Raw genomic sequence first — 56972 nt, 5'->3', positions numbered from 1 at the left:
CGAATTCCGGGGGCGAGCGCGGGACGGTCTGGTGCCCGCAATCTTGTGGAAACGCAGGTGATCACGCATGTGCCGATGGCTCGCTTATTCGGGAACGCCCATGCTGCTCGACACCATCCTGTACAAACCGGCTCACTCCCTGATCGACCAGAGCCTCCACTCGAAGCTCGGCGTGGAGACGACGAACGGCGACGGGTTCGGTGTCGGCTGGTACACGGGAGACATCGACTCTCCGGCGCTCCTCAGAGACGTCGGTCCCGCCTGGAACAACCGCAACCTGCGGGAGATGGCGGACCACGTCCGCTCCCCGCTGTTCTTCGCGCACATCCGGGCGTCGACCGGGACGGCGGTGCAGCAGTCGAACTGTCACCCCTTCCGGCACGGCCGCTGGATGTTCATGCACAACGGCGCGATCAGCGGTTTCCACCTGATGCGCCGGGACCTCACCCTGCTCGTCGATCCCGCCCTGTACGCCGACATCGGGGGAACGACGGACTCCGAGGTGATGTTCTACCTGGCCCTCACCTTCGGCCTGGAAGAGGACCCGCCGACCGCCATCGCCAGGATGGCGGGAGTGGTGGAGCGCGTCGGGCACGAGCACGGGGTGGAGTTCCCGCTCCAGATGACGCTCGCCATGACCGACGGGGAACGCGTCTGGGCCTTCCGCTACTCCAGCGGGCACGCCTCCCGCTCGCTGTTCTACAGCAGCAAGGTGGACTCGCTGCGCAAGTTGCACCCGGACATGGCGTTCCTCCAGGAGGTCTCCGACGAGACCCGCCTCATCGTGTCCGAACCCCTCGGTGATCTGCCCGGAGCCTGGAACGAGGTACCGGAGAGCAGCTACGGCGTCGTCCAGCCGGGCGCGGACGAGCTGTTCCCCTTCGTCCCGGTACCCGCATGACGCGACGTGCCCGCAAGACGCGACCGCTCATCCGCTCGCACGGGGTGTATCCCCGGGCCCGCCACGACCGACAGGAGACCGGGCCATGCAGAACCCGCTGCTCGATCTGGCAGAGGACTACGACTATCCCCTGCTGAACTTCTTCTGGACCATGATGCTGATCTTCCTCTGGGTGCTCTGGTTCATGCTGCTCTTCCGCGTCATCGCCGACATCTTCCGTGACGACGATCTGAGCGGCTGGGGCAAGGCGGGATGGACCATCTTCGTCATCCTGCTGCCGTTCCTGGGCGTCTTCGTCTACCTGATCGCCCGAGGACGCGGGATGGGCGAGCGCGAGCTCAAGCGGGCCCAGCAGCACGAACAGGCCTTCCGCTCCTACGTGCGCGAGAGTGCCGGGCCCACCGACCAGGCCGAGGCACTGTCGAAGCTCGCCGACCTCAAGAACCGCGGCGACATCACGGCAGCCGAGTACGAACAGGCCAAGGCCAAGGTCCTCAGTTCCTGAGGACGGACCCCGCTCCGCCTGTCCGGGCAGCCCCTACCCCCTTGTGGAGGGCCGATGCGCCCCTACCCGCCGATCGCCGAGCACGGTCTGATCGGGGACCTGCAGACGTGTGCCCTCGTCTCGTCCGAGGGTGTGCTCAACTGGTTCTGCTCACCCCGCTTCGACTCGCCCAGCATCTTCGCCGGCCTGCTCGACGACAGCCGAGGCGGCTACTTCGCCATCACCGCCGACGTGTCCCCCGTCTCCGACGACGAACCGCCGGGCAGCGCCGAGGTCGTCACCCAGCAGCTCTACATGGCCGACACCGCCGTCCTCATGACCCGTTTCCTCACCCCCGAGGGCGTCGGCGAGGTCATCGACTTCATGCCCGTGCGCGATCCGCACACCGTCACCGACCGGCACCACGTGGTGCGGGTCATGCGTGGTGTGCGCGGGACCGCGCGCTTCAGCCTGGAGTGCCGTCCGCGCTTCGACTACGGCAGGGCACCTCACGACCTGACGTTCGACGGCGCCACCGCCCGCTTCGACGGACCCGGCATCACGGCACACCTGCAAGCACTGGGCCCGGTCGCGCTGGAGGCCGACGAGACGGACGTGTGGGCGAGCGTGGCCCTGGCCGAGGGCGAACGCGCGGCCGTCCTGCTGACCGTCTGCGACGCCGGCGGCGCGGCCCCGCCGGAGGTGAACGTGCGCGACATGGTGGAGGAGTTCAACGCCGTGCGCGACTTCTGGCACGACTGGATCGGACACTGCACCTACCGCGGCCGCTGGCAGCAGATGGTCAACCGCTCCGCGATCACCATCAAGCTGATGACGTACGCACCGACCGGCGCGCCGATCGCCGCCGCCACCATGGGCCTGCCCGAGCAGGAGGGCGGGGAGCGCAACTGGGACTACCGCTACACCTGGGTCCGCGACGCCTCCCTCTCGGTCCGCGCCATGCGCGACCTCGGATTCACCGACGAGGCCAACGCCTTCCGCAGCTGGCTGCTGCGGCGGCTGAGGGACGGCGGCGCTCCCAACGGCGAACCCCTGCAGATCATGTACCGCGTCGACGGCGACCCGTACCTGACCGAGGAGGTCCTCGACCACCTGGAGGGCTGGCGGGGCTCCGTACCGGTACGTTCGGGCAACGGCGCCGCGGACCAACTGCAGATGGACATCTACGGCGAGGCCATCTACGCCTTCGCCCAGGCGGGCCAGGTCAGCAACGCCATCGGCTACGACGACTGGCAGCGCTGCGCCGCCCTGCTGGACTGGATCTGCGAGAACTGGGACCGCCCGGACGAGGGCATCTGGGAAACCCGGGGCGGTCAGAAGGACTTCACCTACAGCCGCCTCATGTGCTGGGTCGCCCTCGACCGCGGCATCCGCCAGGCGATGGCCATGGCCCGCCCTGCCGACCTGACCCGATGGACGGCGGCACGGGACGCGATCCTCGAGCAGGTCATGACCCTCGGCTGGAGCGAAAAGCGTCAGGCATTCGTCCAGGAGTACGACAACACCGTCCTGGACGCCTCCCTGCTGCTCATGCCCCTCGTCGGCTTCATCGCCCCCAAGGATCCGCGCTGGCTGTCCACCCTCGACGCCATGGACAGCGAACTCGTCTCCGACAGCCTCGTCTACCGCTACGACCCGGCGGCCTCCCCCGACGGCCTGCAGGGATCCGAAGGCACCTTCTCCCTGTGTTCCTTCCTGCACGTCTACGCCCTCGCCAGGGCCGGCCGTCTCCATCAGGCCCGCTACTCCTTCGACAAGATGCTCACCTACGCCAACCACGTCGGGCTCTTCGCCGAAGAGGTCGGCCTCACCGGAGAGCAGCTGGGCAACTTCCCCCAGGCCTTCACCCACCTCGCCCTCATCACCGCGGCCCTCGCCCTCGACACCGAACTCGACCGGACCGCGGGCGCGGCCTGAGGCCTGCTCTCCGAGGGGGTGAGCCGCGATGGTGCTCGACCTGCTCCTCATCGGCCTGGCGGTCACGCTGTTCCCGCTACCGATCATGGCCTTCGTCCTGGTGGTGTCCGCACCCCAAGGGGTGCGCAAGGGCCTGGCGTTCATCATCGCCTGGCTGGCGTGCCTCGTGGCCGTGATCGCGATCGTCCTCCTCTTCACCGGCGGGCAGCCGCCCCCGCCCCGCTCTCCCCCCTCGATCGCGGCGCTCGTGGCCACACTGGTGATCGGTATCGGCCTCGTCGTGTACAGCGAGCACCGGCGGCGCCGCAGCCGCCGTACCACCGCGACCGCGGATCCGTCCGCACAGGAGGGGACCGCGGCCTCCGCGGACTCCGGGTCGTCCATGTCGTCCCGGATGGACGATGCCACCGGATGGTCCGCGGCGGCCCTCGCCGTGCTCCTTCAGCCCTGGGGGATGGTCGCCGCCGCGGCCGCCACCGTCGTCCAGGCCGACCTCTCGCACGGAGCGTCCTTCCTGGCCCTCATGGCCTTCTGCCTCCTGGGCACCTCCACCCTGCTGGCCATGGAGCTGTACATGGTGTTCTCGCCGGAGAAGGCCCAACGCGCCCTGCTGGGCCTGCGCGCATGGCTGGAACGGCACAAGGACCAGGCGATCGTCGTCCTGTGCCTCCTCCTGGGGCTGTGGCTCGTCGGCAGGAGCCTCTACCAGCTCACCGGCTGATTCCCCGGCACCGTGCGTCGTGGCCGTCGCCATGGTGTGAAGGTGCGGGGCAGTGCGGCGGATGCTGCAATGAGTGCAGAGCCGTGTCCGGCGCCACCGACGCATTTCCCCGGCCCACCGCCGGGCCGTCGAGGCACACGCGAGGAGTGCGCATGAGCGACGACATCGAAGACATGGGCCCCGTCGACTACCTGGTCGTCGAGTTCCCCGGCAACCGCATGACGGGCGAGGCGTTCCCCCTGCTGATCGACCTGGTGGACAAGGGCATCATCCACCTCCTCGACCTCCGCTTCGTGCAGAAGGACGCCGACGGAACCGTCACGGCCCTGGAACTCACGGGCCTCGACGATGCGGCGAACTCTTTCGGCCTGTCCGTCTTCGAAGGCGCGTCGTCCGAACTGCTCGACCAGGAGGACCTCGAAGAAGCGGGCAACGCCCTCCAGCCGGGCAACGCGGCCGCGATCCTGGTCTACGAGAACCGGTGGGCCGCCCCCTTCGCCCGGGCCCTGCGCCGCAGCGGCGCGCAGATGGTGGCGAGCGGCCGCATCCCGGTGCAGGCCCTTCTCGCCTCCCTCGACGCGGAGGAAGCCGCCGAAGGCGGCCAACTGCCGCAGTGACCGTGCCGGCACCGGACGGTCAGCGCCGGCACCGGACGGTCAGCCGACACCGGGCGGTCAGGTGCTGAGGATCCTGCTCTTCTGCTCCGCGAACTCCGCCTCCGTCAGGATTCCCTGCTCCTTCAACGCTCCGAGTTCCTTGAGCTGATCGATCTTGCTGCTCATGTCGTCCGCCACCGGCGGAGCGGCAGCAGGGGCGGGGGCGGCGTACTGCTGCGGGGGCTGAGCGTACTGCTGCGCAGCGGCCTGATCGTCCTGCGCGGCCCACCGGCCCGCCTGGCGCCGCGAAACGCGGTTGGACACCGCCGTCGCCGTACCGGCGACCACCGCGGTGCGCGCTACTCCTCGAAGAAGACCCACGTCAATCTCCCTTGCTGACGGGGCCGGCCCGGAAGTCCGGCCGCCGGCCCTCCACTCCCTCCAGCATCGCACCTCCACCGGAGACTCACCCGGCGGTGGCTCCGGCGGTGATCAGGGCCGCGACCGCCGGCAGGCCGGTCTCCGCCAGGGCCCGGCGCTGTCGGTCGGCCGAGGTGCCGTGCCGGAGGAGCCGGTGGATGAGCGAGCTCACCTCGCGGAAGTCACCGCTCTCCTCGAGGGCGGGACGGATGTGCCTCAGGAGCGCGCACAGTACGTCCCCGCTGCTCCGCAGCCGGCCTCCCGGCTCCATCAGCGTGCCGCCCATCCCGTGCCGGGCCGCGTGCCACGTCGCGGCTTGAAGGATCTCCGGCCGGCACGGCGTCGGAGCGACCCCCGCCTTCTCCTCGGCGATCGCGGTGGCGGCGAGCCCGCGGACGACACCGGCGAGCATGACCGCGTCGTCCGCCTCCAGCTGCACGTCACAGCAGCGCACCTCGATGGTCGGGTAGCGCTCGGAGAGCCGGGCCTGCCAGTACAGCTGCCCGCGGTCGGGGATCAGACCGGAATCCACCAGCTCGTCGGCCCGCGCCTCGTAGTCCGCGAACCCGGCGAAGTGCGGGGGCGGGCCGCTGACCGGCCAGCGCCCGAAGATGATCGTGCGCCAGCTGGCGAAGCCGGTGTCCCGCCCGTCCCAGAGGGGCCCGTTCGCGGACATCGCCAGCAGCGTCGGAAGCCAGACGCGCAGCCGGTTCAGGACGGCCACCCCGGTCTCCGGGTCGGGAATCCCCACATGGACGTGCATGCCGCAGATCAGCTGCTCGTCGACCAGCAACCGGGCCTCGCCGCGCATCCTCAGATATCTCGCCGTGCTGGTGACGGGGACCGGGAGCACATCCCTGACCGGCGCGGTGGCGGAGATCGCGATGCGGCAGCCGTGGGCCTGGGCGGCGGAGGCGACCGCGTGACGCAGCCGCAGGAGATGACCCCCCACCTCCTCCAGGCCCGTGCACACGGGCGTGGCGACTTCGATCTGTGCCTGGAGCAGTTCGTCCTGGACCTCTCGCGCGTCCGCGATCGGTGTCAGGCTGGCCGTGGCACGCACCTCCTGCACCAGCGGAACGGGAAGGAGCGTTTCCGGGTCGACCAGCAGGTACTCCTCCTCGACCCCAAAAGTGATCATGCTGGGTGGTACCCCGAACTCGCCGTGACCACCCAGATGAAGGGTTATTTCGGCGTAATAGGGGAAAAACTACCGCCCTTCGCGTCAGCGTGGCACGGAGGGGGCGGCCAGGCACGACCGGGTTCAGGAGCAGCTCGACTCAGGGTCGTCGTGGACCAGGGCGCAGATCATCCGCTCGCCGCGCCGGTGGTCCGGATAGGCCGCGATCAGCTCCGCCTTGAAGTCGTTCCACTGGCGGGTGATCTCGGCGGTGGCCCCGGACACGGCGTGGCCGAAGTTGTCGCCCGTCCTCGAGCGGTGGGACGCGGAGGTGTCCTTGTTCAGGCCTTGGTTGTGCGTGACACGGCCGGCGCAGTCCTCGGCCTTGACGCCGGTGGAATCGAGGTCGGAGTAACAGCCGGTCGTCAGGTCCACGGGTATGCGGGCACGCGCGTCCCGGGTCCAGTCGGCGTCGTTCATGGCGCTGTAGCGGCGGATGTCGAGGAAGGGGGCGACATCGGTGCGTGCCAGTCCGGGCGGGTCGGCGAGGCCGACCGGACCGGGGGCGGTCCGGTCGGACCAGTTCGAGTGCGCGTAGAAGTCCTCGATCTGGTGCCAGCCGCGGCCCAGCTGTTCCAGGACCTCGCACTTGGCGCGGTCGGGCGTCTCCTTCCACGTGCAGGGGGAGGAGAGGTCGCTCTGGTCGGCCCGGACCTTGCCGTCCGCGTCGACGAGGCCGTCGGCCGCCCGGACCGCGTTCCGGAAGCGGGCGACGGAGGTACGGATGCAGGCGAGGAGCTCGGTGGTGGCCTCGTCCCGGCTGCGGGGATAGTCCTGGACGTAGCGGGGGGCGAGGTAGTCGGCGTTGTCGCAGTGCAGGGGGCCGAGGAGGAAGTATCCGCCGTGGTCGTTGGCGTTGACCGCCCCGTCGCGGGCGTCGGCCATCGCGGCCAGGGTGACCGGTTCCCAGGGCAGGGCCGCCCGTGTGATGTCCTCGTGGTTGTCACCGGTGAACGCGAGCGCGGGCCCGGACGGCGCGGCGGCCAGGGCGATCACGAAGACGGCCGCTACGGTCGTCCGCGTCAGGCCGGGCAGAAGGCGGTGTGACACGCGAAGCTCCCGTCGTACGAGTCATCCGGAGCCGAGGCCCCTCGGCGCGGTCACGACGCCCGGGCCGCCTTGCTCCTGCTCCGTGCCGGCCGCTTCGTCCGTGACGGCGCGGCCTCGGTCTGCGTGGTGGGCCACTTGAGTTCGACCTCCAGCTCGACCTGCCCGTCGCCGACCTCGACCTCGATCTCGGTGCTCACCTCGTCGGGGACCTGCAGGCTCAGCGTTCCGGAGCCGAATTCCAGTTCGACATTGCCGCCCTGCCTCAGCGCCTCCGCTAGCGCGGAGAGCTGGTCGGCGGCCTCGAGGCGTGACAGGGAGCCCTTCTGCTCAAACTTGAGGTCCTTCACGATGTCTCCAATCCGCTGCCTCGGCAGCTAAGGAACGGTGCCTGACTCCGCACCCCGGGGGAGGAACACCGCGGCGGCGAGGCCGGCGAGCCCGAGGACCGCAAGCGTGATCATCGCGGCGCCGTAGGCGTGGGTGGTGAGGCCGGCGACGAGGATGGTGCCCGCGACTGCGGTGCCGAGTGATGAGCCGAGGTTGGAGATGCTGCGCGACAGCCCCGAGATCTCGCCCTGCTGCTCGTCGGGGAAGCTCGACTGAACGACGTTGACCGAGGGGGTCAGCATCAGGCCGGTTCCCAGGCCGATCAGCAGGAGTCCGGGCGCGAAGGCCCAGGCACTCGGAGTGCCGCTCACCATGGACAGCAGGACGCCGACTCCGGCGATCGTCACGATGAAACCGGTCATGATGAGGGTGCGCTGGGTGTGCCGTTCGGCCAGGCGCGCGGCGGCCAATGACGATACGAGCAGGCCGAGGGTGGCGGCCGTGAAGATCACGCCGGTCTGGATCGCGTCGTATCCGCGGACGACCTGGAGGTAGGTCGCGACGACGAACGACGTCCCCATGAGGATGAGCCACTGGATGTTCTGCGTGACGAGACCGAGGTTGGACGTGCGGTTGCGGAACAGGCTCGTCGACAGGAGCGGCTCCTTGCCGGCCCGCTCCTTGGCGCGTACCGACAGGAAGAACCACAGCAGCATGAGCGCACCGAGGACGATCAGACCGAGCATGAGCCAGACGTTGTTGTCTGCTGCCAGGATCCCCGTGACGAGGAGGATGAGGCCGACGGCGGAGAGGACCGCTCCACCGGTGTCGAAGGGGCGCGTGGGATCCGGCGGCAGGGGGTCCTCGATCCGGCGGCTCAGCACGATGATCAGGGCGATCACCACGGCCTGGAAGACGAAGGCCGCCCGCCAGCTGATGGCCGAGGTGATGAGTCCTCCGATCAGCGGCCCGGCGGCCGCGCCGATGCCTCCCAACGCCATGATGGTCCCGAAGGCGCGGGCACGTGAGGTCACTTCTGTGAAGAGCAGCGTCGTGAGGATGTAGACGGGCGGGATGAGGAGCGCCGTCCCGACACCCTCGAGGATCGAGTTGCCGAGGATGAGGATGCCCAGACCCGGGGAGAGCGCGCTCAGCAAGGCGCCGACGCCGTAGACGGCGAGACCGGCCAGGAAGCACCGCTTGCGGCCGTAGCGGTCGGTCAGCTTGCCGCCGGGGATCATCAGCGCCGCCATGACCAGGAGAAAGATCGTGATCGCGACCTGAACCCCCTGCACGGTCGTGTCGAGGTCCTCGCTGATGTCGTTGATCATCACGTTCATGTTCGAACCGGCGAAGCTGCAGATGAACTGCGCCAGGGCGAGCGGGGCCAGCACACCGCGCAGGGCGGGCGCGCGTCCCGAGGTATCGGCTTCGGTCACCGGCGCTGCTCCCTTCTGCCCTGCCTCAAGCCTGCGCCGCGGCGCGGCTCGCCGCACGCCGGACCAGGGGCTGCGCCCCCATGCGCCGTACCCGGTGAGGTTCTAGGGTTGAAACGAAGGCATACCAGTGATCACGGCCATCCTCTCCCCTTCCTTTTGCCCCCGTGCTCGGGCGGGACCACCCCCAGGAGGACGTGCGACATGTCCACTGCATCCGAAACCCCTGTCCTGGACACCCTCGCCGCGATGACGGTCGACTCGCTCGAGCGATGCGGCCTGGCCCCGGACATGCTCCTGATGACCCGTATCGCGGCCCTCGCGGCATCCGACGCCCCGCCGATCTCCTACGCCGCCCACATCGACCCCGCCCTCCAAGCCGGCCTCACCGCCGAGCAGTTGCAGGACGTGCTGGTCGCCATCGCCCCCATCGTGGGCACCGCCCGCGTCATGACGGCCGCCGGCAACATCGCCACGGCGCTGGGCATCGCCATCGCCGTCGCCGAGGCCGAGATCGAGGCCCAGGGCTGACACGGACGACGCACGGCAACCACTGGACGGCGCGCGGGCAGGGCGCCGTTCCAGTGCTGAGGACGCAGGTCCAGACAGGAGCGCAGCGATGTCCCAGAGCGCGACCACCTCGATGCGCGCGGTCCCCGGAAGCACACCCCGGGAACGCGCGGCCCACGGCAAGGAGGCCCGGAGCCGCTCGCCACGGTCGGGGCACGCCGTGTACAGGCCGTCTCCGGACAGGCCGGACCCACTGGCGATCCTGGAGGAGCAGTCCGCGGCCCGGGTGTCCGAGCTGGTCCCGATCCGCTACAGCAGGATGTCGGAGTCGCCCTTCCGGTTCTACCGGGGAGCCGCCGCGATCATGGCGTCCGACCTGGCCGGCAGCCCCGAGTCGGGGGTCACGGTCCAGCTGTGCGGGGACGCGCACCTGCTCAACTTCCGGCTGCTGGCCTCTCCGGAGCGGCGGCTGATGTTCGACATCAACGACTTCGACGAGACCCTGCCCGGCCCCTGGGAGTGGGACGTCAAACGCCTGTCGGCGAGTTTCGTCATCGCGGGCCGGGCGAACGGCTTCGACGACGCCGAGCGCGCAGGCATCGTGAGCGCCGCCGTGCGCTCGTACCGCGAGGCGATGCGCGGCTTCGCCGGCATGGGCAACCTCGACGTCTGGTACGCGAAGATCGACGCGGACCGCCTGGAGGCCCTCACCACGGACTCGCTCGACAAGGGCGGACGGAAGAAGCTCGCCCGTGCCATGGCGAAGGCCCGTTCGCGTGACACGCTGCAGGTCTTCGACAAACTCACGGAGCTGGTCGACGGCCGGCCGAGCATCGCGGCGGACCCCCCGCTGCTGGTACCGGTCGCGGACCTGCTGCCGGACGTCGAGCGCGGGGAGCTCGAAAGCCGGTTCCGCCGCCTGCTGGACTCCTACGGCCTCACGATGGCGAGTGACCGTCGGGCGCTCCTGGAGGACTACCGGATGGTGGACATGGCCCGCAAGGTGGTCGGCGTCGGCAGCGTCGGGACCCGCTGCTGGATCCTGCTGCTGCTCGGCCGCGACGGCCAGGACCCGCTCTTCCTGCAGGCCAAGGAAGCCGACACCTCCGTGCTCGCCCCCCACATCGGCGCGAGCCGGTACCGCAACCAGGGCGAGCGCGTGGTCTCGGGGCAGCGGTTGATGCAGGCGGCGAGCGACATCTTCCTCGGCTGGGAGCGGGTGGACGGGATCGACGGCCAGCAGCGCGACTTCTACGTCCGCCAGTTGCGCGACTGGAAGGGCATCGCCATGCCGGAGACGATGTCGCCCGCACAGTTGCAGACGTTCGGCGAGGTGTGCGGCATCACCCTCGCCCGGGCGCACGCCCGGTCGGGCGACCGGATCGCGATCGCCGCGTACCTGGGCCGCAGCGACGCCTTCGACCGGGCGCTCGTCACCTTCGCCGAGGCGTACGCCGACCAGAACGAACGCGACCACCAGGCCCTGGTCGACGCGGTACGCGCGGGCCGGCTGCCCGCGGAGGAACTGTCGGACGCCTGACCGCGTCACGGCACTCCGTCGTGAGGGTCCGTCAGGGAGCCCCGGCCGCTTTGGGGTTGCCGGCGTCCTCGGGGTGCTCGGAGAGCGGAGCGGGGGGATGTGCCGTGCCGGCCGGGAGCAGTTCGGTCGTGACGAAGGAGATCACGGCCGCGAGGATGGCGATGGGAATCATGGCGGAACTGCCCAGCAGCAGCACCACGAGGACCACGCTGCTGACCGGTAGCCGCATGACGGCCGCGGTGGCCGCTGCCATGCCTGCCGCCATGGCCGGTACGGCGCCCAGGCCGGGCAGGGGAGCCAGGACGACTCCGGCCGCGGCTCCGAGGAAGACGGCCGGGAAGATGGCGCCGCCGCGCAGGCTGCCGAGGCAGAGGGCGTAGGCGATGGTCTTGAGGAGCAGGACGGCGATCAGTGCACCGACGCCCCAGGCGGCTGGGGCGGCGGCCAGCTCGCCGAGGGTGGCCTGGCCCGACAGGGCGACGTCCGCGGGCGAGCGGCCGGTGATCAGGGAATAGAGGGCGGCGCAGGCCGCAGCGCCCAGCGCGCACAGGACGGTGCGGGGCAGCACCCGGACGGAGACGAAGGCCGCGACCCGTCGGCCCGCCTCCAGGACCGGGTTGAGGAGTACGGCGAGGACGAGTGCGATGAGTACGGTCCAGAGCACGTCCGCCGGGTCCAGGCGCGGCAGGGGCGTGGGCAGCGTGAGGTTGAGGCTGCCGGTCTCCAGGCCGGTCCAACTTCCGAAGCCCGTGAAGACCAGGGCCCCGATTCCGCTGGAGAGCAGGGCGGGGAGCATGACCGCGAAGAGCTGCGGGCCGCCGATCCCCGACACCTCGATGAGGAGTACGGCGGCGATCAGCGGGTTGCCGAAGATCGCCGCGATGGCGGCCGCCGCACCGGCAGCGCCCAGCAGCGCGGTGGTCTGAGGGGTCGCCGGGGTCCGTGTGAGGTCCCGGAAGAGCAGGGCCAGGCCGCCGCCGAGGGCGATCAGCGGTGCCTCCGGTCCCAGGACCGCGCCCAGGGGCAGGCTCGCGGCCGCGGCGAGCACCACGCCCGGCAGCGCGGCCGGGGTCGTCGCGCCCGCGTGCAGGCCGCCGGCGGGTATGTGGCCGCCCCCGCCGGTGAGCCGGCCGGCGATCAGGCCGACGATCAGGCCGGCGATGAGCAGCAGGGGCAGCGGCCACCACCACGGGGCCGCGTCCCAGCCCAGGTGGTGCGGGAGGTCCGACCAGAAGACGTTCTGCAGTTCGTGGAGTCCGACGAGGAACCAGAACGCGATGAGGGACACCGGAATGCCGATGAGGGCCGAGTAGACGAGGATCACGAGGTAGCCGGGGGCGTGGAGGATCTCCCGCAGCCGGTCCGCCTCATGCGGCTGACCGCTGTGAGCGTCAACGGGTCGAGGACTCGGCTCCTTCATGGAATTCCTTCTTCCTGGCGCCCGGCCGCGAGGCCCTTCGGGGCTGCCACCAGCGCGGCGGTGCCGACGGCACCCCCTGCGCCGCCGGCCGGACCCCTCGTCTCGATGATCCCTCCGGCCGGCGGTATCCGCCGCTGGAAGGTTCGTGGCCGCCGCACCAGGCCCCGGTCCCGACGTCGATGGCGCCTCGGGCAGCCGAGGCCGAGGGCGAGGACCCGCTGTTCTCCAGGGCGGCCCCGGAGGGTCAGAGCGTCTCGCTCAGCGAGTCCGCCAGGCGCCGCCGCGCCGCCCGTGTCGCCGGGAGCGCCGCCGCCGCCACCGCACCCAGCACCGCCCCGACGATCACCGTCAACAGCACGGGGAGCGGGGGAAGTTGTGCGATCCCGGCGCCGATTCCACTCGACGCGCCCTGGGTGTCCACCAGCCAGCTGCCCGACAGCGCACCCACCGTCGTGCCCACCACTGCGGATACGAGCGCGGTCAGACCGGCGGCCGTCACGATCATCGCTCCGATCTGGCGGGGCGTCAGCCCGATCGCCTTCAGCGCGAGCAGGTCGCGGCCCCGGTCGCGCACGCCGCTGCTGATCTGCGTCAGCAATTCGGTCAGTCCGATCAGTGCCAGCACCGCGATCAGGGCGGCGATCACTCCGCGTGCCGGTTCCAGCCGGTCGGCCGGATTGGGCGTCTCACGGATCTCCAGCGTTCCACCGGTCGCCGAGGCGAGCGCGCCGCTCACCGCGCGGGGGTCCGCCCCCTCGCGCAGCACCAGGGCGTGGAAGGCGGGCCGCAGCTGCGGATCGCGCTCCCGCAGGGCGTCGATGGTCGTGGTGATCACCCGGCCGCCGGATTCGGGTTCGATGGTGCGGCCGACGAGGTGGAGGATCTGTGGCCGTCCTCCGACGGTCATCCGCACCCAGTCGCCGACCCGCACCCCGAGGAGATCCAGCAGTCCTTGCCCGGCCACTGCCTCGTCCGGCCCGTCGACCGCGCGCCCTTCCACCACCGCGGAGGGATACGGGTGCCGGGCCGTGCCCAGCCCGCGGAGCGTGATGGTGTCGGTCTGTCCCGGCACGAGCGCCGCCATCTCCGCGCCCGGATGGACCGCGGCGATGTCCGGGATCGTCGAGAGGGCCTTCTCCAGCTCCGGGTCGGACGGCCCGGCGGCCTGCTGGGCCCGTACGGTCAGTGCCGCGGGCAGTCCCATCTGCGCCGGTCGGCTGCGGAACTGGTCCAGCGTCGACCAGGCGACGAGAGCGACCGTGATGAGCATCAGCGGCAGGGCGAGCCGGGCCACCGGTATGACCGTCCGGCCGCGTCGCGCGAACGCCGCACGCCACCCCAGGACCAGGGCCGGGGGAACCCGCATCCCGAGAGCCCGCCTGCCGAGTGCGGTCATCGGCGCGGCGGAGGGCAGCGCGGCCCGTGCCACCGGCACCGGTGGCACCCGTCCGGCCCGCCAGGCCGAGAGCCCGGTGGCAGCCGCGATCAGCAGCACCGCGCCGCAGGGGATGCCGATCATCAGCGCGGTGTGGCCGGGCAGGTCCTCCCACACCGCCGCCGCCTCGCCGATCCGCCCCGGGATCCGGGCGCCCAGCAGGGCGATGGCCGCCGTGCCGAGGGCCGTGCCGAGCAGCGCGAAGGCCAGGTGCTGTACGAGGAACCCGCGGGTCACCTGGCCGGGGGTGAAGCCCACGGCCTTGAGGATGGCGATGTCCCTCAGCTGCCCGCGGACCCGGGCGCCGATGGCTCCGGACGCGGCGAGCGCCGCCGCGAGCAGGGCGCCGAGCCCGAACACGGCGAACATCTGCCCGAGGAGCTGGTCGTCGCCGCCGGCCTCGGCCCGTGTCTGCTGCCACTTCGTGACCTGGGCCACCCGGTCGGCACCGAGGACGGTCACGGCGCGCTGGACCATGAAGTCGGTGTCGTTCGGATCCTCCAGGCGCAGCCCCACGCTCTGCCCGGTGTCGCCATGGGCGATCTCGTCCAGGGTGCCGGGGAGCACCCAGCCGATGCCCGGCCCGCCCCCGGGCCGGTAGCGGGGCTCGGCCGCCTCGGCCGTCCCGCTCACCCGCAGCGCGCGCGGGGCGCCGTCCGGTCCGGTGACCCGCACCGTGTCGCCCGGCTCGGCCCACAGCGCCCGCGCGACGGAACTTTCCAGCACGACGGCGCCGGCCCCGGTGCCGCCGTCCGTCGGGGCGAGCCAGCTGCCCGCGGTGACGATCGGCCGCCCCGTTTTCGGCGGCTCCACCGCGGCCGCGCGCAGCGTCACCCCGGCCCGCGCGCCGCGCGACTCGACGGTCGTCGCCGCCGTGCGGTAGGGCCCCGAGAGGTCGGCGATCCCGTCCACGCCGGTCAGGGCGTCCATGTCCGCCCCGGCGCGGGTGTGCAGCCAGATGTGCGCGCCCTGGGACTGGTTGAAGATCCGCTGCCAGGGGTTCGCGGCGTAGCCGAACAGCGCGCCGGCCAGGAGGAGCGAGGCGATGATCCCGGCGCTGGCCAGTACGACGAAGAGGGCTTCGCCGCGATGCGCGCGGAGGTCGGCGTGCGCCCAGCGCAGAGTGGCCCGCACGGTCACTCCTTCAGTTCGAGTACGCCACGGACGCCACGGGCCGGCTGGCGGCGCCCGTCGCCGAGCTGTGCGTCGTCGGCGATGCGCCCGTCGAAGAAGCTGATGACGCGGTCGGCGGCGCTGGCCATCCGGGCGTCATGGGTGACCATCATGATCGTCTGGCCACGCTGGTGGAACCGGGAGAGCAGCCGCAGCACCTCGCGGGTGCCCTTGCTGTCGAGGCTGCCGGCCGGCTCGTCGGCGAGCAGCAGCGCGGGGTGGTTGACCAGCGCCCGGGCGAGCGCGACCCGCTGCTGTTCGCCGCCCGACAGCTCGCCGGGCATCGACCGCTCACGGCCTTCCAGACCGAGTTCGGCGAGCAGTTCGGCGCGGGAGTCACGGGCGGCCTTCGGGGAGACGCCGGCGAGGAGAGCGGGCAGTTCGACGTTGTCGGCGACGGTGAGGTTGGAGACCAGGTTGAAGAACTGGAAGACGACGCCGATGCTGCGCCGCCTGAGGACGGCCCAGCGCGCCTCGCGGTACTCGTCGACCCGCTGTCCGCCGATCCAGAGCTTTCCGCCGTCGGGCCGCTGGAGGCCGCCGATCAGGTGCAGCAGCGTCGACTTGCCGGCTCCCGACGGCCCGGTGACCGCGACGAACTCGCCCGGCCGGACGGCCAGGTCCACCCCGCGCACGGCGTGCACCGGCGCGCCCTCGCCGTGGTGCGTCTTGGTCAGGCCCTCGGCGCGGACGATGGGTACGGCAGGAGCGGTGGTGGCGTCGTCGCTCATTCCAGCTCCTCTTGACAGCGTTCCAGCCAGTCGAGGTCGGCCTGCAGGTGAAGCATGGCGCCCTCGATCAGCAGTTGGGAGATCTTGTTGTCGCGGTCCTCGGCCGCGGCCAGCTTCGACAGGTCCCGCATGGTGTTGAGGTACTGCCGCCGCTGCTTGTTGATCAGCGCGACCGGGTCGGCCAGACCCGACTCCGGCGCGAGAGCGAGTTTCATGAAGAACTCGTCCCGTACCCGGGGCTCCTCGGCGGTGTTCTCGAACCAGGCCAGCACGGCCTCGTGCCCGGCGTCCGTCAGCCGGTACGTGCGCTTGTTGGGCCGGCCCGACTGCTCGACTTCCTCGCCGTCGATCAGACCGCTCTTCTCCAGCCGGCCGAGGGTGACGTAGACCTGGCCGACGTTGGGCTGAGGGTACGCGGCGCCCAGGAGCTTCTCAAGGTCCTGCTTGAGCTCGTAACCATGAGCGGGGCCACGGGCGAGGAGTGCCAGGAGCGCCAGCCGCACTCGCTCCCCCCTCCTTCCCGCTCCGTAGCCAACTGTTCACTCGGCATCGGGCCGGTGACCACCGCCACCCGTCTCGTCTGCCTGGGCGTCTAGTATCGCCCATGCCTAACGGGTATATATAGGCCGCGATGGTCGGCGGCGCAGCCGGATCGTGCACTGGGAGGAACCTATGCGGTGGACGCGTGCCGCGGGTAGGGCTCTCCTGGTCGCGGCGGTGGTGCTGGCGGGATACGCCGGTTTCGGCGTCCGTGCGGACGCGGGCGCCGCCTCCGGGGCCCGCGGCCCCATCACGCTCGTCACGGCGGGCGATCTGACCGACTACCTCTCCCCGCTGCTGGACGACTGGAACGACGGCCATCCCGGCGAGCGCGTCACGCTCGTCGAGCTGCCCGACTCGGCGGACGAGACCCGGGCCCAGATGATCAGCGAACTGCGTTCGGGCACCAACCGGTTCGACGTGCTGAACATCGACGTCGCCTGGACGTCCGAGTTCGCGGCGGCCGGATGGATCTCCCCGCTCCGGCGAGAGCGCTTCCCCCTGGACGCCTTCCTGCGGCCGGTCGTCGACACCGCGACCTTCGACGGCCGGCTCTACGCGGTCCCGTACGTCACCAACGCGGGACTGCTCTACTACCGCAAGGACATCCTGGACGAGGAAGGCGAGCAACCGCCGCGCACCTGGGCGGACCTCGTGCGCCAGGCGCGCACGATCGCCCCGAAGCACGGGCTGGACGGCTACGCCGGCCAGTTCCTGCCGTACGAGGGGCTCGCCGTCAACGTCACCGAGGCCGTGCACTCGGCGGGCGGTTCGGTCCTGCGCGACGACGGCGCCCGGGTGACCGTGGACTCCGACGCGGCGCGCGCCGGACTGCGCTTCCTCGCGGACGGTGTGAGGGACGGCTGGATCTCCCACGACGCGCTCGGCTACAAGGAGGAGGAGTCCCGGCGGGCCTTCCAGGACGGCCGGCTGCTCTTCCTGCGGAACTGGCCCTATGTGTACGCGGACGCGAGCGCGGAAGGGTCGAAGGTCGCGGGCCGGTTCGGCGCCGTGCCGCTGCCCGGACCCGACGGGCCCGGCACGAGCGTGCTGGGCGGCTCCAACCTCGCCGTCAGCAGCGGTGCGCGGCATCCCGCGTCGGCAGCCGATCTCATCTCCTACCTCACCAGCGAACGGGTCCAGCGGCAGGTGCTCACCGAGGGCTCGCTGCCACCGGTGCGCGCCGCCCTGTACGAGGACCCCGAGCTGATCCGCGCGTATCCGTACCTGCCCACGCTCCGCCAGAGCGTGCTGTCGGCGGCGCCGCGCCCCAAGAGTCCGCGCTACGACCAGGTGAGCCTCGCCGTGCAGGCCGCGGCGCAGGACCTGATGGCGCTGCGCGAGACACCCGAGCAGACGGTGGCGCGGCTTGCGCGCGAGCTCGGGACCATCTCCCGCAGGCGCTGATCGCACTCCGCCACCTCCCTCAAGGGCTCCTACTTACATGTTAAGTAGGAGCCCTTGTTTGTGCATCTGGGCATTTCGCCGCAAACCATCCCAGCTTTCGGTTGTTTATGGACACATCGTTGACACCTTCTAGTCGTCGCTACTTAACATGCATGCATAACAGCGCACCTGATCCAGGGCGCTCTCGCATTCAGCAGACAGGTCGACGCGAGATGCTCAGCACCCTTCCGGCCGGCACTGGCCACCCCTCCCGCACCGCCACCACCCCCGACCCCTGGTGGCGCGACGCGGTGATCTACCAGGTCTACGTCCGCAGCTTCCTCGACAGCACCGGGGACGGCATCGGCGACCTGGCCGGCGTACGGGCCGGGCTTCCCTACCTCAGGAAGCTCGGTGTCGACGGCATCTGGCTCAGCCCCTTCTATCCGTCACCGCAGCACGACCACGGTTACGACGTCGCCGACTACTGCGGTGTCGATCCCGTCTACGGCGACCTCGCCGAGTTCGACCGGCTGGTGGCCGACACCCATCGCCTCGGACTCAAGCTGCTGCTCGACATCGTTCCCAACCACTGCTCCAACGAGCACCTCTGGTTCCGCGACGCGCTTGCCGCAGGGCCGGGCAGCGCGCCGCGCTCCCGTTTCCACTTCGCGCCCGGCCGCGGCCCGGACGGGGCGGAGCCGCCCAACAACTGGCGCGCCATGTTCGGCGGTCCCGCCTGGAGCCGGATCACCGAGCCCGACGGAACCCCCGGAGAGTGGTACCTGCACCTCTTCACGCCCGACCAGCCCGACCTGAACTGGCGCGACCCGGCCGTGGGCGACGACTTCGAGCGGGTGCTGCGCTTCTGGCTGGACCGCGGCGTCGACGGCTTCCGGATCGACGTCGCCGCCGGACTGTTCAAGCACCCCGAGCTGCCCGACTCGGACGATCCCGGAGCCGACGAGCGGGCCCGCGACGCCGTCAACCAGCTTGCCTGGAACCAGCCCGAGGTCCACGGCGTATGGCGCCGCTGGCGCGCGGTCTGCGAGGAGTACACCGCCGGGGACGGCCACGAGCGACTGCTGGTCGGCGAGGTGTCCGTGCCGACCGCACGCGAGCACGCCGAGTACGTCCGCCCCGACGAACTGCACCAGGCGTTCTTCTTCGACCTGCTCAGCGCACCCTGGGACGCCGGGGCCTTCCGCGCGACGATCACCGAGGCGATTCGCGACATCGCGGGCACCGGCTCCACCGTCACCTGGGTCCTCAACAACCACGACCAGATCCGCACGGTGACCCGCTACGCGGGCGAGCCGGGGGTGGAGGGCAGCGGACTGGGAGCCGCCCGAGCCCGCGCAGCGGCCCTCCTGATGCTCGCCCTGCCCGGCGCCGCCTACGTCTACCAGGGCGAGGAGCTCGGCCTCCCGGAGGTCCTCGACCTGCCCGACGAGGTCCTCACCGACCCGATCTTCCGCCGCACCGGCAGCCGCAAGCACGTCCGGGACGGCTGCCGCGTGCCGCTGCCCTGGTCCGGACACGCCTCCCCGTTCGGCTTCAGCCAGGAGGCGGTCGGCGCCAAGCCGTGGCTGCCGCAGCCCGAGTGGTTCGCCGAGCACGCGACCGACCGTGCCCTCGCCGACACCCGTTCCTTCTGGCACCTCTACCGCGACGGCCTCCAGCTGCGCCGCACCCTGCCGCAGCTCGGCGACGGCACCCTGCGCTGGCTGGACGCGCCCGCGCACGTGCTGGCGATCGCCCGCGGCGAGGGCTTGGTCTGCGCCGTGAACTTCGGCACGGAGCCGGTGCCCGCCCCGGTCCTCGGGACTCCGCTGCTCGCCAGCGGGCCCTGTCCCGACGGGGTGCTCCCCGCGGCGACCGCAGCTTGGTGGGCGGGCGAGTACCAGGCCCCGTAGCCCGTAGCCCGTAGCCCGTAGACCCCGAGCCTCTCTCCCGCCCAGCCCCCGAACTTCCTCGAAAGGACTCCTCATGCGACGACCCGGCAAGACGACCCGTCGGAGTGCCGCCACCGCGACGGCGGCCCTCGCCCTCGCCCTCGGCACCACTGCCTGCGGCGGCACCACCGGCCCCGCGAGCGGAGGCGAACTCAGCGGCCAGACCGTCACCGTGGCAGGCGTCTGGACCGGCGCCGAGCAGCAGAACTTCAAGAAGGTCCTCGACGCCTTCACCGAGAAGACCGGTGCCAGGACGGTCTTCGTACCCTCCGGAGACAACGTCTCCACCTTCGTCGGCAGCAAGATCGAAGGCGGCAACGCGCCCGACGTGGTGATGGTTCCCCAGGTCGGTGTGCTCCAGCAGTTCGCGAAGAAGGGCTGGCTCCAGCCCCTGTCCGACCAGACGGCCCAGACGGCCGGATCCACCCTCGCCCCCGTGTGGAAGAACTACGGCACGGTCGAAGGCACGTACTACGGCCTCTACTTCAAGGCCGCCCACAAGTCCACCGTCTGGTACGCCCCCGAGGCCTTCGCCCAGGCCGGCGTCGGCGAACCCAAGAGCTACAGCGACATGCTGAAGACCGGCCGCACCCTCGCGGACTCCGGCCGCCCGGCCTTCGCCATAGCCGGCGAGGACGGCTGGACCCTCACCGACTGGTTCGAGAACATCTACCTCTCCCAGGCCGGGCCGGAGAAGTACGACCAGCTCGCCCGGCACGAGCTGAAGTGGACCGACGAGAGCGTCGTCAGGGCCCTGACCACCCTCGGCGAACTGTTCAAGGACAAGCAGCTCGTCGCCGGCGGCGCCCAGACGGCGCTGGCGACCGACTTCCCCTCGTCGGTCGCGCAGGTCTTCGGCCCCGAGCCCAAGGCGGGCATGGTCTACGAGGGCGACTTCGTCGGCGGCGTCGCCAAGGGCCAGTTCGGCAAGAAGCTCGGGCAGGACGCCAGGTTCTTCCCGTTCCCCTCGGTCGACGGCGGCAGGGCGCCGGTCGTCAGCGGTGGCGACGCGGCGGTCGTCCTCAAGGACGGCAAGAACGGCAAGGCCGGCATGAAGCTGGTCGAGTTCCTGGCGAGCTCCGAGGCGGCCGGGGTCTGGGCCGGCGCGGGCGGCTTCCTCTCCCCGAACAACGAGGTCGACTTCGCCTCGTACGGCGACGACACCACGCGCAGCACCGCCAACTCGCTGATCGCGGCGGGCAACTCGATCCGCTTCGACATGTCGGACCAGGCTCCGGCCGCGTTCGGCGGCACCAAGGGCGCGGGCGAGTGGAAGCTCCTCCAGGACTTCCTGCGCGACCCCTCGGACCCGCAGGGCACCGCCGCGAAGCTCGAGGCCGAGGCCGCCAAGGCCTACGGAAACTGAGGCGCCGCCATGGCTGACACCCTGACCGCCCGCCCCGCGGCCGACGGGCGGCGCCGGGCCCAGCGCAGGAAGCGCCGCCTCGCGGTCGTCTTCGTCCTGCCGGCCCTGCTGCTCCTCGGCGCGCTGGTCGTCTACCCCGTCCTCTTCTCGTTCGGCCGCAGCCTCTTCGACGCGGACGGCGACCGGTTCGTCGGAGCCGCGAACTACGCGGCGATCGTGCAGGACCCGGCCACCCTCAAGGCGATCCGCAACAGCGCCGTCTGGGTCGTCGTCGCCCCCACCCTGCTCACCGGACTCGGGCTGCTGCTCGCCGTGCTCACCGAGAAGGTGCGCTGGGCGACCGCGTTCAAGCTCGTGCTCTTCCTGCCGATGGCCGTCTCGTTCCTCGCCGCGGGCATCATCTTCCGGCTCGCCTACGAACAGGACCCGGACCGGGGCGTGCTCAACGCCGCCGTCGTCGGTGTCCACGACGGTTTCGACGACGCCGCCGCCTATCCGACGGCCCGGGCCCGGGAGGGCCACGGCCTGACGGGCGCGGCGGGCGGCCCGTACAGCACCGGGAGCACCGTACGGCCCGGGGGCTCGCTCAGCCTCGGGTTCATCGGGGTGGCACCCGACGCGATGCCCGCCGACGCGAAGGCCGCTTCGGACGCGGCCGCCGCGGCGCCCGGCACGGACGCGATCGGGGGCGTCGTCTACCTCGACTTCGCCCCCGGTGGCGCGGGCACGCCGGGCAGGGTCGACCCGGGTGAGAAGGGGCTGCCCGGCATGACGGTCGAGGCCGTACGGGACGGCCGGGTGGCCGCGACCGCCACCACGGGGGAAGACGGCTCCTTCCGCTTCGCCGGGCTGGCCGACGGCGACTACACCGTCCGGCTGCCCGCGGCCAACTTCGACGCCCCCTACCAGGGCGTGGACTGGCTCGGTCCCGCGCTGGTGACGCCGGCCATCATCGGCGCCTACCTGTGGGTCTGGACGGGCTTCGCGATGGTCCTGATCGGCGCCGGCCTCGCGGCCATCCCGCGCGACGCGCTGGAGGCCGCGCGGATGGACGGCGCCACCGAGAGCCAGATCTTCCGCAAGATCACCGTGCCGCTGCTCGCGCCGGTGCTCACCGTCGTCTTCGTGACCCTGGTGATCAACGTGATGAAGGTCTTCGACCTCGTCTACATCATCGCGCCGGGTCCGGTACAGGAAGAGGCGAACGTGCTGGCCACCCGCATGTGGCTGGTCTCCTTCGGCGGTGGCGACGACCAGGGGCTCGGCAGCGCGATCAGCATGGTGCTCCTGCTGCTGGTCGTCCCAGCGATGATCTTCAACGTCCGGCGTTTCCGAAGGAGTGGAGCATGAGCGGCCACAGCACCGTCGAGCGGCCCGGGCCGTCCCGGCGGACGACGGCGGTCCGGCCCGTCGCCCCGTCCCCCTCCACGCCGGCGTTCCCACCCGGACGGCGCCGCGGGGGCCGGCTCTCGCGCCTCTTGGGCAGCTCCGTCGTCCAGGGCGTCCTGATCCTGGTCGCCCTCGTATGGATCACGCCGCTGGCGGGCCTGCTCCTGTCCTCCATGCGCTCCGAACAGGACAACGCCACCGACGGCTGGTGGACCGCGCTCACCGATCCGTCCCAGCTGTCCCTGGACAACTACAGCGCCCTGCTGAAGGACTCCGGCATCGCGGCGGCCTTCTGGAACACCGTCCTGATCTCAGTGCCGACCACCGTCCTCGTGGTAGCCATCGCGGCACTCGCCGGCTACGCCTTCGCGTGGCTGGAATTCCCCGGCCGGGACGGCGTCTTCCTGGTGGTCGTCGGACTCCTCGTCGTACCCGTGCAGATCGGGCTGCTGCCCGTCGCCAAACTCTTCGGCGCGGTGGGACTGTTCGGCACGGTCACGGGCGTCGTCCTCTTCCACGTCGCCTACGGGCTGCCGTTCGCGGTCTTCCTGCTGCGCAACTACTTCGCCGAGATACCCCGCGAGATGCTGGAAGCCGCCCGGATGGACGGCGGCAGCGAGTGGCGGATCTTCTCCCGGCTCGTGCTGCCGCTCGGCCGGCCGGCCATCGCGAGCCTGGCCATCTTCCAGTTCCTCTGGGTCTGGAACGACATGCTCGTGGCGCTGCTGTTCGCGGACAGCGAGTCCCAGCCGCTCACCGTCGCGCTGCAGTCCCAGATGCGGCAGTTCGGAAGCAACATCGGCGTCCTCGCACCGGGGGCGTTCCTGTCCCTGATGGTCCCGCTGATCGTCTTCTTCGCGTTCCAGCGCCACTTCGTCCAGGGCGTGATGGCGGGCTCGGTGAAATAGCCGCCCCGCTTCTCCCCGAGCGCAGGCCCGGCTGCTGGTGTCCCGTCCGCGGGACGCCCACAGCAGGGCCTGCGCCGTCTCCTGCCGGTCCCCCCGTCTCCGCTTCGGTCGGAGCTCACCGCCTTCCATCGCCGCGGCCTGTGGTTGTAATCTGCGGAGACCGCCCTTGACCTGCGGGAAGCAGGCAGGGAGCAGACACATCGGGAGTTTCCGCATGCTTCGTACCATGTTCAAGTCCAAGATCCACCGGGCCACCGTCACCCAGGCCGACCTGCACTACGTCGGCTCCGTGACCATCGACGCCGACCTGCTGGACGCGGCGGACCTGCTGCCCGGGGAGCTGGTCCACATCGTGGACATCACCAACGGGGCCCGGCTGGAGACCTACGTCATCGAGGGCGAGCGCGGGTCCGGGGTCATCGGGATCAACGGGGCCGCGGCCCATCTCGTGCACCCCGGAGACCTCGTCATCCTCATCAGCTACGCACAGGTCGAGGACGCGGAGGCGCGGGTGCTGAAGCCCCGCATCGTGCACGTGGACGGCGACAATCGGATCGTAGAGCTGGGCGCGGACCCCTCCGCCCCGGTGCCGGGTACGGATCAGGAGCGCAGCCCCCACGCGGTGGCTGTCTGACGGGAGTCGGGGACCATGCCGGAGAGCCAGAGCGGCCAGAACACGCCGATCGAGTTCCAGGACGAGCGCAAGGCCGGGCGGCTGCTCGCCGTCGAGGGCGGGGCGGTGGTCGGATTCATCGCCTACTTCGTGCTCGCCGAGGCGCCCCACGCCCTGGTGGCGGTGCACACCGTCGTCGAGCCGGCCCATGAGGGCCGGGGCATCGCCGGGGGGCTGGTGAGGACCTTCTACGGGATCGCCGCCGCCGAGGGCGTGTCCGTGGTGCCGCTCTGCCCGTACGCGGCGAGCTGGGCCGCCAAGCACCCCGACCGGGCGCCCGAGCCGGCCGCCGAGGTCGTAGCGGCGGCCAGGGCCCAGCTCGACTCGGACTCCGACCTCTGGTGACGCAGCCGGGCCTGGTCCTGCTGCACACCTCGCCCGTGCACGTCCCGGTCTTCGACGCGCTGCGCGACCGGCACCACCCGGGGGCCGCACTGCGCCACCTGGTGGTGCCGGAGCTGCTGGAACGGGCCCGCGCCGAAGGCCCCCGGGCCGTGGCTCCGGCCCTGCTCGCGGTGCTGGCCGCCGCCGGGCCCGCGCCCGCGCTCGTCACCTGCTCGACCATCGGGGCGACCGCGGAGTCACTGGCTCCGGAGCTCGGTGTCCCCGTCCTGCGAGTGGACCGGCCGATGGCGGCCGCCGCGGTGCGTGCGGGTGCGCGGATCGCCGTACTGGCCGCCCTGGAGTCGACGCTCGCGCCGACCGCGGAGCTGCTGGCCCAGGAGGCGGGCGAGCGGCGCGTGTCGGTCCGTACGCACCTGGTCGCCGGGGCCTGGGAGCGCTTCGAGGCGGGGGACACGGACGGCTACCTGGCCCGTGTGGCCGCGGCCGCCGACGCCGTCACCGGCGCGGACGTCATCGTGCTGGCCCAGGCGTCCATGGCCGGGGCCGCCGGCCTGACCGCGAGCCCGGTCCCGGTGCTGTCCAGCCCTGCCCCGGGCCTGGCCGCCGGCCTGCGGATGATTTCAGCGTCGGGGTAGGGGGCGTACCCGCCGCGATCGCGGGAAACTGAACCTTATGGGACGAAACGCAGAACAGACGCAGCCGCCGGCCCCGGATCCCAGCCCGTTCCCCGATCCCGAGCCCATGCCGCGGCCCGTGCCGCCCGTGCCCGGACCGGTACCCGAGCCGGACCCGATCCCCCCGCCTCCGGGGCCCGCCCCGATCCCCCAGCCGGGGCCCCTGAGCTAGGCCGTCTCTCTTGACCCAGGCCCCCGGCCAGGGCGGGTTTGCCGGACATCAGTCCGTGCGGACCTCCGAGCGGTCCCCGCTCCAGAGCGTGTGGAACGAGCCCTCGCGGTCGGTCCGCCGGTAGGTGTGCGCCCCGAAGAAGTCGCGCTGCCCCTGGGTGAGGGCCGCCGGCAGCCGGTCGGCGCGCAGGGCGTCGTAGTACGCGAGGGAGGCCGCGAACGCCGGTACCGGGATGCCCTGGCCCACGGCTGCGACGATCACCGCGCGCCAGTCCTCCTGCGCCGCGCCGATCTCGTCCGCGAAGCCCGGGTCCGCCAGCAGGCTGGGAAGGTCCGGCCGGGCGTCGTACGCCGCCCGGATCCGGTCGAGGAACGCGGCCCGGATGATGCAGCCGCCGCGCCACAGCGAGGCCATCGCGCCCAGGTCCACGCCCCACCCGTACTCCTCGCTGCCCGCGCGGATCTGGTGGAAGCCCTGGGTGTACGAGACGATCTTCGACGCGTACAGCGCCTGCTCCACCTGTGCGGCGAAGGCCTCCGCCGCCTCCGGCGCGAGCGCGGCGGCGGTCGGGCCCGCGAGCCCGCGTGCGGCCGTCCGCAGGTCCGCGTGGCCGGAGACGGCGCGGGCGAAGACCGCCTCGGCGATCCCCGACACGGGCACCCCCAGGTCGAGGGCGATCTGCACCGTCCAGCGGCCCGTGCCCTTCTGCTCGGCGGCGTCGGCCACGACGTCGACGTACGGGCGGCCGGTCGCGGCGTCCGTGTGCGCGAGCACCTCCGCCGTGATCTCGATCAGGTACGAGTCCAGGCGCCCCCGGTTCCAGCCCCGGAAGGTCTCCGCGATCTTCGCGGGGGAGTAGCCCGCCACGTCGCGCAGCAGGTGGTAGGCCTCGGCGATCAGCTGCATGTCGGCGTACTCGATGCCGTTGTGCACCATCTTGACGAAGTGTCCGGCGCCGTCGGGACCCACGTGCGAGGTGCACGGCGTGCCGTCGGCGGCCTTCGCGGAGATCTTCTCCAGCAGCGGGCCGAGCGACTCCCACGACTCCTCCGAGCCGCCGGGCATGATGCTCGGGCCGAGGAGCGCTCCCTCCTCGCCGCCGGAGATGCCCACGCCCACGAAGTGGATGCCCTGCTCGCGCAGTTCCCTCTCGCGGCGCCGGGTGTCCTCGAAGTGGGCGTTGCCGCCGTCGATGATGACGTCGCCCTCCTCCAGGAGCGGGGCGAACTCGCGGATCACGGCGTCGGTCGGCTCCCCGGCCTTCACCATGACGACGATGCGGCGGGGGCGCTCCAGCGCGTCGACGAACTCCTTCGCCGACTCGGCGGCCACGAAGCTGCCCTCGTGCCCGAATTCCTCCACCAGGGCCGTGGTCTTCGCGGCGGTCCGGTTGTGGACGGCCACCGTGAATCCGTTGCGGGCGAAGTTGCGGGCGAGGTTGCTGCCCATGACGGCGAGTCCGGTGACGCCGATCTGGGCGGTGCTGCTGCTCATCGTTGCGCTCCTGCGTGCGTCGGTGTGCTTCGGTGTGCGGGACTGCCGACGCTACCCCCACGCGGCCGCGTGCGGATCTCCTGACGGGCGACACACCGTCAAGTACCGCTGACAAGCGCCCCGTTGCGCCCCTTGTCATGCCCTGTTCGCAACATTAAGTTGTGCGGTTCCTGATGTCTTCTATGGGGGCTCCCATGCGTGTACGGGGCCGGCACCGCCGGTATCAGCCGAGCAGCATCAACCGGGCCTCGCTGGCCGTCACCGCCGGCGGCGCCGGGATGGCGCTCCCGCTCATCGGTGCCGGGGTCGCCCACGGCGCCACCGTGGACACCTGGGACAAGGTCGCCGCCTGCGAATCCACCAACAACTGGCGCATCAACACCGGGAACGGCTACTACGGCGGCCTCCAGTTCAGCCAGAGCACCTGGCGGGCCTTCGGCGGCGCCGCCTACGCGCCGCGCGCCGACCTGGCCACCAAGGACCAGCAGATCGCCGTCGCGGAGAAGGTCCTGAAGGGCCAGGGCCCCGGGGCGTGGCCGCAGTGCGGCAAGAAGGCCGGTCTCACCCGCAGCGGCCCGGCACCGGCCGTCGCCCCGCAGGCGCCGTCGCAGCCCAGGACGCAGTCCGCGGCGCAGCCCAAGGCCGTGACGCCGTCCCAGCCGGTGAAGACGGCGGCCCCGGCGCAGACCGGCGCAACCCGCCCGACGGGGACTTCCGTCCTGCCGAACCCGTACGTCGTCGCGCCCGGCGACTCGCTCTCCGCGATCGCCACCGACCAGCACGTCGAGGGCGGCTGGCAGGCGCTGTACGAGACCAACCGGGCCACCGTGGGGTCCAACCCGAACCTGATCTTCCCGGGCCAGCGGCTCACCCTGCGGATCACCGCAACACCGGCCAAGCCGCCCACGGCGCCGGCGACGCCCCCGCCCCCCGCGCAGAACCCGGAGAAGCCGCCGCGGACCGCCGACCCGGTGAAACCTGGGCAGCCGGTGGCCGAGAAGCCCGCGGAGAAGCCCGCACCGCCGAAACCGGCCGAAAAACCAGCCGAAAAACCAGCCGAAAAGCCGGCCGAAAAGCCCGATTCAGCGCAGCAGAAGCCGGATGCGGGCGGTTTCTCCGCCCCCGTCGACGCCGCCCTCGGCACCGCGTACCGCGTCTCGGGCTCCCACTGGTCCAGCGGCTACCACACGGGCGTCGACTTCCCCGTGGCGACCGGCACCACCGTCAAGTCGGTCGGGCCCGGGCAGGTCCTCTCCGCCGGCTGGGCCGGTGCCTACGGCTACCAGGTCGTCATCCGGCACACCGACGGCCGGTACTCCCAGTACGCCCACCTCTCGGCCCTCGGCGTCAAGGCCGGTCAGCAGGTCTCCGGAGGCCAGCGGATCGGCCGCTCCGGCTCGACCGGCAACACCACCGGCCCGCACCTGCACTTCGAGATGCGCACGGGACCCGGATACGGCTCCGACATCGACCCGCTGAAGTACCTCCGGGGCCACGGAGTCCGCATCTGACCCGCGCACGTGCGAGGGCACGACCGTGAGCAGGACCAGGCCGGCGGCCGCAACGAGGGCGCTGGCCACCGCCGCGGCCGTGCCCGCGGCCCCGTACCTGAAGCCCTCGTCGAACAGCGCGATGCCGACCGTCGCCGCGACCACCGGGTTGATCACCGTCACGGTGGCCAGCGGCGCGGTCAGCCCGGCGCCCCGGTAGGCCGCCTGTGACAGCAGCAGTCCGGCGGCCGCCAGCGCCGCGATCGCGGTGAGGTCGGGCCACAGTCCGCCCAGCGCGCCGGGGGCGAAGGCCTCGGCGACCGACTTGGTGAACACGGAGGCCATGCCGAATGCGGTACCGGCGGCCGCGGCCAGCAGCACGCTGTGCAGCACCGGCCGGCGCACCCGGTGCGCCGCCACGAACAGCAGGGCCGCCGCCGCCCCGGTCACCGTCAGCAGCATGCTCCCCTCACCGCCCGCCAGCGACTGCTCCGCCCTGCCGTCCCCACCGGTCAGCGCCAGCAGCCCGGCGAGACCCACCGTGGCCAGCACCGCCCCGCGCCAGGCCGCCGAGCCCGCCCGGCGCCCTACGAAGACGGCCGCCATCGGCAGCGCGAAGACGATGGTGAGCGCACCCAGCGGCTGCACCAGGCTCAGCGGTCCGTACGCGAGGGCCACCACGTGCAACAGTGCACCGAGGCCGTTCAGCCCCACCGCCACCCACCAGCCGCCCCGCCGCAGCGGGGCGTACGGGCGGTCCGGCGTGCTCGCCGCGACCCGTTCCTGGACGATCGCGCCACCCGCGTACGCCAAGGCGGACACGAGGCAGAGCAGGACCGCCAGCGCCAGTGCACTCATAAGGTCCACAATGCCCGACCCATCTGCGCTATTCCTCCGCCCACAGGTGGTCACCGGTCATACTCCCGGCGTAGTACAGGAGTACGCCAGCGTGGCCCTCACAGCAGCGGAGGGACGACCCCTGAGGTGCCCGGGAGCCCCCACGGCCGACCCCTACGGTGACCGGCCGCTCGCGGTCCGTGAGGATGCCGGGAGCGGGTTTGTCTCCAGGCGCGTGGGATCCGTACAGTTCCCCTTTTGAGGACTTCCGCAGCAGGCGGATGCGGACGAGTGATCGAGGAACGGCAGCGGCCATGACGGTGACCGAAGAAAGCCATGACCACGGGCAGGCCTACGGGCCGGGCATCGACCCCGAGCGACTGGCTCTCTGCCTCAGCGTGCTCGACGAGCTGGACAAGCTCGACGTCGACCATCCCGACGCCATCACCGTACGCCGCGCCACCGCCGGCCTGTACCGCACGGTCAAGCAGCGCCGCCGCCAGGAGCGCCGCGCCGCCAAGACCGCCAACGACAAGGCCGTCACCGAGGCCACCGCGACCGGCTCCGCCGAGCGCATCGACGACGAGACCGAGGGCATCCTGCCCTCCTCGGTCACGGAGGCCGGCCGGATCGCCGGGATACTCCAGCGCCCGCGCTCCTGCTACATCTGCAAGACGCGGTACGTCGAGGTCGACTACTTCTACCACCAGCTCTGCCCGGAGTGCGCCGTCGAGAACCGGTCCAGGAGGGAGGCCCGCGCCGACCTCACCGGCAAGCGCGCGCTGCTCACGGGCGGCCGGGCCAAGATCGGCATGTACATCGCGCTCCGGCTGCTGCGCGACGGCGCCCACACCACCATCACCACGCGCTTCCCCAAGGACGCCATCCGCCGCTTCAAGGCGATGGAGGACTCGGCGGACTGGATGCACCGCCTGGAGGTCGTCGGCATCGACCTGCGCGACCCGGCCCAGGCCGTGGCCCTCGCCGACCAGGTGGCCGGGGCCGGTCCGCTCGACATCCTGATCAACAACGCGACGCAGACCGTGCGCCGCCTGCCCAGCGCCTACGCGGCCCTGGTCGAGGGGGAGGGCGCTCCGCTGCCGGCCGGCGAGCTCCCCGCCCACCACGTCATCGGCGCCTTCAACTCCGGCGCGGTCGACGGCCTGACGGCGCTGCCCCTCGGGGTGAGCGGGCTCGAGGCGCAGAAGGTCGCCGACCTCGCCCTGGTCGCGGGCAACGCCAGCCTGGAGCGGCACCTCGACGGCACCGCCATCGACGCGGGCGGCCTGCTGCCCGACGTCGTCGAGAGCAACACCTGGGTGCAGACCATCGACCAGATCTCCCCGGTGGAGCTGCTCGAGACCCAGCTGTGCAACTACACGTCGCCGTTCATCCTGATCAGCGCACTCCGGCCGGCCATGGCGGAGGCCGCCCGCAAGGCGTCCAGCGGGCGGGCGTACGTCGTCAACGTCTCGGCGATGGAGGGCGTCTTCAGCCGCGGCTACAAGGGAGCGGGACACCCGAACACCAATGCCGCCAAGGCCGCGATGAACATGGTGACGCGGACCAGCGGTCAGGAGATGTTCCAGACCGACCGCATCCTGATGACCTCGGTCGACACCGGCTGGATCACCGACGAGCGCCCGCACTTCGACAAGCTGCGGCTGGCCGAGGAGGGCTTCCACGCCCCGCTCGACCTGGTCGACGGCGCGGCCCGGGTCTACGACCCGGTCGTCCGCGGCGAGGCCGGCGAGGACCTGTTCGGCGTCTTCCTGAAGGACTACGCCCCGGCGAACTGGTAGTCCCGGCGGCCCTCCGGGCCGACCCGGAGGGCAGCCCCTACGGCATGCCCGTGATCGACCCCCTCGGCGAACCGAGGGGGTCGATCGCGTTCCCGGCCCGGCAGGACCCGGCCGCGACCAGTTCCAGCAGCGGCCGCCAGTCCTCCAGTACGCCCGCGTCCAGTCCGGACCCGGCGGCCGCCTCGTGGGCCTGGCGCAGGGTGGCCACCGCGTCGGCGTCGTCCCCCCGCCCGTCGGCCCCGTCCCCGTCGGCGCCGTTGCTCCCGGCGGCCGGCGCGTGCAGCCGGACGAGCCGGGCCACCCGCTCACCCAGCAGCGGGCGCACCGCCTCCGCAGCGAGTACGGCGTGTCGCGCTCCGTCACCCGGACGGAGCAGCTTGCCGATGTCGTGCAGCAAGCCCGCGAGCTGCAGTTCCTTGTCGGAGGGGTGCGAGCGGCGGATCAGTGCCGCCGTCCGCAGAGCGTGGTCGTCGCGGCTGCCCTGCAGCAGGTCCATCAGCTCCACCACGCTTGTGACGTACGGCACTTGGGCCTCCGGCACTCCGGACCTCGACACCGCCGACCCCCTCCGTCGCGCCTCGCGCATCCGGGTCCGAGCACACCACCCGTCACGTACCCGCCGACCTACGACTTGCTGAACTCGGGACGAAACTAAGAGGGCGCAGCGGATTTTGCCTTCCTATCGAGCGGAGGTCCGCTCATATGTGTACTCTGGGGCATCAAGACGGCCCCCATCCGGGCCGCGCTCCACTAAGGCGCCACCGCGTCCGGAAAACCCTTGATCCCTTGCCCGGCGCGCGGTACGCCTGCCGGGTTACGCGACACAGAGGAGTGCGCGGTGACTGAAATGACGCAGCCCGAACCGACGTTGCTGGAGCGACCGGCGTCGCGGGCGAAGAAGCCCCGGACCGACGAACTCGGCAGCCTCGAGGTCTGGGCCCGCTCCGCCCCGATCCGGCTCGCGGGGTACGAGGACGACCTCGCGGAATCGCACATCCTGCCCGGAATCGACTGATCCGCAGAGTAGTGCAGAGCGCCCCCCGTGCCGATCGGCACCGGGGGCGCTGCCCTTCCCGGAGGGTTCCCCTCCCGCGTACGCCCTGAGCGTCATCGCTGTCGGCGATCACCGCTTCCGCCGCCCGCCCGCCACCGGCAGGCTGGTGCGCATGAAACTGCTGATGCTGGGTGGTACCGAATTCGTCGGACGCGCGATCACCGAGGAGGCCCTCGACCGGGGCTGGGAGGTGACCGTCTTCCACCGCGGCCGCCACGCCCCGCCGCCGGGAGCCTCGGCCCTGCACGGGGACCGCACCGCCCCCGGGGGCCTGGACGCCCTCGCCGCGGGGGAGTGGGACCTCGTCGTCGACACCTGGGGCGGCGCCCCCACGGCGGTGCGTGACAGCGCCCGCCTGCTGAGCGGCCGCGCCCGGAGGTACGCGTACATCTCCAGCCGCTCGGTGTACGCCTACCCGGCCCCCGCCGGGCAGGGGGAGGACGGCCCCCTCGTCGAGGGCTCGCCGGACTCCGCGGCGATCGCCTACGCCGAGGACAAGCGGGGCGGTGAACTCGCCGCCCTGGACGCCTTCGGCGACCGCGCCCTGCTCGTGCGCGCCGGACTCATCCTCGGCCGGTACGAGAACGTCGGCCGGCTCCCGTGGTGGCTGAACCGCACCGCCCGCGGCGGTCCGGTGCTCGCCCCCGGCCCGCGCGGACTTCCGCTCCAGTACATCGACGTGCGCGACCTCGCGCACTGGACCCTGGACGCGGCCGAGGCCGGGCTCGGCGGCCCCTACAACCTCGTCTCCCCGGTCGGGCACGCCACCATGGGCGCTCTCCTCGACGCCTGCGCCGCCGTCACCGGCGGCGGCGCCGAACTGCGCTGGACCGAACCGGCGCTGATCCTCGAGGCCGGCGTCGAGCCCTGGACCGAACTCCCGGTCTGGCTCCCCGAGGGCGAGTCGCACGACTACATGTTCGGCGGGGACGTGACCAGGGCGCTGGAGGCCGGCCTGAAGTGCCGCCCGGTCGAGGAGACCGTGGCCGACACGTGGGCCTGGCTCCGCACCCTCGGCGGGCAGGCCCCGCAGCGGTCCGACCGGCCGGCCCCCGGACTCGACGCCGAGCGGGAGGCCGCACTACTCGGGCTCTGACAGCCAGGCGTCCGCGAGACGGGTCGGCGGGAGGTACTCGCGCACCAGCGTCCGGTGCCACCAGGCCCCCGTCTCGCGCAGCTCCCGCCAGGTGGTGAACCGGTAGCGGTAGAGCAGGGCCCGGACGTAGACGGGCGGCGCGTCCGGGAACGGGTTGTGGCGCAGCAGCCGCAGCGTGTCCCGGTCGCCCGCCAGCAGCCGCTCCACGAACGGCCCGAACCAGTCGCGCGCGTAGCCGGGGGAGATCGCCGCGAACCACATCAGCCAGTCCAGCCGCAGGTGATACGGGGCGAACTGGCGGGGGATCCTGCGCAGTTCGGTCGGCTTGCCCCGGAAGCCGTACTCCCGCCAGGCGCCGTCCTCGTGCGGCACCCGGTCCGCGGTGCCCTCCACCACCACCTCCATGCGGACCCGGCCGACCGAGCCGAAGGCCCCGTAGGTGTTGACCAGGTGGAGGGCGTCGAAGGAGCGGTTCATCACCTGCCGGCGCGAGACCATGTTGAGCACCGGACGGTGGCTGAGGAACAGCACGAGGGCGGTCACCGCGCAGACCAGGACCACGAACCACACGGGAGCCCCCTGTGAGGCGGCGGCCGGCGGGGCGCCCGCGAGGCCGGTGAAGTCCACGGCCGAGAGGGCCAGCGTGATCGTCAGCCAGTTCAGCCAGGCGAAGTTGCCGGACAGCACCAGCCACAGCTGCGTCGCGACGATGATCCCGGCGGCGTACGAGGCCACCGGCTGCGGGGTGAACAGCAGGATCGGGACGACCAGTTGGGTCACGTGGTTGGCCGCGCACTCCACCCGGTGCAGCGGCTTCGGCAGATGGTGGAAGAACCAGCTCAGCGGCCCGGCCATCGGCTGTGTCTCGTGGTGGTAGTAGAGGCAGGTCAGTTTGCGCCAGCAGGAGTCCCCGCGCATCTTGATCAGCCCGGCCCCGAATTCCACGCGGAAGAGCACCCAGCGCAGCAGCCACAGCACCAGCACCGGCGGCCCCGCGCGGGCGTTGCCGAGGAACACGGCGAGGAAGCCCACCTCCAGCAGCAGCGACTCCCAGCCGAAGGAGTACCAGGTCTGCCCCACGTTCACGATGGAGAGGTAGAGCAGCCACAGCAGGGCCCACATCGCCATGGCGGCGCCCAGCGGCACCTCGTCCCCGGCCCCGGCGGCCAGCGCCGCGGCCAGTGCCGCGCCGGTCCAGGCGCAGCCGGCGAAGAGCCGGTCGGAGTAGCGCAGTTGGAACAGGCTCGGGGCGCGCCGGAAGGGCACGTACCGCACGTACCGCGGCACGGGCAGCATGCCGTGCGCCCCGATCAGGGCCCGGAACTGCAGGGCGGCCCCGACGAAGGCGACGAGGTAGACGCCGGCCAGCGCCCGCTGGAAGACCAGCCGGGCGAGCCAGTATCCGGGCGCCGTGAACCAGTCCATCGACTCCAGTATCGGACCGGTCAGGCGGCGGTGGCCAGCTTGCGCAGGCGGTGGCCCAGCCAGCGGGCGTAGCGCAGCTGGAGGAAGGGGACCACCGGGCCGGCGAGGCGGGTGTACCAGCTGTTCGGGCGGCTGAAGGCGGTCACCGTGAACCACACGGTGCCGTCGGGGTCCATGTCCACGATGAAGGACTCCTCGCCGCACTCGGGGTGGCCGGGCCGGGTCCCGTAGGCGAAACCGATCCGGGCGGGCTCGTACGCCGTCCAGATCACCTGGCACGGGGCGTCGATGCGCAGCGGCCCCACGCCTATCCCGACGACCACGCGGCTGCCGGGCCGGACGGCGCCGGCATCGGCGCGCACCCGCATCCCCGAGGCGCGGTGCGCGTGGAAGGTGGTCACCGCGGTGCCGGCGGCCTCGAAGACGGCCCGGCCCTGCCCGAGGCGGGTGCGGTGGTTCAGGTGGTGGTATCCGGCGGGCAGCGGCCGGTGGGCCGTCGCGCCCCTGTCGGGGTAGTTGACGGTGTCCCGGCCGGCGCTGATGAGGCGGGTCATGGCGAGGTCTCCAGTCGGTGGGTGGTCAGCGGTGGCTGGTCAGGGGTGGGTGATCAGCGGTGGGTGATCAACGGTGAGCGGCCGGTCGCCGTCGGCGGGCGCGCGGCGGTCGGTGGTGAGCCGCCGCCAGGCCAGTACCGAGCAGAGGGCGAACCCGAGGGCGTTCCCGAGGCCGTGGGTCGCGGCCATCCAGGTCAGGGTGGGGTGCACGATCCCGGTGGCCTCGCCGGCCGCCCACCACAGGGCGAGCAGCATGGTGGCCACCAGCACGGCCGCCGAGGTCGCGAGCAGCGCCCGCGTGCCGCGGTCCCGGGCCGCGGGCCGGATCTCCCGCCAGGTCAGCAGGGCCACGGCCCACATCCCGCCGGTCAGCACCACCGCGCCCACCAGCTCCGCCCAGTCGTCGACGAAGTAGCCGAGGAGCACGAGCAGGGTGCCGGCCGGGACGCTGTACGCGGCCCAGCGCGAGAGCCCCGTCGCGGGGCTCGTGTCCCGGACGGCCCGGCACACGAGCCCCGCGACCAGCGCGGCGGTGAACCCGGCGAAGTGGAAGTGCGGCACCGTCAGCGCCAGGATGTCGAGGTCGAAGCCGAAGAGCCGGTACCCGGCGCGCTCGGCGACCAGCGCGGTCCCGGCGATCGAGGGCGAGACCAGCGCGGTGGCGACGGCGATCTCGGCCGGGGCCGGGGCGCGCCCCGGGGAACGGCCCCGCAGCAGCCGGAGCGGGGCCCGGGCCGCGAGCGCCAGGCAGGCCGCCGCGTAGAGTGCGGCGAGCGCCGTGGCGGGCAGCCCGCGCGGCAGCCAGAGGCACAGCGCCCCGGGGGCGGCGAGCAGCGGCCAGAGGCGGGCGGTCCGGCGGAGCCCGGCCGGGTCGATCAGGCGCAGGCCCGCCGGGACGACGTACAGCATGCCCAGGGTGACGATCACGTTCACCAGTACCAACACCCTGGACTCCCCCCAATCGGCGGCCGAACGCCTTGAACGCGTTCAACTCACGATGGTGAGCCTACGGTCTTCCTTGAACATGTTCAAGACGCCCTCCGGTTGCGGGTCGCGCGCGCATGGGGCAGACAAGAGGGAGCAACCGGGGCGAAAAGGGAGATCCACGTGCACGCACCGTCAGTTCCGACACCTCGTCAGACGTCGGGCCGTCACCTACCGGCCGGCGCGGCCCTCTTGGCCCTCCTCGGCCTGTTCGCCGCGGGCTGCGGCGGCGCCGAAGAGCCCAAGAGCGCCGCCGGACCCGAGAGCCAGGAGGTCCACCTCCAGCCCGTGGCCTCGGCCGGCCCCGGCCCCTTCACCGCCTCCTCGGCCACCGCCGAGTCCGCCCCCGTACAGCCCCCGCTGCCCAACCCGACCGGACAGGGCATCCGCACCATCAACGCGGCCACTCCCGGTCTGTACGGCGGAACCAAGCGGCTCGGCAGCTGCGACGTGGAACAGCAGGTCCGCTTCCTGACCGCCGACAACACGAAGGCCCGCGCCTTCGCCCAGGCCGCGGACATCGAGCAGGCGAGCATTCCCGAGTTCCTGCGCGGCCTCACTCCCGTCGTCCTGCGCGCCGACACCCGCGTCACCAACCACGCCTTCCGCGACGGCGGCGCCGACGGCTTCCAGTCCGTCCTGCAGGCGGGTACCGCCGTCCTCGTCGACGAACACGGAATGCCCCGGGTGCGCTGCGGCTGCGGGAACCCGCTGGCTTCCCCGCTCGCCGCCAAGGGGTCCCCGGTGCACAAGGGCGACCCGTGGAGCGGCTACCAGCCCAACCAGGTCGTCGTCATCGAACCCACCGCCCAGGTGATCAACAACCTGGTGATCGTCAACATCGCAGACAACACCTGGATCGAACGCAAGCGGGGCGACGACGGCGCCCAGGACCGGACCCCGCGCACGCTGCCCCAGTACGACCCGGCCGACGGAATCCCGACGGGGCCCGTCACCCCGTCCGGGTCCGCATCGGTCCAGCCGTGCCAGAGCGATCCCGCCGCCGCGTCGCCGGACTGCCGGCCGACCGGACCGGCCCCGCAGAACCCGCAGGGCGAGACCCCGCCGCAGAGCCCGGGCGTACCGCAGACCCCGGGCTCGCCGTCGGACTCCGTCCCCCGGCCGCAGCAGCCCCGCTCGGACAGCCCGTCGGACGTCCCCTCCGACCTGCCGGGCGACGTGCCCTCGAACGTCCCCTCGGACATCCCGTTCGACCTGACCCAGCCCAACCCGGACGACCCGGGGCTCCTGCCCCAGCCCGACGGAACGGTGCCGCAGCCGAACGACCCCTACGCCGATCCGTACGCCGATCCCTACGCCGATCCGTACGCGGACCCGTACACGGCCCCCTCCGCGGACCCGTACACGGCCCCCTCCGCGGACCCGTACGCGGACCCCTCCGTGGACCCGTACACGGACCCTTACGCGGACCCGTACGTCGACCCGGACCTGCAGCCGCAGCCCTCGGACGGGAGCCACTCGCTGGAGAGCGCCTGACCGGCCCGTGTGTCATGGTGGATCGGTGCCGACCACCGTATCTCTGCCGGACGACTGGCCCGCACACCCGGACCGGTCGCTCTGGCTGAACCGCATGGGCAGTTTCGACTGGGACCTCGTGACCGGTCTCATGCACATGGACGAAGCGGCCCTCGACGTCTTCGACACGACCCCCGACGAGTACGACGGCCGGCCCGAGTCGCTCTCCCCGCGCGTCCCGGCCACCGAGTCGACGCGCCTCGACGCCCTCGTCTCCTCCGCCCTCAAGAGCAGGATGGACAGCTACGGCGCCTACTTCCGCATCCGCTGCCGCGACGGGCGGCTGCGCTGGACGCACACCCAGGGCCGCGTCATGCGCGGCCCGGACGGGCGGCCGTACCGGATCATCGGCATCGTCCGCGACGCGACCGACGAGCTCAGCCACTCGGCGGAGCGCCTCGGCCTGGACGAGGAACGGCGCCGCCAGACGTCGGTGGTCGAGTCCACGACCGCCGCCCTCGCGCACGCCCGGACCGTACGGGACGTCATCGACGTCATCGGCGACGCCCACGGCCTGGAGCGGCTCGGCTCCATGGGCATGGTGATGGGCCTCGTCGAGGCCGGGCGCATCCACCTCGTGGCCGAGGGCCCCCAGGACAGTTTCGTCCCCGGCACCCGCTACACCCGCATCGACGAGCAGTACCCGATGAGCGAGGTCGTCCGCTCGCTGCAACCGCGCTTCCTCGACTCGGCGGAGGAGTTCGCCGAGGGCTATCCCGAGCTCTGGTCGAAGATCTCGTACATGCGGATCTCGGCGGCCGCCTATCTGCCGCTCATCGCCCAGGCCCGTCCCATCGGCGCGATCGGATTGCTCTACCGGGACAAGGACGGCTTCACCCAGGAGGAGCGCAACCTGCTCGTCGCACTGGGCAGCAGCATCGCGCAGAGCCTCCAGCGGGCCATGCTGCTGGAGCAGGAGCACGACCTCGCCGAGGGCCTGCAGCAGGCCATGCTGCCGAGGCGGATCCCCTCGGTGCCCGGCGCGGAGATCGCCGTACGGTACCGCTCGGCCCGGATGGGCCGGGACATCGGCGGCGACTGGTACGACGTCATCCCGCTGCCGGGCGGCCGGGTCGGCGCCGTCATCGGCGACGTGCAGGGCCACGACACGCACGCGGCCGCGGTCATGGGCCAGCTGCGGATCGTCCTGCGCGCGTACGCCGCCGAGGGGCATTCACCCGGCACGGTCATGGCCCGCGCCTCCGTCTTCCTGCACGAACTGGACACGGACCGCTTCGCGACCTGCACCTACGCGGAGGCCGACCTCTCCACCGGGGTGCTCCAGCTGGTACGGGCCGGCCACATCGACCCCCTGCTGCGCACCCGCGACGGGGACTGCCACCGGCTCCCGGTGGGGGGCGGGATGCCGCTCGGCCTCTCGGCGGAGTTCGGCCAGCTCGAATACCCGGTGACCACGGTGGAACTGGACCCGGGGGAGACGCTCCTGCTGTGCACCGACGGCCTGGTGGAACAGCCCGGGGCCGACCTCGACGACGGCATCCAGCTGCTGGCCTCCCAGATCCGCAGCGGACCGGCCGACCTGCAGTTCCTGGCGGACCGCCTGTGCGCGCTCGCCGACGACCGGGGCGGGAACGACGACATGGCCCTGCTCCTGCTGCGCCGCGAGGTGGCGGCCGCCCCCCAGGCCGGCAGCCGCCTGCAGCAGCACGTGGCACCCGGCGACCCCGAGGCGCTGGTGGCGGCCCGCCACATGATCGGGGCGGCGGTGCGCGCGTGGGGCGCGCGGGAGCGGTCCGACGAGATCGAACTGGTCGCGGACGAGCTGATCGTGAACGCCCTGATGCACACCGACGGCCCGGCGATCGTCACCCTGCGCGTCCTGGCGGGCCACGAACGCAGGCTGCGGGTGGAGGTGGAGGACCGCTCCAGCGCACTGCCGCGGCGGCGCGAGGCGGGGGAGGCGGGGGTCTCGGGCCGAGGCCTGATGCTGGTGGACCGGTTGGCGGACGTGTGGGGCGTGGAGCCGCGGGGCGGCGGCAAGTGCGTGTGGTGCGAGTTCGTCATGGGCTAGGTGTATTGCCCCGGGAGGTTGTGGACGGGTGATGCAGGTCTCGGCTGAGGCGTCTTGAACGGGTGAGGGCCTTCCGGGTTCGGTGTGGATTGCGACGTCTACACCGACCAGAAAGGCCCTCGTGCCCCACCGTAATGCACCCCTGACCGAGACCGGACGGCTGCGCCTGGCCCACTGCGTGGTCGTGGACGGCTGGCCGCTGCGGCGGGCCGCCGAGCGTTTCCGGGTCTCGCCGACCACGGCCCAGCGGTGGGCCGACCGCTACCGCGATCACGGCGAGGCGGGCATGCGTGACAGGTCCTCGCGCCCGCATCACAGCCCACGCCGGATCCCGAACCGCACCGAACGCCGGATCATCAAGGTCCGTGTCCTGCGCCGCTGGGGACCGGCCCGCATCGCCCACCTGCTGGATTTGGTGCCCTCGACCGTGCACCGCGTCCTGACCCGCTTCGGGCTGGCCCGCCTGAGCCATCTGGACCGGGCCACCGGCCGTGTCATACGCCGCTACGAACGCGAGAAGCCCGGCGAACTGGTGCACGTGGACATCAAGAAGCTCGGCAACATCCCCGACGGCGGCGGCCACAAGACCCTGGGCCGCCAGGCCGGCCGCAAGAACGCCCCGCCTGGGCTACAGCTACATCCACACCGCCGTCGACGACCACTCCCGCCTCGCCTACAGCGAGATCCTGACCGACGAGAAGAAGGAGACCGCGACCGCCTTCTGGCAGCGGGCACAGGCGTTCTTCACCTCGTGCGGGATCACCGTGGAACGGGTCCTGACCGACAACGGGGCCTGCTACAAATCCCACACCTGGCGCGACGCCCTGGCAGCGGCCGGGATCACCCACAAGCGAACCCGGCCCTACCGGCCCCAGACCAACGGCAAGGTCGAACGCCTCAACCGCACCCTCCTGGAGGAATGGGCCTACGCCCGTCCCTACCAGTGCGAGCAGGAACGACGCGACGCGTTCCCGCAGTGGCTACACACCTACAATCACCACCGCGGACACACCGCGCTCGCAGGCAAACCACCCGCCAGCCGCGTCCCCAACCTCACAGGGCAATACAGCTAGGCCGTCTCTGGCCCTGTGCCACTGGCGGGGCGGCGGTCCGGGGAGGCCGGCACGTCCGGCCTCCGCGCAGCGCCGGCTCGCGCCCAGGCGGGGAAAGTCCGTTGCGGGGCGCCGCCCGGTCCGTGAGGATCGATGGCGATGACTATTGCCATGGATGACGTCCGCCGGCTGCTCAAGGCAGGGGATCTGCCCGGAGCCGTGCGTTCGCTGCGCCCCCGCGCGGAGACCCTCCCGGTCGCCGAACTCGCCGAAGCCACGAGGGCCTTGGCCGAGAACGCCGGCTTCACCGACCTGGCCGACGCCGCCGGGGCCGCCGCCGAGCGGGCCGACGAACCGCAGGCCCTCTACGACTTCGGCTACGCGTGCGTGGAGCGCGGCGTCGCCTTCCTCGCCGTCGCGCCCCTGCGCGAGGCGCTCCGGCTGCTCCCCGACTCGCGGCCGCTCCTCGCCGAGCTGGTCTCCGCCCTGGAGGACGAGCACCGTCACACCGAGGCCGCCGCGCTGCTCTCCAGAGGCGGCGACCGGCTGCCCGCCTGGCCCGAGACGTACCTGCTGGTCCACCACACCCTGCTGGCCGGGGACCTGGACACCGCGGAGGGGCTGCTGCACGGCCTCCCCGCCCCCGAGGACCCCCAGTGGTCCGGCGCGCGCGAGCGCCAGGCTCGCCAGGTGCTGCGCAGCGGCCGGTCCCGCCGGGCCCAGGGAACGGCGGGGCACCCCGACCCGCTCGGCGCGGCCGACCTGCGCGGCTGGCACTACGGGCTCACCGGCGGCCTGCTCGGCACCCTGTCCCCGTACGGCTGGGACGCCGGGATGACGGGCCGCTACGCCTACCTCGGCGACAGCCCCGAACAGTGCCGCCGCGGCCTGGCCCGGCTCGCGCTCGCGCTGGAGGCCGCCGGGCACAGCCCCGCCACCGTCTCGCTGCTGCCCGGCCGGTCCGACCGGATCCTCGGGCTCGCCGCCGCCCGCGTGCTCGGGCTGCCCGCCGTCCCGTACGAACCGAACCGTGCGGACACCCTCGTCGTCGCCTACGACCTGAACGCGGCCGACCAGGAACTCGTCCGCACGCTGCGGGAGCGCGCCGAAGGCCAGATCCTCCACGAGCACGCCACCTGCTGGACCGACCCGCCCGCGGTGAGCGCGGACTTCAGCGCGCTGCTCTGCCAGTACGTCGCCCCGCCGTGGCAGGACGACGACCGGCCCGAGGCGGAGATCGCCGCCGAGATCGCGGCGGCCGACCCGGCCCCGGACGAGGGCGACGGCGCCACCCCGGCCGACCGGGACGAGGCCTTCCGGGCCTTCGTGACGGGGGTCCGCACCGGCTGGCTCTCGGCGCCCCGCGACCGGGTCGCGTCACCGGGGCCCGTGCCCAGCTCGCGCTTCGCCTGAGGCGGCGGCAGGCTGGACCCATGCCGGAGCTGCCCGAGGTCGAGGCCCTGCGGGAGTACCTCGACGAGCACCTCACCGGGCGGGTGGTCGAGCGCGTCCTCCCGCTCGCCGTCAGCGTGCTCAAGACGTACGACCCGCCGCTGTCCGCCCTCGAAGGGCAGCCGGCGGGGGCCACCGCCCGCCACGGCAAGTTCCTGGCCCTGCGGATCGGCGGGCTCCACCTCGTCACCCACCTGGCCCGGGCCGGCTGGCTGCGCTGGCAGGACACCCTGCCCGCACAGCCGCCGCGCCCCGGCAAGGGGCCGCTCGCGCTGCGCGTCGTACTGGAGGGCGGCGGCGGCTTCGACCTCACCGAGGCCGGGACCCAGAAGCGCCTCGCCGTCTACGTGGTCCACGATCCCCAGGAGGTCCCCGGCATCGCCCGCCTCGGCCCCGACCCGCTGGCCGAGGACTTCGACCGGGACGCCTTCGCCGCACTGCTCGACGGGGAACGGCGCCAGATCAAGGGCGTGCTGCGCGACCAGAGCGTCATCGCGGGCATCGGCAACGCGTACAGCGACGAGATCCTGCACGCGGCGAAGGTCTCCCCCTTCAAGCTGGCCGCCTCGTTCGACGACGACCAGGTGACCCACCTCTACGAGGCCGTGCGCACCACCCTGGTCGAGGCCGTCGCCCGGGCGCACGGAGTGGCCGCCGGTGCGCTCAAGGCCGAGAAGAAGAGCGGGCTGCGCGTGCACGGCCGGGACGGGGAGCCGTGCCCGGTCTGCGGGGACACCGTGCGCTCGGTGTCCTTCGCCGACTCCTCGCTCCAGTACTGCCCGACCTGCCAGACGGGCGGCAAGCCGCTGGCCGACCGGAGGCTGTCCCGTCTCCTCAAATAGCGGGGCGCTGCGTAGACTCCCACGCCATGGCGGAGGAGCAGCAGCAGGCGCCGCCCCGGCGCGAGATCGTCACCGGGGTGCCCCGGGGCGCCCGGCGCCGGCCGCCCGCACACGCCCCCGCCCGCTCGGAGATCTCCGAGCAGACCACCCTCGGGGCCACCTACGTCCGGGCGCTGATGCGCAGCCAGCTGCGCGCCGGGCTGGGGGCGCTGGCCGCGCTCGCGGCACTGGTGGGGACGCTGCCGCTGGTGTTCGTGCTGCCGCGGGCCGCGTCGGGGCCGCTGGTGTGGGTGGCGCTCGGCCTGCTGGTGTATCCGGTGATGTGGCTCATCGCCCGGTGGTACGTCACCCGGGCGGAGCGCAACGAGGCCGATTTCACCGGCCTGGTGACGGATCCCGCCGAACGCTCCTCGTAGGGGCGTCAGAACAGGTGCATGGCCAAGTGGCCCAGCGGCAGCCCGAGCTGCCACGCCGGGGTCCACACCCGCGCGTTCTCGTCCAGTCCCAGAGGGGTGTCGGCGTGGCCGTGCCGGCCGGGGTCGAGATTGGTGGCGAAGAGCTCGGTGCGGTCCAGCCAGCGCCATGCCGCCCGGGCCAGCTCGAGGTCGGGCTCCTCGCCGCGGTCGCGCTCCCTGGCCTCCTCGCCCAGCGCGAGGAACCGCGTGTGCACCCAGTCGCGCCAGGGGTGTCCGTACGCCGTCAGCGACATCCACTCGTCGAGCTGCGAGACCACACGGATCCCGGAGAGCTCGCCGGCGGCGTCCGAGAGGTAGATCGTCAGGGCGAGCGTGTCGCGTCCGGCCCGGAACTCCAGGGTGCTGACCGGGATCAGCCGGCCCGTACGCAGCAGCTCGTCCGCGATGTACTCGGCGTAGAGCCAGGCCATGGGCACCGCGAGCCCGCCGTCACTGGTGCCGTTCATACCCTCGGGCTGCACCGTTCCACCTTCTCCCACGCGTCGAGCGTCCCGTCGTCGTCAGCCCCGAGCCTTCACCGAGCGGCTCGCGCAGCGGGGGATGTTTACGCAACTTGGACGCACTTATGCCCAAATCCCTGCGTTTTTTGTCCGGTCCGCGTCCCTTCGCGGCGTTCCCGGACCTGTTGCCCCGATGTCCGCGCGCGCCGGAAGCTCAGGCGCCGAGGCCGTAGCCGTACCCCTGGAGACCCTTCCGCAGGGCGCGAAGGGCGTAGTACGTACGGGACTTGACGGTACCGGCCGGAATGCCGAGCTCGGCGGCGGCCTCCGCCACCGACCGGTCCCGGAAGTAGACCTGCATCAGCACCTCGCGGTGCTCCTGACCCAGGGACCCCACGGCCCGCCGGACGTCGATCGCCGTGACCGACCCGGCCACCGCGTCGTCGGGGGCGGGCGCCTGCTCCAGTCCCTCCGCCTCCACCTCCAGCGGCCGTGACAGCCGGGCCCGGCGGGCGTCGATGGCGAGCCGCCGGGCCACCGTGAACAGCCAGGGCCGCATGGAGTCGTGCCCGCTCGCCAGGGCCTCCGGGTGCTGCCAGACCCGTACGAGGGTCTCCTGCACGAGGTCCTCCGCGCGCTGGGCGTCCCCCGCGGTGAGGCCGAGCAGGAAACCGAACAGGGCCCGCCCGTGATCGCGCTGGAGTTCGGCCAGCGCCTCGGGGTCCGTGCGCGGGAGGGCGGGGGAGAGCGGCACGAGGGGCTCCTTCCGAGATGCGTGGGGGCTGCCAGGGGTCCGTACGGGGTCCGTAGGGGAGGCGTCCCGTCCACCCTGACCTGCGGTGAGCCCCCCCGGGAACCGTCCCGCCGCGGCGATGCGCCCAAGGCACCGGGTCGTCCGCCGGGCGGCCATGGCGGGCGGTGAACGGTCGAACGGCGCGGCGAACGGCAGGAGGCGCCGCCGGTGTCCGCCGTTGGGGTGGGCCCGGTGCCCGCGTGCGGATCCGTTCCTTGACTTGCGGCGTCTCCTTCTGTGGATTGCAGATGATCAGATGTCAGATAGTCGTACTAATGAGAGCTGGGTAGATGACCAAGCGAACCCGGCCCCAGGCGGTCGCCCTCCTGTCGGCCCTCCTCCTGTCCGCGGCCGCCGCCGGATGCTCGGGCGGCGGCACCCCCGCACCGGCCCGCCTCGGGAACACCGACGGACCGGCTCCCTCCAGCGCCGCCGGATCCCCGGCCGGCAAGGGCTTCACCCTGGTCGCGAGCGGAGACGTACTGCCGCACACCTCCGTCATCCAGCGCGCGTCGAACGACGCGGGCGGCGACGGCTACGACTTCAGGCCGATGTTCTCCGGAGTCAGGCCCGTGGTCTCCGCGGCCGACCTGGCCCTCTGCCACATGGAGACCATCTACGGGGAGGAGGGCGGGCCGTTCTCCGGCTACCCGGCCTTCAAGTCCCCGCCGGAGGTCGCCGACGGGCTGAAGGACGCCGGGTACGACGGCTGCTCGACGGCCTCGAACCACACCCTCGACGACGGGGCCGCGGGGCTGCGCCGCACGCTGGACCGCTTCGACAAGGTCGGGCTGAAGCACTCAGGTTCGGCCCGTACGGCGGCCGAGGCGGCCACGGTGACCACGTACACGGCGGGCTCCGCCAAGGTGGCGCACCTCGCGTACACCTACGACACGAACGGCTACCCGCTGCCCGAGGGCCAGCCGTGGGCGGTCAACCTGATGAAGCAGGACAAGATCATCGCGGATGCGCGGGCCGCCCGGAAGGCGGGCGCGGACGTGGTGCTGGTGAGCGTGCACTGGGGCACGGAGTGGCAGACCGAGCCGGACGAGACCCAGCTCTCGCTCGGCAAGGCGCTGACCGCCTCGCAGACCGGCGGCCGGCCGGACATCGACATGATCCTCGGCACGCACGCGCACATCCCGCAGCCCTACGAGAAGGTCAACGGGACCTGGATCATCTACGGCATGGGCGACCAGGTCGCGGGCGAGATGTTCAACTACACGGGCGCCCGCGACATGCGGGGCAACTACGGCTCGATCGGCCGCTTCACCTTCGCCCCGCCGGCCGCCGCCGGGCAGCGCTGGCAGGTCACCAAGGCCGAGTTCGTGCCGCAGATGATGGACCTGCCCGCCGGCCGGGTCGTCAACCTCGCACAGCCCTCCGGCCGCGACGACCACGAGAGCGCCCGGGAGGACATCATCGAGGCCGTGCTCAGCCGCGGCGCCGCCAAGGACGGCCTCACCCTCGCCCAGTAGGAAACGACGCTTTTGAGGAACGGATCCGAGGGGCGGTTCCAGGGAACGGTTTGAGGGGACGACGGTCACCGGCCAGCGGCCGCCCTTGACCAGGCGGATCGCCACCGAGCCCACGATGCGGTGGCCCGCCTGCTCGGAGGCGCCGACCACCACCGCGTCCGCCATCAGCTCCTCCGCCGTGCTCACCAGCCCGGTTGGGGGCACCTCCCAGCGGTAGCCGGGGGAGGGTCGCCGCGGAAGGTGTGGAACTGCCGGCGCACCTCGCAGATGCCCTTGAGCCGCTCCGCCGAGGCGCGGATCTCGGCCACCAGACCCTCCGCGATCTCCCCGGTGGTGTCGGCCACGGGCGCGCCCAGCGCGGTCCCGGCCGGCATCACCGGCTGGACGTACACCAGCGCCAGCAGCGCGTTCTGCCGCCGGGCCCGCCCCGCCGCGTAGGCCGCCGCCCTCACTGAGGACCCGGACCCGTCGACCCCGGCCAGGATCACCTTCGGCCCGTCGGCACGGTGTTCGAATCCCGTGTTCACGTGCTCCGTTACCCTGCCGAGGTAGGCGATGCCCCCTTCCGCTCGGCGCGCGCACCGGCGCGGCCCTCCCTACAGTGCGAACCATGAGTGCCACCGTGGAGGAGACGCGCGGGACCCGGAACCGCTTCCTGAACCGGGTGCCGGACGGGTTCGGCGCGTTCTTCGGGACCCTCGGCCTGCTGTGCGCGCTGCTCTCGCTCTCCCCGACGCTGCGGCGGCTCCTGCGCCACGTCGTGCGGTTCCTCGACCTGATCGTCGTCCCGGTCAGCGCGAACCTCGCCTACGCCGTGTTCCTCTTCCTCCTCGCCGCGGCCCTCGGCACCCGCAAGAAGGTCGCCTGGTGGATCGTCATCACCTATCTGGCCCTGCTGATCCTCGACGACGTGCTGGACATGGCCGTCGGCGACTACTGGATCGGCGTCCCCTCCATGGCCATCGCCGTCGCCGCCATGGCCGTGCTGATCGCCGCCCGCGACGAGTTCTACGCCGCCTCCCGGCCCGGGGCCCTGTGGCACGCCCTGTTCGTGCTGGGCCTCGGCCTGCTCGCCGCCGTCCTCGTGGGCTGGGGGCTCGTCGCCCTCTTCCCCGGCACGCTGCCCAAGGGACAGTGGCTGGACTGGGCCGCCAAGGAGGTCTTCGGCGGCCTCTTCTCGGCCCGCCAGTTCGACGGCCGCCCGCCCCGCCCGCTGTCCTTCCTGCTCGGCCTCTTCGGCGCCCTCGCCCTGCTGAACGCGGCCGCCACCCTCTTCCGCTCCCAGCGGCTGACCGCCGCCCTGCACGGGGACGAGGAACCCCGCATCCGCGCCCTCCTCGGCGCCTACGGGCGGGGCGACTCGCTCGGCTACTTCGCCACCCGGCGCGACAAGGCCGTGGTCTTCGCCCCCAACGGCAAGGCCGCGGTCACCTACCGCGTCGAAGCCGGCGTCTGCCTCGCCAGCGGGGACCCGGTGGGCGACCCCGCCGCCTGGACCCCGGCCGTCGACGCCTGGCTGACCGTGGCCCGCCGCTACGGCTGGCCGCCCGCCGTCATGGGCGCCTCCGAGGACGGCGCCACCGCCTACGCCCGCTCCGGACTCAGCGCCCTGCAGCTCGGCGACGAGGCCATCCTGCAGGTCGCCCACTTCGACCTCGACGGCCGGGACATGCGCGTCACCCGCCAGGCCGTCAACCGGGTCGAGCGGGCCGGCGCCACCACCCTCATCCGCCGCCACTCGGCCCTCTCCGAGGACGAGATGCAGACCATCGTCGACCGGGCGGACCGCTGGCGGGACACTGAGACCGAACGCGGCTTCTCCATGGCCCTGGACCGGCTCGGCGACCCCGCCGACGGGGACTGCCTGCTGGTCGAGGCCTTCGACGCGCAGGGCGAACTGATCGCCCTTCTCTCCTTCGTCCCCTGGGGCAAGGACGGCATCTCCCTCGACCTGATGCGCCGCGACCGCGCCGCACCGAACGGGGTCATGGAGTTCATGGTCGCCCAGCTGTGCGCCGCGGCCCCCGGCCTGGGCATCCGGCGGATCTCCCTGAACTTCGCCGTCTTCCGCTCCGCCTTCGAGGAGGGCGGCCGGATCGGCGCCGGCCCCGTCCTCAAGCTGTGGCGCAGACTGCTGCTGTTCTTCTCCCGCTGGTGGCAGCTGGAGGCGCTGTACCGCTCGAACGTCAAGTACGGCCCCGAGTGGTACCCACGGTTCCTCTGCTACCAGGACGCCGGCTCGCTCGCCCGGGTCAGCCTCGCCTCCGGCATCGCCGAGGGCTTCGTCTCCGTACCCAGCCTGCGCACCCTGTGGGGCAACGGCCATCCCAAGGGACTCACCAACCCCGCCACCACCGAAGGGCTGCCCTCCATCGACTCCCTGGGGCTGGACGCCGTGGGGGAGGAGGGCGAGGGCCTCGCCGCGGCCGAGCGGCTGCCCGAGCAGGTCCGCGTCCGCCACGCCAAGCTGGAACGCATCCGGGCGGCCGGCACCGACCCCTACCCGGTGGGAATCCGCCCGCGCACCCACACCGTGGCCCAGCTGAAGGCCGCCCACCCGGGCCTTGCGCCCGGCGCCCGGTCCGGCGAACAGGCCACCCTCGCCGGGCGCGTGATGGTCGTGCGCGACCTGGGCGGCGTGGTCTTCGCCGTCCTGCGCGACTGGTCCGGGGACATACAGCTGATGCTGACCCGCGACGAATCCGGGAGCGAGGTGCTGGACTCCTTCACCTCCCAGGTCGACTTCGGCGACCACGTCCTCGTGAGCGGCGAGAGCGGTGCCAGCAAGGCCGGCGAGCCCTCCCTCCTGGTCCGGTCCTGGCAGCTCACCGGCAAGTGCCTGCGCCCCCTGCCCGACAAGCGCAAGGGACTCGCCGACCCCGAGGCCCGGGTCCGGCGCCGCTACCTCGACCTCGTCGCGAGCCCCGAGGCACGGGACGTCGTACGGGCCCGGTCCAGCGCCGTCCAGGCCCTGCGCCAGGGGCTGCTGGAGCGCGGCTACCTGGAGGTCGAGACCCCGATGCTCCAGCAGATCCACGGCGGCGCCAACGCCCGGCCCTTCCGCACCCACATCAACGCGTACGACCTCGACCTGTACCTGCGCATCGCACCCGAGCTGTACCTCAAGCGGCTGTGCGTCGGCGGCATGGAGAAGGTCTTCGAGATGGGCCGCACCTTCCGCAACGAAGGCGTCTCCTACAAGCACAACCCCGAATTCACCATGCTGGAGGCCTACCAGGCCTTCGCCGACTACGACGTGATGCTCGACCTCACGCGCGAACTGATCCAGGGCGCCGCCACCGCCGCCTTCGGCTCCCCGATCGCCCACAAGCCGGGTGCGGACGGGAAGCTCGTCGTCCACGACATCTCCGGGCCCTGGCCGGTCAAGACCATGTACGGGGCCATCAGCGAGGCGCTCGGCGAGGAGGTCGACGCCGACAGCGAGGAACACGTACTGCGCAGACTGTGCGACCGGGCCGCCGTGCCGCACGCCCCCGAGGACACCCGCGGCGACGTGGTCCTGGAGATGTACGAACGGCTGGTGGAGGAGAAGACCCAACTGCCCACCTTCTACAAGGACTTCCCCACCGACGTCTCCCCGCTCACCCGCCAGCACCGCAAGGACCCGCGGCTCGCCGAGCGCTGGGACCTGGTCGCGTTCGGCACGGAACTGGGCACCGCCTACTCGGAGCTGACCGACCCCGTCGAGCAGCGCCGCCGGCTCACCGCCCAGTCCCTCCTCGCGGCGGGCGGCGACCCGGAGGCCATGGAGCTCGAGAACGACTTCCTGGACGCGCTGGAGTACGCGATGCCGCCGACGGGCGGCCTGGGCATCGGGGTGGACCGCCTGGTCATGTTCCTCACGGGCCTGACGATCCGCGAGACCCTCCCGTTCCCCCTGGTGCGGCGCGGCTGACCGGCCGCCCGGCTGGTCCGGGCGGGTGACGGGGACGGGGCGCGTCCGCGCCTCTCGACATCTGCGGCGATGTCGTTGATACGTAGTAATAATGAAAAATGACGAGCCGACAGTAGGGCGGCGCGCGCTCCTGCGTACCGCCGTCTTCCTCGGAGTCGCGGCCGCCGCCGGACTGGTCTCCTCGGGCGGCGAGGGCGGAACGCCCGGTACGTCCGGCATGCCGCGGGCGGGCGGTGCGGGCGCTGCTCCGGGTGGCGCCGCCGGGCCGGGGCCGAATCCCGCGGCGGGAGCGCCCGGGGCCGCCTTCCCCCAGGGACTGCCCGAGAAGGCCTACCGGCTGCGCCCCATGACCGCCGACGCCCCCGCCCGGCCGGGCGCCGGGAAGCCGGCCGTCCGGACCCGGCCCATCCTGGAGCTGCCGGCCGACGCGACCGCGGCGAGCGCCATGGTCCTCACCTTCGACGACGGCCCCGACCCCCGCTACACCCCGGGCATCCTCGACACCCTCGCCCGGTACGGCGTACGCGCCATGTTCTTCGTCTGCGGGGAGACGGCCGCGGAGAACCCGGACCTGCTGCGGCGGATGGTCGCCGAAGGGCACGTCATCGGCAACCACACCTGGACCCACCCGCTCATCCCCAAGCTCAGCCGGCCCGCCCTCGCCTCCGAGATCGGCCGCACGAGCGAGGTCGTCCAGCAGACCGTCGGCGAGGCACCGGTGTGGTTCCGGGCGCCGTACGGGGCGTGGAACCGGGCCGCCTTCGAGATCGGGGCCGAGCTGGGGATGGAGCCGCTCGCCTGGACCGTGGACACCCTGGACTGGAAGGAACCGGGGACGGGCACGATCATCTCCCGGGTCCTCGGCGGCGCGGGACCCGGCGTGATCGTCCTGTCGCACGACGCCGGCGGCAACCGCTCGCAGAGCGTCCAGGCGATCTCCTCGTACCTGCCCCAACTGCTGGCGCGGGGCTACCGGATGACCCTTCCGACGCTGCCGCCCCGCTGAGCGGGCCGTCTTGGGGCCGGTGACGACTCAGCGGGCCTCCACCATGCGGGCGAAGACGACCACGTTGCCGTCGTAGCCCCGGGCCTTCGAGTAGCCGCCGCCGCACGTGATCACCCGGAGTTCCGGGTGCCCGGTGTCCCCGTACACCCGGGCTCCCGGGAAGGCCTCCTTGGAGAACACCTCCACGCCGTAGACCTCGAACACGGCCGTGCGCCCGTCGTACCGCTCCACCTCGATGCGGCTGCCCTGCTTGACCGATCCCAGGCCGTAGAAGACCGCCGGGCCCTGCGCGTTGTCCACGTGACCCACGATCACCGCCGAGCCGCGCTGGCCCGGCGAGATGCCGTTGAGGTACCAGCCGGCGAGATTGCGGTCCTGCGGCGGCGGGGCGTCGATCCAGCCCTGCGCGTCCAGCCCGACCGTCATCACCGGCGCGTCCACGTTGATCGTGGGAATCCGGATGCGCTGCACCGAGGAGTGCTCCAGCACCTCCATGCCCGCGGGCGGCAGCGGCGGATTCGCCGGCAGCTGGTCGGCCGTCACCGCCACGGCCGAGGCCGCGGTGGGCTGGGGCGGTCCGCCCCCGACGTCCACCCCGTTCCGCACCATGGCGAGGCCGGTGAGCATGACCAGGGCGAGTACGCCCCACGGTGAGCGTTTGCGTGACTGCCCGGTCTCGTCCTCGCCCATCGTTCTCCCTTCCCGACGCGGGGGTCCCGACCCGCGTTCCTGTCCCGCCCCTGTACGCCCTACCTCACGCACGCTAAGTGCGAGTCGGCGGGACGGCGAGGGGGAAGGTGCGAACGGGTGGCCGCGGCGCCGGAGGGGGCCGGAAGAGGTGCGTCCATCCGGGTAATCGTCACATAAATGCCTGACGGGTCGTGACCTGGGGATCCGTCAGCTCCGTCGTCCGCGCTTCGGCGTGTCGCTCAACCGGGCGGCCCAAAGCCGGAAATGCGGAGCTTGCGGGGCCACCGGAGGGTTCGACGTGGGAGGCGTTCTCGTCGATCATCCGGGGCCGACGCTCCGGGGCGCTTCCCGCTGGAGGTTCCACCATGCGTGTCTTGCGCGCTCTTACCGTGACGGCGGCAGCCTGCGCCGCGATCGGCCTCAGTGTCCCCTTCGCCTCCGCGAACCAGAACCCCGGTGGTCAGGGCGGGAACGGCGGCGGCGGTCCCAGCAACATCTCGGTCAACCCGTACTCCGTGCACCAGGGATCCACGATGCAGGTGAGCGCGTCGGGCTGCGGACACGGCGGTACCGTCACCTCGCACGGAAACTTTCCGCCGGCCAACCTGTCCGCCGGGTCGATCGGCTTCGCGAACGTCCGGATCTTCAACCACGCCTCGCCCGGCCACCACACGCTGTCGGTCCGGTGCAACGACAGCAGCCTGGTCGCCACGCACCGCTTCACCATCCTCGAAGGCAACCCCTCGCAGGGCGGCATCGGCGGATCCTTCGGCCCGTCCACCGCCGAGACCGCCATCGGCGCGGGCCTCGTCGGCACCGCGGCGCTCGGCGCGGGGGCCCACGTGGTGCGCCGCCGCCGTCCGCTCCGCAGCCGGGCCTGACCGCCCCGCCTCCCCGGTCAGGCGTTCCCCGCCCGTGTTCCCCGCTACCGCTGACCGCCCCCAGCCCTCGCCCGGGCTCGGGGCGACCGGCGGCAGCGGGGAACACGGGCGGCTTATTCAGTGGCCGCGGCCGGACCCCCTGCGGCGCAGGGCGTACGCGGTGCCGCCCGCGGCGGCGAGGAACAGGCCGGCGCCGGCGCCGAGCTCCACCGGATCCATGCCGGCCACACTGCCGCCGAGCCCGCCGCGGACGCCGCGGGCGGAAGTGGCGACGGTGGCGTTCGCGGGATTGGCGGCCCTCGTGGCGGTGATGGTGGCGGTCCGCGTGGAACTCGTGGTCGGCCGGGTCGTGCCGCCGGCGATCGTCAGGTCGGCCGACCCGGTCTCCCCGTTGCAGGTGAAGGAGACGGAGTAGACGGCTCCGCGCCGGGCATCCCGGTCCACGGTGACCCGCACGGTCTGCCCGCGCTGGATGCTCACGGTGTCGAAGACCCCGGAGGAAGCGGTGGCGTAGGCGGCGTTGCAGCCGCTGACCGCGAGCACCGTCTGCCCGCCCGGGGCCACGGTGGAGGGGGTGAGCGTGAAGCCGAACGAGGTGACCTGCCGGGCCTCGGCCGCGGTCGCGCCGGACGCGCCGAGGGCGCCGAGCGCGAGTACGGCGCCCGTGGCGCCGGCGCTGAGCAGAACGATGGCGGAGCTGCGTATCGCACCCATGGTTGAGTCTCCGGATCCCCGAGGAGCAGCCGCGGAACGGTTTCCGCACGTGGGGGTTCGTGCGCCTCGATGTCCGCCACGCTAGGTGCGGGTGCGGTGACCCGCGATCAGGAACGGGCGAATGGGGCATGGCGGTAGGCCGAACCGGGGACGGGAGGCCCGTCCCCGGTTTGCCGGGCGGCTCGGCCGCCTGCCGGGCGGCTGTCAGCCGCCGAGGTCCAGGTGCGGGAACTGCGCGAGGAAGGGTTCGGCGGTGGCCGCGATACCCCGCCCGAAGGGCGCGTCGAAGTCCCAGATCAGGAACAGCAGGAACGCGATGAGCGCGCTGAACAGGCCGGCCAGCAGCAGCTCCCGGAACGACCGCCTGATCTGCAGTGTGAAGATCAGCCCCACCGTCACCAGGGCGCCCGCGATCAGCCCGAACCACACCACCCCCGGCATGGTGGCCCCGGCGCTCTGGCCGCGCGCACTGCGGGCGTCGTCCGCCACCGCGACCTGGTCGACCAGCGGCTGGTACGCCTGCCCCTCGTGGTCGGTCTTCGGCTCGTAGTCGGTGACGTCCCGGCGGATACGTTCCAGCAGCTCACCGCCGCGGTCCGTGAGGTCGCCGTGGTCGGCCATCTCCTTCCACTCGGTGTCCACCACGTACGTCACGTACGCGTCGACGTCGGACCGGATCTTCTTGCGCACCTCGGCCGGGTAGACCTCGGAGCGGACACTGATCTCGTGCAGGGCCTGGGCCTCCTGGCGCACGTACTCCTGGGCGGCGCCGCGCCCCTCCCAGACGCCGGCGATCGCCAGGCCCAGCACGATCGCGTAGATCACGCCGATCATCATCGTCATGTATTCGATGACGTCGGGGGTTTCGTTCGGATCGTCGTCCTCGCCGATCCTGCGGTGATTGAAGAAGGCGATGGACAGCACCACGGCACAGGCCGCGGCCATCGCGAGGGACAGGACGAGCCATTCCGACAAGATGACTCCCGATCGGTTTCAGGTGGGGCGGGCTAGCGCGGGCGCAGCGCGACGATCGCGAGCACCGCGGGAGCCGCGGTCAGCAGGGTGAAGGTCACCGGCGAGATGTGGTGCTCCACCGGTTTGCGCGCCGGCGCGTGGTACGCCGGGCGGGCCACCGGCTTCGGCGGCGGTGGCGTCACCACGGGGGCGGGTGGGGGCGGTGCGGGAGTCTTGGGCGCACGGGGTGGCTGGGGCGCCGGTTTCGGCGGGGGTGGTGGGGGCATGACGGGCTTGGGTACGGGTTGGGGCGCCGGCTTGGGCGGCGGAGGCGGTGGCGTGGGCTTCGGGGGCGGGGCGGGCGTGGGCTTGGGCGGTGGCGGAGGGGGCGGCGGCTCGGGCGGCGGCGTGGGCTTCGGCGGAGGCGGAGGCGGAGGCGGTGGCGGCGGCTTCGGCGGACAGGGCGGGGGCGGAGGCGGCGGGCAGTGGGGACCGCCGTGACGGCCCCCGCCGTGGTCCCCGCCACGGCCCGCGCCGTGGTCCCTTCCCTGGTCCCTTCCGTGGCCGGAGCCGCGGTCGGCACCGTGATGTCCGCCACCCGAGCCGCCTCCACGGCCGCCTCCGCCGGCCACCGCGACCACCGCGGTGGCGGTCGCGGCGTCGCCGGAGCAGGTCGTCGCGTAGGCGCAGCTATCAGCCACGGCCGGCGTGGCGGCCAGGGCCGCCCACAGCAGGACCGGGACCGCCAGCAGGCGCTTGGCACAGGCTCTGTTCACCCGGGGAGCATGGGCCCACGCGCGCCCGCGCACGCGAGGCTCGGCCCGGGTTCGCCGGAACGGGTGGAGCGACGACCCGAGAGGTTTGAGCCAGTCGCGGGTCGGTCCTGCAGCGAGCCCGATCACCCCCGGTCAATTCCCAAAAGGGATTTGTCGGTATCGGTCATTCGCTCCGCAGGGCGTGCCGGGCGCCTTTGGTGTGTGACGAAGAACGGATCGCCAATTTCCGCTTTTGCTCGCCCTGTTGGGCAATGATCAGTACATTCGGCTCGGACAGGAGTCCGACCTCGCACGGACCACCGCAGGAACAACGCTTGGAGACCCCGATGGAGCGCCCCGCCTGGGCCCCGCCAGGCATCGACATATCGGTGCCGAGCGTGTCCCGCATCTACGATTACTACCTGGGCGGGTCCCACAATTTCGAGGTCGACCGCCAGGCGGCCCGCCGCGCCATGGAATTCATGCCGGGACTGCCCAAGGTCATGCAGGCCAACCGGGCATTCATGCGCCGCGCCGTCCGGCACGCCGTCGCCGAGGGCGTCACGCAGTTCCTCGACATCGGCTCCGGCATCCCCACCTTCGGCAATGTCCACGAGGTCGCCCAGGCCGCCAGCCCCGAGGCGCGCGTGGTCTACGTCGACCACGACCCGGTGGCCGTCGCGCACAGCCGGGCCGTCCTCGACGGGGACGACCGCACCGACATCGTCGCCGCCGACCTGCGCAAGCCGAAGGAGATCCTGGCCGCCCCCGAGGTCGGCCGGCTGCTCGACCTCGAACGCCCGGTCGCCCTGCTGCTCGTCGCCGTCCTGCACTTCATGGAGGACTCGGACGACCCGTACACCGCCGTCGCCGGACTGCGCGACGCCCTGGCCCCCGGCAGCCTGCTGATCCTCACGCACGCCTCGTTCGAGGGGATCCCGCTCACGGAGGAGGTCGCGGGCGGCGTCGTCGACGTCTACCGGGACATCCGCAACCCGCTCGTCATGCGCACCGGGCAGCAGATCGGCGACTTCTTCGACGGCTTCGAACTGCTGGAGCCCGGACTGGTCTCCATGCCCGACTGGCGGCCGGACCGACCCGGCGGCGAGGCGGAGGGCGAGACGCCGGAGGACCCGTACGCCTTTTCCGGCTTCGGCGGAGTGGGACGCAAGGCGTGAGACTTCCGGCACAGACCGCGGGCGCACCGGCCGCTGCCGTGGCGTCCGTCCTCGCACCGGCCGCGGTACCGGCCGCAGCGCCGGCAGCGGCACCGGCCGCCGGTGCCCCCGCGGCTCCCCACGGCGGCATCGAGGACCGGATCGCCCGCTTCGCGACCATCTGGGGCCGGGCGATCTTCCCGGTCACGGCCACCTCGCTGACCCGCACCGAGTTCGAGCGGCACCTGGTGCCGCTCACCCGGACGCTCACCGAGGCCCTGCACGCCCGGCCCTTCGACGCCGCCGTCGCCCAGCGCGTGGGGGCTGAACTCGTCGCCGTGCACTGCACCGACCCGGAGGCCCTGGCCGGCACCCTCGGCGTGGTCGAGTCGTACCTGGTGCTCTACTGCGGCCCGGAGGGGCCCGAGGGCTGCGGCGTGGAGGGCACCGAGGAGTACCGGTCGCGCTGTGCCCGGCTCCAGCACGGCATCGCGGCGGGATACGCCCGGGCCCTGCGCGAGCGCACCCTCCGGGAGCAGGAGGCCATCGCCCGCTCCGCACTGACCGCCCGCACCGATGCGCAGCAGGCCCTGCACGCGAGCGAGGAGCGCTTCCGGGCCGTCTTCGAGGGCGCGGCCGTCGGCATCGGCATCGCCGACCTCGACGGGAACGTGCTGGAGGTCAACGACACGCTCCTGCAGATGTTCGGCGGCCTGGAGGGCCACGTCCGCAGCCGCAACGTCAGTGAGTGGGGCCACCCGGACGACACCCCGCACGTCTGGCGGATGTACG

The 56972-nt window shown here is 72.3% G+C and carries 50 protein-coding genes and 3 pseudogenes (1 of these 53 cut by a window edge); 31 read left to right on the top strand and 22 right to left on the bottom strand.

What is annotated here, in order from left to right:
- Positions 1-67 precede the first annotated feature (67 nt).
- The 5 genes from RIU97_RS05760 to RIU97_RS05740 all read left to right on the top strand — a co-directional run bounded on the left by RIU97_RS05760 (position 68) and on the right by RIU97_RS05740 (position 4661).
- Positions 68-901, top strand: a complete 834-nt coding sequence (locus RIU97_RS05760; RefSeq protein ID WP_404953788.1) for a class II glutamine amidotransferase — start codon at positions 68-70, stop codon at positions 899-901.
- 85 nt (positions 902-986) lie between these two features.
- Complete coding sequence (locus tag RIU97_RS05755) at positions 987-1406, top strand: SHOCT domain-containing protein (RefSeq protein WP_404953786.1); 420 nt, start codon at positions 987-989, stop codon at positions 1404-1406.
- A 54-nt stretch (positions 1407-1460) separates the two neighbouring features.
- Positions 1461-3323, top strand: coding sequence for a glycoside hydrolase family 15 protein (locus RIU97_RS05750; RefSeq protein ID WP_404953784.1), 1863 nt, complete (start codon positions 1461-1463; stop codon positions 3321-3323).
- A gap of 28 nt (positions 3324-3351) precedes the next feature.
- Positions 3352-4044 (top strand): GAP family protein, encoded by a 693-nt coding sequence (locus tag RIU97_RS05745; RefSeq protein WP_404953782.1) that lies wholly within the window; start codon positions 3352-3354, stop codon positions 4042-4044.
- 152 nt (positions 4045-4196) lie between these two features.
- Complete coding sequence (locus tag RIU97_RS05740) at positions 4197-4661, top strand: DUF6325 family protein (RefSeq protein WP_404953780.1); 465 nt, start codon at positions 4197-4199, stop codon at positions 4659-4661.
- 57 nt (positions 4662-4718) lie between these two features.
- On the opposite strand, the gene RIU97_RS05735 is transcribed toward RIU97_RS05740, so the two are convergent.
- From RIU97_RS05735 to RIU97_RS05715, 5 genes are all read right to left on the bottom strand, one after another.
- Positions 4719-5021, bottom strand: coding sequence for an SHOCT domain-containing protein (locus RIU97_RS05735; protein ID WP_404953778.1), 303 nt, complete (start codon positions 5019-5021; stop codon positions 4719-4721).
- An 85-nt stretch (positions 5022-5106) separates the two neighbouring features.
- Positions 5107-6201, bottom strand: a complete 1095-nt coding sequence (locus RIU97_RS05730; protein WP_404953776.1) for a glutamate--cysteine ligase — start codon at positions 6199-6201, stop codon at positions 5107-5109.
- 123 nt (positions 6202-6324) lie between these two features.
- Positions 6325-7290, bottom strand: a complete 966-nt coding sequence (locus RIU97_RS05725) for a CinY protein (RefSeq protein WP_404953774.1) — start codon at positions 7288-7290, stop codon at positions 6325-6327.
- 50 nt (positions 7291-7340) lie between these two features.
- A complete protein-coding gene (locus RIU97_RS05720; RefSeq protein WP_404953772.1) occupies positions 7341-7637 on the bottom strand; it encodes an amphi-Trp domain-containing protein in 297 nt (98 codons plus the stop codon).
- 27 nt (positions 7638-7664) lie between these two features.
- Entirely contained in the window at positions 7665-9056 is a 1392-nt protein-coding gene (locus RIU97_RS05715) for an MFS transporter (protein ID WP_404953770.1), read from the bottom strand.
- Between the two features lie 201 nt (positions 9057-9257).
- Here RIU97_RS05715 and RIU97_RS05710 point away from each other — a divergent pair, with 201 nt between their 5' ends.
- Together RIU97_RS05710 and RIU97_RS05705 are read left to right on the top strand one after the other, a co-directional pair.
- Complete coding sequence (locus RIU97_RS05710; protein ID WP_404953768.1) at positions 9258-9584, top strand: carboxymuconolactone decarboxylase family protein; 327 nt, start codon at positions 9258-9260, stop codon at positions 9582-9584.
- 88 nt (positions 9585-9672) lie between these two features.
- Positions 9673-11103: a DUF2252 domain-containing protein gene (locus RIU97_RS05705; RefSeq protein ID WP_404953766.1), complete on the top strand. Its 1431-nt coding sequence runs from the start codon at positions 9673-9675 to the stop codon at positions 11101-11103.
- A 31-nt stretch (positions 11104-11134) separates the two neighbouring features.
- Here the strand turns inward: RIU97_RS05705 and RIU97_RS05700 are convergent, their stop codons facing one another.
- From RIU97_RS05700 to RIU97_RS05685, 4 genes are all read right to left on the bottom strand, one after another.
- Positions 11135-12523 carry a chloride channel protein gene (locus RIU97_RS05700; RefSeq protein ID WP_404953764.1) on the bottom strand — a complete coding sequence of 463 codons (1389 nt, stop codon included), beginning with the start codon at positions 12521-12523 and terminating at the stop codon, positions 11135-11137.
- A 244-nt stretch (positions 12524-12767) separates the two neighbouring features.
- Entirely contained in the window at positions 12768-15092 is a 2325-nt protein-coding gene (locus tag RIU97_RS05695) for an FtsX-like permease family protein (protein WP_404953762.1), read from the bottom strand.
- 2 nt (positions 15093-15094) lie between these two features.
- Entirely contained in the window at positions 15095-15862 is a 768-nt protein-coding gene (locus RIU97_RS05690) for an ABC transporter ATP-binding protein (protein WP_404953760.1), read from the bottom strand.
- Positions 15859-16365 (bottom strand): PadR family transcriptional regulator, encoded by a 507-nt coding sequence (locus RIU97_RS05685; RefSeq protein ID WP_404953759.1) that lies wholly within the window; start codon positions 16363-16365, stop codon positions 15859-15861. The genes RIU97_RS05690 and RIU97_RS05685 overlap by 4 nt, the downstream gene beginning before the upstream one ends.
- A 169-nt stretch (positions 16366-16534) precedes the next feature.
- On the opposite strand from RIU97_RS05685, the gene RIU97_RS05680 reads away from it, so the two are divergent.
- The 8 genes from RIU97_RS05680 (at position 16535) to RIU97_RS05645 (ending at position 25059) form a co-directional block, all read left to right on the top strand.
- A complete protein-coding gene (locus RIU97_RS05680) occupies positions 16535-17809 on the top strand; it encodes an ABC transporter substrate-binding protein (protein ID WP_404953756.1) in 1275 nt (424 codons plus the stop codon).
- A gap of 212 nt (positions 17810-18021) precedes the next feature.
- Complete coding sequence (locus RIU97_RS05675) at positions 18022-19704, top strand: glycoside hydrolase family 13 protein (protein WP_404953754.1); 1683 nt, start codon at positions 18022-18024, stop codon at positions 19702-19704.
- 73 nt (positions 19705-19777) lie between these two features.
- Positions 19778-21109 (top strand): ABC transporter substrate-binding protein, encoded by a 1332-nt coding sequence (locus RIU97_RS05670; protein ID WP_404953752.1) that lies wholly within the window; start codon positions 19778-19780, stop codon positions 21107-21109.
- 9 nt (positions 21110-21118) lie between these two features.
- Complete coding sequence (locus RIU97_RS05665; protein ID WP_404953750.1) at positions 21119-22459, top strand: ABC transporter permease subunit; 1341 nt, start codon at positions 21119-21121, stop codon at positions 22457-22459.
- Positions 22456-23406, top strand: coding sequence for a carbohydrate ABC transporter permease (locus tag RIU97_RS05660; protein WP_404953748.1), 951 nt, complete (start codon positions 22456-22458; stop codon positions 23404-23406). The genes RIU97_RS05665 and RIU97_RS05660 overlap by 4 nt, the downstream gene beginning before the upstream one ends.
- Positions 23407-23620: 214 nt before the next feature.
- Positions 23621-24040 carry an aspartate 1-decarboxylase gene (gene panD / locus RIU97_RS05655; RefSeq protein ID WP_404953746.1) on the top strand — a complete coding sequence of 140 codons (420 nt, stop codon included), beginning with the start codon at positions 23621-23623 and terminating at the stop codon, positions 24038-24040.
- Between the two features lie 15 nt (positions 24041-24055).
- Positions 24056-24424, top strand: coding sequence for a GNAT family N-acetyltransferase (locus RIU97_RS05650; protein WP_404953744.1), 369 nt, complete (start codon positions 24056-24058; stop codon positions 24422-24424).
- Complete coding sequence (locus tag RIU97_RS05645) at positions 24421-25059, top strand: aspartate/glutamate racemase family protein (protein ID WP_404953742.1); 639 nt, start codon at positions 24421-24423, stop codon at positions 25057-25059. Before RIU97_RS05650 ends, RIU97_RS05645 begins: the two co-directional genes overlap by 4 nt.
- A gap of 259 nt (positions 25060-25318) precedes the next feature.
- Here RIU97_RS05645 and gndA read toward each other — a convergent pair whose 3' ends face one another.
- The gene (gene gndA / locus RIU97_RS05640; RefSeq protein ID WP_404953740.1) at positions 25319-26764 is read right to left on the bottom strand and encodes an NADP-dependent phosphogluconate dehydrogenase; all 1446 of its coding nucleotides are present in this window, start codon (positions 26762-26764) and stop codon (positions 25319-25321) included.
- A gap of 194 nt (positions 26765-26958) precedes the next feature.
- Between gndA and RIU97_RS05635 the strand changes: the two genes are divergently transcribed.
- Positions 26959-28275: a transglycosylase family protein gene (locus RIU97_RS05635; protein WP_404953738.1), complete on the top strand. Its 1317-nt coding sequence runs from the start codon at positions 26959-26961 to the stop codon at positions 28273-28275.
- 24 nt (positions 28276-28299) lie between these two features.
- Here the strand turns inward: RIU97_RS05635 and RIU97_RS05630 are convergent.
- A pseudogene (locus tag RIU97_RS05630) lies at positions 28300-29112 on the bottom strand (DMT family transporter); the annotation flags it as partial.
- A 293-nt stretch (positions 29113-29405) separates the two neighbouring features.
- Here RIU97_RS05630 and RIU97_RS05625 point away from each other — a divergent pair.
- A complete protein-coding gene (locus RIU97_RS05625; RefSeq protein WP_404953736.1) occupies positions 29406-30893 on the top strand; it encodes an SDR family NAD(P)-dependent oxidoreductase in 1488 nt (495 codons plus the stop codon).
- A gap of 37 nt (positions 30894-30930) precedes the next feature.
- Here RIU97_RS05625 and RIU97_RS05620 read toward each other — a convergent pair whose 3' ends face one another.
- Entirely contained in the window at positions 30931-31389 is a 459-nt protein-coding gene (locus RIU97_RS05620; RefSeq protein WP_404962767.1) for an HD domain-containing protein, read from the bottom strand.
- A gap of 342 nt (positions 31390-31731) precedes the next feature.
- Between RIU97_RS05620 and RIU97_RS05615 the strand changes: the two genes are divergently transcribed.
- Together RIU97_RS05615 and RIU97_RS05610 are read left to right on the top strand one after the other, a co-directional pair.
- A complete protein-coding gene (locus tag RIU97_RS05615; protein WP_361759439.1) occupies positions 31732-31908 on the top strand; it encodes a hypothetical protein in 177 nt (58 codons plus the stop codon).
- Positions 31909-32059: 151 nt separating this feature from the next.
- Entirely contained in the window at positions 32060-33043 is a 984-nt protein-coding gene (locus RIU97_RS05610) for an NAD-dependent epimerase/dehydratase family protein (RefSeq protein ID WP_404953733.1), read from the top strand.
- Here the strand turns inward: RIU97_RS05610 and RIU97_RS05605 are convergent.
- Genes RIU97_RS05605 through RIU97_RS05595 form a run of 3 tightly spaced genes read right to left on the bottom strand, consistent with a single transcriptional unit; the run spans position 33029 to position 35967 of the window.
- Positions 33029-34468, bottom strand: a complete 1440-nt coding sequence (locus RIU97_RS05605; protein WP_404953731.1) for a lipase maturation factor family protein — start codon at positions 34466-34468, stop codon at positions 33029-33031. The two genes, RIU97_RS05610 and RIU97_RS05605, sit on opposite strands and share 15 nt — an antisense overlap.
- A gap of 20 nt (positions 34469-34488) precedes the next feature.
- A complete protein-coding gene (locus RIU97_RS05600; protein ID WP_404953730.1) occupies positions 34489-35022 on the bottom strand; it encodes a DUF1990 family protein in 534 nt (177 codons plus the stop codon).
- A 39-nt stretch (positions 35023-35061) separates the two neighbouring features.
- Positions 35062-35967: a YndJ family protein gene (locus RIU97_RS05595; protein WP_404953728.1), complete on the bottom strand. Its 906-nt coding sequence runs from the start codon at positions 35965-35967 to the stop codon at positions 35062-35064.
- A gap of 162 nt (positions 35968-36129) precedes the next feature.
- Here RIU97_RS05595 and RIU97_RS05590 point away from each other — a divergent pair, with 162 nt between their 5' ends.
- From RIU97_RS05590 to RIU97_RS05565, 6 genes and pseudogenes are all read left to right on the top strand, one after another.
- Positions 36130-37503 carry a DUF6777 domain-containing protein gene (locus tag RIU97_RS05590; protein WP_404953726.1) on the top strand — a complete coding sequence of 458 codons (1374 nt, stop codon included), beginning with the start codon at positions 36130-36132 and terminating at the stop codon, positions 37501-37503.
- A 7-nt stretch (positions 37504-37510) separates the two neighbouring features.
- Complete coding sequence (locus tag RIU97_RS05585) at positions 37511-39574, top strand: SpoIIE family protein phosphatase (protein WP_404953724.1); 2064 nt, start codon at positions 37511-37513, stop codon at positions 39572-39574.
- Positions 39575-39695: 121 nt separating this feature from the next.
- Positions 39696-40647 (top strand): annotated as a pseudogene (locus tag RIU97_RS05580) (IS481 family transposase).
- A gap of 138 nt (positions 40648-40785) precedes the next feature.
- Entirely contained in the window at positions 40786-42039 is a 1254-nt protein-coding gene (locus tag RIU97_RS05575; protein WP_404953722.1) for a hypothetical protein, read from the top strand.
- Positions 42040-42059: 20 nt separating this feature from the next.
- A complete protein-coding gene (locus tag RIU97_RS05570) occupies positions 42060-42920 on the top strand; it encodes an Fpg/Nei family DNA glycosylase (protein ID WP_404953720.1) in 861 nt (286 codons plus the stop codon).
- 26 nt (positions 42921-42946) lie between these two features.
- Positions 42947-43336 carry a hypothetical protein gene (locus tag RIU97_RS05565; protein WP_404953718.1) on the top strand — a complete coding sequence of 130 codons (390 nt, stop codon included), beginning with the start codon at positions 42947-42949 and terminating at the stop codon, positions 43334-43336.
- A gap of 5 nt (positions 43337-43341) precedes the next feature.
- On the opposite strand, the gene RIU97_RS05560 is transcribed toward RIU97_RS05565, so the two are convergent.
- Together RIU97_RS05560 and RIU97_RS05555 are read right to left on the bottom strand one after the other, a co-directional pair.
- Positions 43342-43842, bottom strand: a complete 501-nt coding sequence (locus RIU97_RS05560; protein ID WP_404953716.1) for a hypothetical protein — start codon at positions 43840-43842, stop codon at positions 43342-43344.
- A 208-nt stretch (positions 43843-44050) separates the two neighbouring features.
- Entirely contained in the window at positions 44051-44590 is a 540-nt protein-coding gene (locus RIU97_RS05555) for a sigma-70 family RNA polymerase sigma factor (protein WP_404953714.1), read from the bottom strand.
- Positions 44591-44919: 329 nt separating this feature from the next.
- Here RIU97_RS05555 and RIU97_RS05550 point away from each other — a divergent pair, with 329 nt between their 5' ends.
- Positions 44920-46107, top strand: coding sequence for a CapA family protein (locus RIU97_RS05550; RefSeq protein ID WP_404953712.1), 1188 nt, complete (start codon positions 44920-44922; stop codon positions 46105-46107).
- Positions 46108-46161: 54 nt separating this feature from the next.
- Here RIU97_RS05550 and RIU97_RS05545 read toward each other — a convergent pair.
- A pseudogene (locus tag RIU97_RS05545) lies at positions 46162-46664 on the bottom strand (universal stress protein); the annotation flags it as partial.
- A gap of 53 nt (positions 46665-46717) precedes the next feature.
- Here RIU97_RS05545 and lysX point away from each other — a divergent pair.
- Both lysX and RIU97_RS05535 read left to right on the top strand, forming a co-directional pair.
- Positions 46718-50023 (top strand): bifunctional lysylphosphatidylglycerol synthetase/lysine--tRNA ligase LysX, encoded by a 3306-nt coding sequence (gene lysX / locus RIU97_RS05540; RefSeq protein WP_404953710.1) that lies wholly within the window; start codon positions 46718-46720, stop codon positions 50021-50023.
- A 91-nt stretch (positions 50024-50114) separates the two neighbouring features.
- Positions 50115-51029 carry a polysaccharide deacetylase family protein gene (locus RIU97_RS05535; RefSeq protein ID WP_404953708.1) on the top strand — a complete coding sequence of 305 codons (915 nt, stop codon included), beginning with the start codon at positions 50115-50117 and terminating at the stop codon, positions 51027-51029.
- A gap of 27 nt (positions 51030-51056) precedes the next feature.
- On the opposite strand, the gene RIU97_RS05530 is transcribed toward RIU97_RS05535, so the two are convergent.
- Positions 51057-51719 (bottom strand): class F sortase, encoded by a 663-nt coding sequence (locus RIU97_RS05530; RefSeq protein ID WP_404953706.1) that lies wholly within the window; start codon positions 51717-51719, stop codon positions 51057-51059.
- Between the two features lie 365 nt (positions 51720-52084).
- On the opposite strand from RIU97_RS05530, the gene RIU97_RS05525 reads away from it, so the two are divergent.
- The gene (locus RIU97_RS05525; RefSeq protein ID WP_404953704.1) at positions 52085-52600 is read left to right on the top strand and encodes a hypothetical protein; all 516 of its coding nucleotides are present in this window, start codon (positions 52085-52087) and stop codon (positions 52598-52600) included.
- Between the two features lie 117 nt (positions 52601-52717).
- On the opposite strand, the gene RIU97_RS05520 is transcribed toward RIU97_RS05525, so the two are convergent.
- From RIU97_RS05520 to RIU97_RS05510, 3 genes are all read right to left on the bottom strand, one after another.
- Positions 52718-53314 carry a hypothetical protein gene (locus RIU97_RS05520; protein WP_404953702.1) on the bottom strand — a complete coding sequence of 199 codons (597 nt, stop codon included), beginning with the start codon at positions 53312-53314 and terminating at the stop codon, positions 52718-52720.
- A 204-nt stretch (positions 53315-53518) separates the two neighbouring features.
- The gene (locus RIU97_RS05515; protein WP_404953700.1) at positions 53519-54289 is read right to left on the bottom strand and encodes a hypothetical protein; all 771 of its coding nucleotides are present in this window, start codon (positions 54287-54289) and stop codon (positions 53519-53521) included.
- Between the two features lie 32 nt (positions 54290-54321).
- A complete protein-coding gene (locus RIU97_RS05510; RefSeq protein ID WP_327418259.1) occupies positions 54322-54474 on the bottom strand; it encodes a hypothetical protein in 153 nt (50 codons plus the stop codon).
- An 896-nt stretch (positions 54475-55370) separates the two neighbouring features.
- Here RIU97_RS05510 and RIU97_RS05505 point away from each other — a divergent pair.
- Together RIU97_RS05505 and RIU97_RS05500 are read left to right on the top strand one after the other, a co-directional pair.
- Positions 55371-56201, top strand: coding sequence for an SAM-dependent methyltransferase (locus RIU97_RS05505; protein ID WP_404962766.1), 831 nt, complete (start codon positions 55371-55373; stop codon positions 56199-56201).
- Positions 56202-56329: 128 nt separating this feature from the next.
- On the top strand, positions 56330-56972 hold the beginning of the coding sequence (locus tag RIU97_RS05500) for a putative bifunctional diguanylate cyclase/phosphodiesterase (protein ID WP_404962765.1). 1499 nt of this gene lie beyond the right edge of the window; 643 of the gene's 2142 nt are visible here — the first part of the coding sequence; the start codon lies at positions 56330-56332; its stop codon lies off the right edge, out of view.

This window comes from Streptomyces sp. 147326, assembly GCF_045000215.1.
GTDB lineage: Bacteria > Actinomycetota > Actinomycetes > Streptomycetales > Streptomycetaceae > Streptomyces.
The sequence above is the reverse complement of the archived record's forward strand: the minus strand, read 5'-3'. Positions and strand labels throughout refer to the sequence as shown.

Bases quoted from the DNA above. Each gene is read 5' to 3' on its own strand.
- RIU97_RS05600 (WP_404953730.1), bottom strand. From the start codon at position 35,022: ATGACCCGCCTCATCAGCGCCGGCCGGGACACCGTCAACTACCCCGAC.
- gndA (WP_404953740.1), bottom strand. From the start codon at position 26,764: ATGAGCAGCAGCACCGCCCAGATCGGCGTCACCGGACTCGCCGTCATG.
- RIU97_RS05660 (WP_404953748.1), top strand. From the start codon at position 22,456: ATGAGCGGCCACAGCACCGTCGAGCGGCCCGGGCCGTCCCGGCGGACG.
- RIU97_RS05560 (WP_404953716.1), bottom strand. From the start codon at position 43,842: ATGAACGGCACCAGTGACGGCGGGCTCGCGGTGCCCATGGCCTGGCTC.
- RIU97_RS05550 (WP_404953712.1), top strand. From the start codon at position 44,920: ATGACCAAGCGAACCCGGCCCCAGGCGGTCGCCCTCCTGTCGGCCCTC.
- RIU97_RS05525 (WP_404953704.1), top strand. From the start codon at position 52,085: ATGCGTGTCTTGCGCGCTCTTACCGTGACGGCGGCAGCCTGCGCCGCG.
- RIU97_RS05520 (WP_404953702.1), bottom strand. From the start codon at position 53,314: ATGGGTGCGATACGCAGCTCCGCCATCGTTCTGCTCAGCGCCGGCGCC.
- RIU97_RS05535 (WP_404953708.1), top strand. From the start codon at position 50,115: ATGAAAAATGACGAGCCGACAGTAGGGCGGCGCGCGCTCCTGCGTACC.
- RIU97_RS05710 (WP_404953768.1), top strand. From the start codon at position 9,258: ATGTCCACTGCATCCGAAACCCCTGTCCTGGACACCCTCGCCGCGATG.
- RIU97_RS05740 (WP_404953780.1), top strand. From the start codon at position 4,197: ATGAGCGACGACATCGAAGACATGGGCCCCGTCGACTACCTGGTCGTC.
- RIU97_RS05650 (WP_404953744.1), top strand. From the start codon at position 24,056: ATGCCGGAGAGCCAGAGCGGCCAGAACACGCCGATCGAGTTCCAGGAC.
- RIU97_RS05575 (WP_404953722.1), top strand. From the start codon at position 40,786: ATGACTATTGCCATGGATGACGTCCGCCGGCTGCTCAAGGCAGGGGAT.
- RIU97_RS05625 (WP_404953736.1), top strand. From the start codon at position 29,406: ATGACGGTGACCGAAGAAAGCCATGACCACGGGCAGGCCTACGGGCCG.
- RIU97_RS05700 (WP_404953764.1), bottom strand. From the start codon at position 12,523: ATGAAGGAGCCGAGTCCTCGACCCGTTGACGCTCACAGCGGTCAGCCG.
- lysX (WP_404953710.1), top strand. From the start codon at position 46,718: ATGAGTGCCACCGTGGAGGAGACGCGCGGGACCCGGAACCGCTTCCTG.
- RIU97_RS05750 (WP_404953784.1), top strand. From the start codon at position 1,461: ATGCGCCCCTACCCGCCGATCGCCGAGCACGGTCTGATCGGGGACCTG.
- RIU97_RS05730 (WP_404953776.1), bottom strand. From the start codon at position 6,201: ATGATCACTTTTGGGGTCGAGGAGGAGTACCTGCTGGTCGACCCGGAA.
- RIU97_RS05760 (WP_404953788.1), top strand. From the start codon at position 68: ATGTGCCGATGGCTCGCTTATTCGGGAACGCCCATGCTGCTCGACACC.
- RIU97_RS05665 (WP_404953750.1), top strand. From the start codon at position 21,119: ATGGCTGACACCCTGACCGCCCGCCCCGCGGCCGACGGGCGGCGCCGG.
- panD (WP_404953746.1), top strand. From the start codon at position 23,621: ATGCTTCGTACCATGTTCAAGTCCAAGATCCACCGGGCCACCGTCACC.
- RIU97_RS05690 (WP_404953760.1), bottom strand. From the start codon at position 15,862: ATGAGCGACGACGCCACCACCGCTCCTGCCGTACCCATCGTCCGCGCC.
- RIU97_RS05605 (WP_404953731.1), bottom strand. From the start codon at position 34,468: ATGGACTGGTTCACGGCGCCCGGATACTGGCTCGCCCGGCTGGTCTTC.
- RIU97_RS05610 (WP_404953733.1), top strand. From the start codon at position 32,060: ATGAAACTGCTGATGCTGGGTGGTACCGAATTCGTCGGACGCGCGATC.
- RIU97_RS05705 (WP_404953766.1), top strand. From the start codon at position 9,673: ATGTCCCAGAGCGCGACCACCTCGATGCGCGCGGTCCCCGGAAGCACA.
- RIU97_RS05680 (WP_404953756.1), top strand. From the start codon at position 16,535: ATGCGGTGGACGCGTGCCGCGGGTAGGGCTCTCCTGGTCGCGGCGGTG.
- RIU97_RS05570 (WP_404953720.1), top strand. From the start codon at position 42,060: ATGCCGGAGCTGCCCGAGGTCGAGGCCCTGCGGGAGTACCTCGACGAG.
- RIU97_RS05670 (WP_404953752.1), top strand. From the start codon at position 19,778: ATGCGACGACCCGGCAAGACGACCCGTCGGAGTGCCGCCACCGCGACG.
- RIU97_RS05565 (WP_404953718.1), top strand. From the start codon at position 42,947: ATGGCGGAGGAGCAGCAGCAGGCGCCGCCCCGGCGCGAGATCGTCACC.
- RIU97_RS05745 (WP_404953782.1), top strand. From the start codon at position 3,352: ATGGTGCTCGACCTGCTCCTCATCGGCCTGGCGGTCACGCTGTTCCCG.
- RIU97_RS05755 (WP_404953786.1), top strand. From the start codon at position 987: ATGCAGAACCCGCTGCTCGATCTGGCAGAGGACTACGACTATCCCCTG.
- RIU97_RS05505 (WP_404962766.1), top strand. From the start codon at position 55,371: ATGGAGCGCCCCGCCTGGGCCCCGCCAGGCATCGACATATCGGTGCCG.
- RIU97_RS05530 (WP_404953706.1), bottom strand. From the start codon at position 51,719: ATGGGCGAGGACGAGACCGGGCAGTCACGCAAACGCTCACCGTGGGGC.
- RIU97_RS05620 (WP_404962767.1), bottom strand. From the start codon at position 31,389: ATGGACCTGCTGCAGGGCAGCCGCGACGACCACGCTCTGCGGACGGCG.
- RIU97_RS05675 (WP_404953754.1), top strand. From the start codon at position 18,022: ATGCTCAGCACCCTTCCGGCCGGCACTGGCCACCCCTCCCGCACCGCC.
- RIU97_RS05635 (WP_404953738.1), top strand. From the start codon at position 26,959: ATGCGTGTACGGGGCCGGCACCGCCGGTATCAGCCGAGCAGCATCAAC.